General features: G+C 63.9%; 32 protein-coding genes and 8 pseudogenes. 24 read left to right on the forward strand and 16 right to left on the reverse strand.

From position 1 onward, the window contains the following. Positions 1-263: 263 nt before the first annotated feature. Positions 264-1,246: pseudogene (locus MLGJGCBP_RS33235) on the reverse strand (IS701 family transposase); the annotation flags it as partial. A 419-nt stretch (positions 1,247-1,665) separates the two neighbouring features. Between MLGJGCBP_RS33235 and MLGJGCBP_RS33240 the strand changes: the two are divergent. Both MLGJGCBP_RS33240 and MLGJGCBP_RS33245 read left to right on the forward strand, forming a co-directional pair. After that, positions 1,666-2,728, forward strand: a pseudogene (locus MLGJGCBP_RS33240) (IS110 family transposase). A gap of 110 nt (positions 2,729-2,838) precedes the next feature. After that, a pseudogene (locus MLGJGCBP_RS33245) lies at positions 2,839-3,808 on the forward strand (IS481 family transposase). Positions 3,809-4,140: 332 nt separating this feature from the next. On the opposite strand, the gene MLGJGCBP_RS33250 reads toward MLGJGCBP_RS33245, so the two are convergent. Next, on the reverse strand, positions 4,141-5,067 hold the full coding sequence (locus tag MLGJGCBP_RS33250; protein WP_160100997.1) for a LysR family transcriptional regulator: 927 nt from the start codon (positions 5,065-5,067) through the stop codon (positions 4,141-4,143). Positions 5,068-5,227: 160 nt separating this feature from the next. Between MLGJGCBP_RS33250 and MLGJGCBP_RS33255 the strand changes: the two genes are divergently transcribed. The 8 genes from MLGJGCBP_RS33255 to MLGJGCBP_RS33290 all read left to right on the forward strand — a co-directional run bounded on the left by MLGJGCBP_RS33255 (position 5,228) and on the right by MLGJGCBP_RS33290 (position 14,673). Then, positions 5,228-5,542: a 2Fe-2S iron-sulfur cluster-binding protein gene (locus MLGJGCBP_RS33255; protein WP_160101000.1), complete on the forward strand. Its 315-nt coding sequence runs from the start codon at positions 5,228-5,230 to the stop codon at positions 5,540-5,542. Then, on the forward strand, positions 5,539-6,801 hold the full coding sequence (locus MLGJGCBP_RS33260; RefSeq protein ID WP_201453269.1) for an NAD(P)/FAD-dependent oxidoreductase: 1,263 nt from the start codon (positions 5,539-5,541) through the stop codon (positions 6,799-6,801). The genes MLGJGCBP_RS33255 and MLGJGCBP_RS33260 overlap by 4 nt, the downstream gene beginning before the upstream one ends. Further along, a complete protein-coding gene (locus MLGJGCBP_RS33265; protein WP_160101002.1) occupies positions 6,791-7,291 on the forward strand; it encodes an HtaA domain-containing protein in 501 nt (166 codons plus the stop codon). The genes MLGJGCBP_RS33260 and MLGJGCBP_RS33265 overlap by 11 nt, the downstream gene beginning before the upstream one ends. Positions 7,292-7,347: 56 nt before the next feature. Continuing rightward, positions 7,348-8,460, forward strand: coding sequence for a zinc-dependent alcohol dehydrogenase (locus MLGJGCBP_RS33270; RefSeq protein ID WP_160101004.1), 1,113 nt, complete (start codon positions 7,348-7,350; stop codon positions 8,458-8,460). A gap of 49 nt (positions 8,461-8,509) precedes the next feature. Then, complete coding sequence (locus tag MLGJGCBP_RS33275; protein WP_160101006.1) at positions 8,510-9,286, forward strand: HpcH/HpaI aldolase family protein; 777 nt, start codon at positions 8,510-8,512, stop codon at positions 9,284-9,286. A gap of 150 nt (positions 9,287-9,436) precedes the next feature. Further along, positions 9,437-10,711: a cytochrome P450 gene (locus MLGJGCBP_RS33280; RefSeq protein ID WP_160101008.1), complete on the forward strand. Its 1,275-nt coding sequence runs from the start codon at positions 9,437-9,439 to the stop codon at positions 10,709-10,711. Between the two features lie 106 nt (positions 10,712-10,817). After that, complete coding sequence (locus MLGJGCBP_RS33285) at positions 10,818-12,215, forward strand: MFS transporter (protein ID WP_160101010.1); 1,398 nt, start codon at positions 10,818-10,820, stop codon at positions 12,213-12,215. A gap of 658 nt (positions 12,216-12,873) precedes the next feature. Then, positions 12,874-14,673: a helix-turn-helix domain-containing protein gene (locus MLGJGCBP_RS33290; protein WP_160101012.1), complete on the forward strand. Its 1,800-nt coding sequence runs from the start codon at positions 12,874-12,876 to the stop codon at positions 14,671-14,673. Between the two features lie 947 nt (positions 14,674-15,620). Here MLGJGCBP_RS33290 and MLGJGCBP_RS33295 read toward each other — a convergent pair. Together MLGJGCBP_RS33295 and MLGJGCBP_RS33300 are read right to left on the reverse strand one after the other, a co-directional pair. After that, complete coding sequence (locus MLGJGCBP_RS33295) at positions 15,621-16,607, reverse strand: cyclase family protein (RefSeq protein ID WP_160101014.1); 987 nt, start codon at positions 16,605-16,607, stop codon at positions 15,621-15,623. A 459-nt stretch (positions 16,608-17,066) separates the two neighbouring features. Next, positions 17,067-18,680 carry a flavin-containing monooxygenase gene (locus MLGJGCBP_RS33300; RefSeq protein ID WP_160101016.1) on the reverse strand — a complete coding sequence of 538 codons (1,614 nt, stop codon included), beginning with the start codon at positions 18,678-18,680 and terminating at the stop codon, positions 17,067-17,069. A 1,194-nt stretch (positions 18,681-19,874) separates the two neighbouring features. Here MLGJGCBP_RS33300 and MLGJGCBP_RS33305 point away from each other — a divergent pair. The 7 genes and pseudogenes from MLGJGCBP_RS33305 (at position 19,875) to MLGJGCBP_RS33330 (ending at position 27,648) form a co-directional block, all read left to right on the forward strand. After that, positions 19,875-21,029, forward strand: coding sequence for an NADH:flavin oxidoreductase (locus MLGJGCBP_RS33305; protein WP_160101018.1), 1,155 nt, complete (start codon positions 19,875-19,877; stop codon positions 21,027-21,029). 355 nt (positions 21,030-21,384) lie between these two features. Beyond that, a complete protein-coding gene (locus tag MLGJGCBP_RS33310) occupies positions 21,385-22,944 on the forward strand; it encodes an enoyl-CoA hydratase/isomerase family protein (RefSeq protein WP_160101020.1) in 1,560 nt (519 codons plus the stop codon). Positions 22,945-22,978: 34 nt separating this feature from the next. Beyond that, on the forward strand, positions 22,979-24,163 hold the full coding sequence (locus MLGJGCBP_RS33315; protein ID WP_160101022.1) for an acyl-CoA dehydrogenase family protein: 1,185 nt from the start codon (positions 22,979-22,981) through the stop codon (positions 24,161-24,163). Positions 24,164-24,170: 7 nt separating this feature from the next. Continuing rightward, positions 24,171-24,506 (forward strand): annotated as a pseudogene (locus MLGJGCBP_RS54405) (acyl-CoA dehydrogenase family protein); the annotation flags it as partial. A 27-nt stretch (positions 24,507-24,533) separates the two neighbouring features. After that, positions 24,534-25,292, forward strand: coding sequence for an acyl-CoA dehydrogenase family protein (locus tag MLGJGCBP_RS33320; protein WP_236581506.1), 759 nt, complete (start codon positions 24,534-24,536; stop codon positions 25,290-25,292). 44 nt (positions 25,293-25,336) lie between these two features. After that, positions 25,337-26,545, forward strand: a complete 1,209-nt coding sequence (locus MLGJGCBP_RS33325; protein ID WP_236581507.1) for an acyl-CoA dehydrogenase family protein — start codon at positions 25,337-25,339, stop codon at positions 26,543-26,545. Continuing rightward, positions 26,542-27,648, forward strand: a complete 1,107-nt coding sequence (locus tag MLGJGCBP_RS33330) for an acyl-CoA dehydrogenase family protein (RefSeq protein ID WP_160101026.1) — start codon at positions 26,542-26,544, stop codon at positions 27,646-27,648. Before MLGJGCBP_RS33325 ends, MLGJGCBP_RS33330 begins: the two co-directional genes overlap by 4 nt. 1,378 nt (positions 27,649-29,026) lie before the next feature. Here MLGJGCBP_RS33330 and MLGJGCBP_RS33335 read toward each other — a convergent pair. From MLGJGCBP_RS33335 to MLGJGCBP_RS33345, 3 genes are all read right to left on the reverse strand, one after another. Continuing rightward, on the reverse strand, positions 29,027-29,194 hold the full coding sequence (locus MLGJGCBP_RS33335) for a helix-turn-helix domain-containing protein (protein ID WP_160101028.1): 168 nt from the start codon (positions 29,192-29,194) through the stop codon (positions 29,027-29,029). Positions 29,195-30,003: 809 nt separating this feature from the next. After that, positions 30,004-31,239 carry an acetyl-CoA acetyltransferase gene (locus MLGJGCBP_RS33340; RefSeq protein ID WP_160101030.1) on the reverse strand — a complete coding sequence of 412 codons (1,236 nt, stop codon included), beginning with the start codon at positions 31,237-31,239 and terminating at the stop codon, positions 30,004-30,006. 108 nt (positions 31,240-31,347) lie between these two features. After that, positions 31,348-32,877 carry an AMP-binding protein gene (locus MLGJGCBP_RS33345; protein ID WP_236581508.1) on the reverse strand — a complete coding sequence of 510 codons (1,530 nt, stop codon included), beginning with the start codon at positions 32,875-32,877 and terminating at the stop codon, positions 31,348-31,350. A gap of 505 nt (positions 32,878-33,382) precedes the next feature. On the opposite strand from MLGJGCBP_RS33345, the gene MLGJGCBP_RS33350 reads away from it, so the two are divergent. From MLGJGCBP_RS33350 to MLGJGCBP_RS53295, 3 genes are all read left to right on the forward strand, one after another. Continuing rightward, on the forward strand, positions 33,383-33,757 hold the full coding sequence (locus tag MLGJGCBP_RS33350; protein WP_160101055.1) for a nuclear transport factor 2 family protein: 375 nt from the start codon (positions 33,383-33,385) through the stop codon (positions 33,755-33,757). 417 nt (positions 33,758-34,174) lie between these two features. Beyond that, positions 34,175-35,011: a mycofactocin-coupled SDR family oxidoreductase gene (locus MLGJGCBP_RS33355; protein WP_160101057.1), complete on the forward strand. Its 837-nt coding sequence runs from the start codon at positions 34,175-34,177 to the stop codon at positions 35,009-35,011. A gap of 228 nt (positions 35,012-35,239) precedes the next feature. Next, entirely contained in the window at positions 35,240-35,368 is a 129-nt protein-coding gene (locus MLGJGCBP_RS53295; protein WP_268960791.1) for a hypothetical protein, read from the forward strand. Positions 35,369-35,859: 491 nt separating this feature from the next. Here MLGJGCBP_RS53295 and MLGJGCBP_RS52195 read toward each other — a convergent pair whose 3' ends face one another. The 6 genes and pseudogenes from MLGJGCBP_RS52195 to MLGJGCBP_RS33380 all read right to left on the reverse strand — a co-directional run. Beyond that, entirely contained in the window at positions 35,860-36,426 is a 567-nt protein-coding gene (locus MLGJGCBP_RS52195) for a TOBE domain-containing protein (protein ID WP_236581512.1), read from the reverse strand. A 30-nt stretch (positions 36,427-36,456) separates the two neighbouring features. Next, positions 36,457-36,759 (reverse strand): annotated as a pseudogene (locus MLGJGCBP_RS54410) (ATP-binding cassette domain-containing protein); the annotation flags it as partial. Continuing rightward, on the reverse strand, positions 36,653-36,931 hold the full coding sequence (locus tag MLGJGCBP_RS53300; RefSeq protein WP_160101061.1) for an ATP-binding cassette domain-containing protein: 279 nt from the start codon (positions 36,929-36,931) through the stop codon (positions 36,653-36,655). The gene MLGJGCBP_RS53300 and the pseudogene MLGJGCBP_RS54410, both read right to left, overlap by 107 nt. Position 36,932: 1 nt before the next feature. Continuing rightward, positions 36,933-37,775: pseudogene (locus tag MLGJGCBP_RS33370) on the reverse strand (extracellular solute-binding protein); the annotation flags it as partial. Between the two features lie 162 nt (positions 37,776-37,937). Further along, positions 37,938-41,234, reverse strand: coding sequence for a protein kinase domain-containing protein (locus MLGJGCBP_RS33375; RefSeq protein ID WP_160101063.1), 3,297 nt, complete (start codon positions 41,232-41,234; stop codon positions 37,938-37,940). A 276-nt stretch (positions 41,235-41,510) separates the two neighbouring features. Beyond that, positions 41,511-41,736 (reverse strand): annotated as a pseudogene (locus tag MLGJGCBP_RS33380) (integrase core domain-containing protein); the annotation flags it as partial. A gap of 1,237 nt (positions 41,737-42,973) precedes the next feature. On the opposite strand from MLGJGCBP_RS33380, the gene MLGJGCBP_RS33385 reads away from it, so the two are divergent. Both MLGJGCBP_RS33385 and MLGJGCBP_RS33390 read left to right on the forward strand, forming a co-directional pair. Then, positions 42,974-44,071, forward strand: a complete 1,098-nt coding sequence (locus tag MLGJGCBP_RS33385; RefSeq protein WP_160101065.1) for a hypothetical protein — start codon at positions 42,974-42,976, stop codon at positions 44,069-44,071. Next, positions 44,049-44,876 carry a hypothetical protein gene (locus tag MLGJGCBP_RS33390; RefSeq protein WP_160101067.1) on the forward strand — a complete coding sequence of 276 codons (828 nt, stop codon included), beginning with the start codon at positions 44,049-44,051 and terminating at the stop codon, positions 44,874-44,876. The genes MLGJGCBP_RS33385 and MLGJGCBP_RS33390 overlap by 23 nt, the downstream gene beginning before the upstream one ends. A 305-nt stretch (positions 44,877-45,181) precedes the next feature. On the opposite strand, the gene MLGJGCBP_RS33395 is transcribed toward MLGJGCBP_RS33390, so the two are convergent. Together MLGJGCBP_RS33395 and MLGJGCBP_RS54415 are read right to left on the reverse strand one after the other, a co-directional pair. Continuing rightward, the gene (locus MLGJGCBP_RS33395) at positions 45,182-46,003 is read right to left on the reverse strand and encodes a cyclase family protein (RefSeq protein ID WP_160101069.1); all 822 of its coding nucleotides are present in this window, start codon (positions 46,001-46,003) and stop codon (positions 45,182-45,184) included. After that, positions 46,003-46,979, reverse strand: a pseudogene (locus tag MLGJGCBP_RS54415) (integrase catalytic domain-containing protein); the annotation flags it as partial. The gene MLGJGCBP_RS33395 and the pseudogene MLGJGCBP_RS54415, both read right to left, overlap by 1 nt. A gap of 175 nt (positions 46,980-47,154) precedes the next feature. Here MLGJGCBP_RS54415 and MLGJGCBP_RS33405 point away from each other — a divergent pair. Both MLGJGCBP_RS33405 and MLGJGCBP_RS33410 read left to right on the forward strand, forming a co-directional pair. Continuing rightward, entirely contained in the window at positions 47,155-47,865 is a 711-nt protein-coding gene (locus tag MLGJGCBP_RS33405) for a hypothetical protein (RefSeq protein ID WP_160101071.1), read from the forward strand. Next, entirely contained in the window at positions 47,865-48,521 is a 657-nt protein-coding gene (locus MLGJGCBP_RS33410; protein ID WP_160101073.1) for an RES family NAD+ phosphorylase, read from the forward strand. The genes MLGJGCBP_RS33405 and MLGJGCBP_RS33410 overlap by 1 nt, the downstream gene beginning before the upstream one ends. Positions 48,522-48,801: 280 nt before the next feature. On the opposite strand, the gene MLGJGCBP_RS52205 is transcribed toward MLGJGCBP_RS33410, so the two are convergent. Continuing rightward, positions 48,802-49,081: hypothetical protein (locus MLGJGCBP_RS52205; protein ID WP_236581510.1), on the reverse strand; the 280-nt coding region annotated here is incomplete at its 5' end.

Genomic DNA, 49,081 nt, shown 5'->3' on the forward strand with positions numbered 1-49,081 from the left:
CACCGAGGGCTTCGCCGTCATCGAAGACACTGTCCAACTGGCGCGGTGGATGACCGAATCGAACACCGGGTGGGAGGATGGGAGCGCTTAGATTAGTACTGCAACGACAGTTTGTGATGTCGACGCTTATAGTGGGCTGGCGCGCGCTCTGGCCTGGCTGGCGCGGCGCCAGTTCGACCAGTGCCAGACATGGACGAGAGCGTGATGCACCGGACGAGCGACGCGGTTGAACAATCGCCGGATCTCGTTGATTGTCAGAGGAATTAGTTCTCGGACACCGGTTTCAGATCCCCTTTTTTGAGCGCCGCGGCGCAGGATCGTCAGGAAGGCGGCCGCGGCCATCGACAAGGTGATGTGTCGGTACCAGGCCGGGTACCCACGCACCTGGAAGTGGTCGAGTCCGGTCTCGTTCTTGGTGGTCTGAAAGCACTCCTCGATCGCCCAGCGACTGCCGGTCACCCGGACCAACTCGGCGGGTTCAGTGTCGGCGGGGCCGAAGCAGATGTAGTAGGCAATCTCGCCGAGGTCGGTGATCGACCGGCGGGCCAGCAGCCAGTGACCGCGACCGCGTTCTCGCAGGGGCCGGATGTCGACGACCGCCCAGTCATAGAGCCTGGATCCGTGGGCACCGTCGCCGCAGTTGATCCGCTGCCACGCGGTCGCCGGCAGGTCGGCGATCAGGCGTGGGCTCGGCGCTGCTGTGGCTCCATCGAGATCACCATCTGCGACTTCGGAACGGCGAGAACATGGGCCACACCACGGGATTCGAGCCACAGTCGAAGCTTGCCGACCTGCCCGTAAGCCTCGTCACCGGTCAGCCACCCGAACGGCACACCGGCATCGAGAGCCCGTTCGATCATCGTCTGCGCCAGTTCGGGTTTCGTCGCGAAAGCCACCTCGTCGCCGATCCCGGCGGCCCGGCATCGCTCGCGGTCCTCGGTCCAGGCCCTCGGCAGGTACAACTCGCGATCGATCAGCGCCCGACTCCGGTCGGAGGCGTAGGCGAGAAATACCCCGATCTGGCTGTTCTCGATCCGTCCGGCCGTGCCGGAATACTGCCTGGCCACCCCGGCCGAGCGCGTGTCCTTCTTCAAAACCCTGTCTCGTCGACGATCAACACGCCCTTGTCGGAGTCACCGATCGTCTCGACCACGACCTCACGCACGTCGTCGCGGAGCCCCTCGCAGTCCCAGGAGTAGAAGTTCAGCAGCCGCTGCATGCCCTCCGGGCCCGCATCACCGGCCGCGGGCATCCCGCCGGCTCGGAGCAGGTTCATTGCGTCGGTGACGTCCGTCCAGTGCACATCTCGGCGATGATCGAGGTCAGTTTCCCGACCGCGGTGGCCCTATGGGCCCGACCTTAACCCGATCGAACAAGTAGGCAATGTGAATCCATCGAACTAGGGGTAGTTCCGACTTTTATGAGTGTCGGCGGTCGTGATCGGGTCGGCTACCCGTAACGTCCCGTAGCAGACCGGAGGAGTTGACTCGCATAATTCCTGTCACCCGTCCGTTGGGTTGACCCTGGTGGGGTGTGTCCCCCCTCCCGGTCTGCGTTCGCGGAGTGACTGAAGAGAGGCGTGACCCCAAGCTGCTGTGAGAGGTACTTGAAGTCGGATGTCCTCCGCGGATTCCCCAATCCGAGCAGAGAAGGGAACCGTCTTCCATGATCGTCATCGGCATCGATCCCCACAAGTCCAGCCACACCGCCACCGCGGTCGACCCGGCCACCAACACCGACCTCGGCTCGATCCGCATCGACGCCACCCTCACCGGCTACAAGACGCTGATCGCCTGGGCCAAGACCTGGCCGCAGCGCACCTGGGCCGTCGAGAACGCCTACGGTCTCGGACATCACCTCGCGCAGTGGCTGCTGGCACTCGGGGAGGTCGTGCTCGACGTCCCCACCACCGCCACCGCCCGCGTGTGGGAACTCTCCCGTGGCGGCCGACGCAAGAACGACCGCATCGACGCGGCCGCGGCGGCCTGTGTCGCCGCGATGCAGGGCGACGCCCGCCCGGTCGACTCGGAGGGCTCGGCCGAAATCCTCGGACTGCTCGATGAGCAACGAAATAATATGTCGAGCAGTAGAACTCGGATCATGAATCAGCTTCACGCGCTACTTCGGCAGCTGCTTGCCGGTGGTGCTCCGACCTCGCTGACCGCTGCTGCGGCGGCAGCCTTGTTGCGGGGCTTCCGCGCTAAGAGCGCTGTCGATCGGATGCGGGTCGGGCTGTGTCGGGAGTTGATCGCGGACGTCCGCCGTCTCGACGACCAGCTCGCGGCGAACGAGAAGCAGATGGCCCACACGCTCGACGAGCACGGCACCCGCCTGCGCGAGGTCGACGGGATCGGTGCGGTGACCGCGGCCCGGCTGATCGGCCGCACCGGCCGGCCCGACCGGTTCCCGACCGCGGCGGCCTTTTCGAACTACAACGGCTCGGCACCGGTGCAGATCGCCAGCGCCGACACCGACCGTCACCGCCTGTCCCCGCTACGGGGACCGGCAGCTCAACAGCGCGCTCTACACCGTCGCGGTGGTTCAGATTCGGATGCCCGCCAGCGCCGGGCGCAACTATTACGACAAGAAGATCGCCGAGGGCAAGAAGCCGGCAGCGGCCAGGCCCGCCCTCAAACGTCACCTGTCCGATCACGTCTGGCGCATCATGCTGGCCGACGAAAATCGGTATCTTCGACCACATACAAATCAATCCGACAGAGCTGCTTGACAAACAGAGAGGCACCCAGGCAGGTTGCGTACGGCGTGGCGAATAGAGATAGGTGAGGACCTCCGGTATCGGTGCGGTTACCACACACACGCCGCTACCGAGAGGCTCTCATGACACACCGTAATGCCTTCCTGACTCCACGGGGACGTTCCACACTCGCGTTGCTGGTCCTCGAAGACGGCTGGTTGCTACGCCGGGTAGCGGAGCGGTTCCAGTGCTCGCCGGCGACGGTCAAGAAGTGGGTCGACCGCTACTGCGACGGTGGCGAGGCCGCAATGGAGGATCACTCGAGTCGACCACATCACTGCCCTCACCAGACGCCGACCCACACCGAACGACGGATCATCAACGTGCGGTTCACCCGCCGCTGGGGACCACACCGCATCGCCCACCACCTGCACGTGGCGCGCTCGACCGTCGAGGCGGTCCTGCGGCGTTACCGGATGCCGAAGCTGGCTCACCTCGACCAGGCCACCGGTCTGCCGGTCCGCCGGCCGCCGGCCGCCGCTACGAGCACGACGCACCGGGAGATCTGGTCCACGTCGACATCAAGAAGCTCGGCCGCATCCCGGACGGCGGTGGCCACCGCAAACTCCGCCGCGCCGCCGGACGTCGCAACCGCTCCGGGGTGGGTTACTCGTACCTGCATCACGCCGTCGACGATCATTCGCGGCTCGCGTACTCGGAAATCCTGTGCGATGAGAAGAAGGAGACCGCTTCCGGGTTCTGGTCCCGAGCGAACGACTTCTTCGCGGCCCACCACATCACCGTCACACGGGTGTTAATCGACAATGGATCCTGTTACCGTTAAAAAGCTTTCGCTGATTCTCTCGGCCCGGACATTGCGCACAAGCGAACCAGGCCGACCGACCCCAGACTAACGGAAAAGTCGAACGGTTCAACCGGACGCTCGCCGCGGAGTGGGCGGACGCAGACACCTACCTCAGCGACGAGGCCCGCTCATCGACCTACCAAGCCTGGCTGCATGACTACAATCATCATCTACCCCACACCGGGATCGGCGGTAAGTCACCCATCGAACGCGTCGGCGTTCACAACGTCCCCAGGAATTACAACTAGGCAACCTTTGCCCCCATGCTCGACGAGGTCCGCACAGCGACCGAGACCGGACTCACCCGAGTCGGCACCAACTACGACCTGTGCCACGACTTCCTCAATCACACCGGGCCTCCCCCATGATCACCACTCACTCAATTGCGGAAACATCTTTAACAGGTCTTGCGTTCCAATAGAATTCGTGTCCGAACTTCACGCTATTCGGCTCACTTGACCACCGAACCAGCTGCTCGCGCTCGAAGTCGGTCAACACGAACGCGGCTCCCGGTCGTCGGTTCGAGGCATCACTTACCGATCCGACGCATCGGACAAGCGGGAACAGTCAAGTACCTTCCCTACGGTCTCGATGGAGTGTCCCCGGTCGCATTCTGCGTCGTGGCGGTGATGAATCCGCGCTTCAGGGCCTCCTTGATCCCCATGGCAAACGGCGACAACGGGATCCCCTCCAGGAAGAAGAAATACACCGGAAGAGGCGGCATGGGGATAACCGTGTCGGTCTCGAGTTCCGCGAGACGGTGAAGCCTGTCCGCGAAGCCGGAGATGAGGATCGTGTCGGAGTTGTGGGCGAGCTCGACGAGCAGCGCATAGTCGTCGATCTGCACGTTTGCGGTCAGTGGACCCTGGAGCCCGGATTCGAGCATCGGCACGATGGATGAGTTCCACGCCGTAACGGACGCTTTAGCGTGCCTGGCGATTTCCTCTACGTCCACGACTCCTCGTCCTGTCAGCGGATGGTGCGGGCGGACCCACAGACGCATCGCCGCCGCACCACACAGCTCTTGGCGCACGCGACGGGTTTTCCCGGAGTGTGGTTCCTGACCTAGGTAGAAGTCGAGTTCACCGGCGAGAACGCGCTCCATCATCACGTCGGGGGCCTGGATGGAGACTTCGATCGTCAGATTGCGACTGTCGGTAACGATCGGCTTGATCACATCCGGGAGCAGCATTGCCAGGGTCGGTCCGATACCGATCGTGAGCTTCTTCGGTGCCTCGGTGTCGTCAGCCGCGAGAGTGCGTTCGATTGCCTCGGCGCGAGTGAGCAACTCCTGCACATGCTCGAGGACGGCGCGCCCGGAGTCGGTGAGGAGGATGCCCTTCCTGCCCCTGTCGCGTTTGAGCAGGGTGACGCCGTACCGATTCTCGAGCACCTGGATGTTCCGCGTCAGCGCCGACTGGGACATGTGCAACTCCGTTGCGGCCCGTGCGTAACTGCCTGTCTTCACCAGCACATAAAAGTGATGCAACTTTTGGAGATCGAGCATGCCGGACGCTAGCACGAGGCAGGACACGCCACCCGGGAAACATCGAATTTTGTCATAATTTGAAGTCTAAAAATGCATTGGACAGTTATGTCTGTGATCCGTGACACTTGCTTTCACGGCGAGGCCCGGCACATACGCCCGGGCGGAAGGAGCAGGCACAATGCCGATCATCAAGTTCCAGTCGGTCGATGGCGACGTACACATCGCCGAAGCCGGCGACGGCGAATCCCTGATGCGGGTGGCCGTTCGTAACGAAATTCCTGGCATCGTCGGTGAATGCGGAGGCGAGATGTCTTGCGCCACATGCCACATCTATATTTCCGCCCCGTGGGCGGACCAGGTCACCCCGGCCTCGGCGGACGAGCACGACCTGCTGGAGATCTCCGAGAACTACCGGCCGGAAAGCCGGCTGGCGTGCCAGATCCACGCCTCGGGATTCCTCGACGGACTCGTCGCCGAAGTCGTTGCCGAGTGATCACGTCCGTGATACGACACCATGACACCCTGATCGTCGGAGCGGGGCAGGCAGGTGCTCAAGTCGCGACAGCCCTGGATGCGGCCGGTTATGAGGGTTCTATCGGGATCCTCGGCAGCGAGCTCGTCCCGCCCTACGAGCGACCCCCACTGTCCAAAGGCGTGCTCACGGGCCAGACCGCGACCGAAAGCCTCTTTCTCCGGCCGCCCGAATTCTGGCGAGACGACGACATGGAACTCATGCTCGGAACGGATGTCGTCGCCGTCGACCCCAGCCGACACGTCGTGCGTACATCGACCGGCGCCGAGATCGGCTACGGCAAGCTTGTGTGGGCGACTGGTGGGCGGCCCCGCAGGCTCACCGTACCGGGAGCCGAGCTCGCAGGCGTGCACTACCTTCGTACGCTTCGCGACGCCGAGCGGCTCCAGAGCCACCTGATCACCGCGGCACGTGCCGTGGTGATCGGCGGGGGCTTCATCGGGCTCGAGGCCGCGGCTGCCTTCACCAAAGCGGGGCTCGCCGTGACGGTCATCGAGAGCGCTGACCGCGTTCTCCAGCGGGTGACCTCACCGGCAGTCTCCGCGCACTTCCGTGCTCTCCACCGACGTCACGGGGTCGACATCCTCGAGCGCTCTTCCGTCTCGGAGATCACGGGACGAAACGGGGAAGTCACCGGGGTTCAGCTGGACAACGGTCGGTGGATCGCCGCGGAACTAGTCCTGATCGGCGTGGGGCTCCTCCCCAACGTCGAGGCGCTCCGTGACGCCGGGGCGGAGGGAGTCAACGGCGCCGATGTCGACGACGCCGGGAGCACCAGTTTGCCAGATGTCTACGCGGCAGGTGACTGCGCGAGCATCTCCAACTCCTTCACCGGCCACACCAGGATGCGACTGGAATCTGTCCAGAATGCAGTGGAGCAAGGACGGGTGGTCGCAGCGTCTATCCTGGGCTCGCCCAACCCGCTGAAGCCGGTCCCCTGGTTCTGGTCCAACCAGTACGACGTCAAGTTCAAGACCATGGGAGTGCCCATCGCGTACGACGCCGCGGTCGTCCGTGGCACCCCTCAGTCCGGCGCGTTCAGCGTGGTGTACCTGCGCGACGATCAAGTCGTTGCCGTCGACACCGTCAACAACCTCCGCGACTACGCCCAAGCCAAGGTCCTGATCGAATGCGGCACACGCGTCGACGCGGACCTGGTGCGGTCTCCCGACATGCCGCTCAAGGAGTTCGCCGAGAGGAAACCGGCCCATGTCAGCTGAGCGGAGGACCGGGCACGAACTGTGTTGGGGCGTCAAGGCGTCCCTGCGCGACTACCTCTCCGCCATCGACGGTGAGATCGTGTGCGGAGACGGGGCGGACCAGACCCCAGCCGGCGAATTCATGTTCCCCACCGCTCACCCGACCCATCTCGACTCGAGTCGGTGCCTGCGGTTCCGCGGAACCGTGGTTTTCAGCGCCTACCACGGGATGCTCCTCGTGCGACTTCGAGACCCCTGGGTCATGCTCGCCGGCGCCGTCGGCTCGCTGACGATGATGCATCCGGATTTCGCGGACCGAACCTCCGAACGGATCGAGATCGCCACCTTCAGCCTGCCCGAGCACCCTGATGTTGCGAGTGGGCGCGGCTGGACGATAGCCGTGCCTCGCCTGACGTACGACGGGACCAGGGCGCTCGGGGACGTCTACGGCATCGGCACCGAACTCGACCCCATCCACATCCGGCAGTCTGCCGCGGCAGCACAGCCGTGAACGGCGCAGGAAAATCGACACCCCCTATCTCGACATACCGCTATAAGGAGAAAACTGTGGCATCCACCGCCCGGGCGATTGTCTATGAAGGCCCTCAAACCTTCGCCCTGCGTGATTTCCCCCTGCCGGAGCTGTCTCCGGGAGACCTTCTCGTCGAGGTGCTGCTGTGCGGCATCGACGGCTCCGAACTGCACATGTACCGCGGCGAGATGGAGTGGTTGAACCAGCTTGCCCCGGTGATCTTCGGTGACGAGATCCTCGGCCGGGTCGTTGCGATCGGGGACGACGCTCGCGTCACCCGGCAGCTCGAGATCGGCGACCGCGTCGTAGTGGAGTCGCGGTGGCCCTGTGACGGGTGCCGTGCGTGCGATAGGGGCCAGTACTATCTGTGCGAGACGCGCGGCGGCCTCACCGTCGGCTATGGCACGGTGTCGAGCGCGGAGCCGCCGCACCTATGGGGCGGCTACTCCACCCACACTTTCGTCCCGGCGAGCGCCCTGGTGTACAAGGTGCCCGTCGAGCTGTCCGATGCGGCGGCGCTGATTGCGTGCTCGCCGCTGGCCAACGGCATCCGATGGGTGGAGGCGAGCGGCGCCGCCGCCGCCGACCACGTCACGGTCATCGGGCCAGGAACACAGGGGTTGTCCTGTGCCCTTGCCGCCATTCGCGTCGGTGCCCATGTGAGCGTCATCGGGCTGGAGTCCGACGAGGAGCGCCTAGCGATGGCAGCGACATTGGGCGCGAGAGTCTTTGGCATCGCACCGGGCGAGACGATCGAGCAGACCGCCGCGCGCATCGAGAAGGATGGCGGGCCGGTCGACGCGGTGATCGAGGCGGCCGGCGTCAGTTCGGCCCGCCAGCTCGCTGCTCGCCTGGTGCGACCGATGGGCACGTGGGTGAACGTCTCCGTCGCGACGCCCCAGTCACAGCCGATTGACTGGATGGCGATGATGATGAAGGAAATCACGATCGTCAACCCGATTTCGCATCCCCATACCGTGGGCAAGGCGTTCGACCTTGCGCTCGAACTGTTGCGCGACGGGATCGATCTCGGCGCGTGGATTACCCATGTCTATCCGCTCGAGCGGGCGGCCACGGCAATCGAGGCCGCCTCGTACCAACTGGAAGTCCGACCGGTCAAGGTCGCGCTGGCGCCGTGCCGTCCTTGACGGTCCCGGAACGGACTGAGTAACAGTGCCAATCGATGGAGGAGGTTGCATGTCTGTCAGGCGTGCCAGGGAGTTCGAGTCCATCATCGCGGACGGTGGCCAGCCGGTCGGGGCCTTCGTGACGTCGGTCGACCCGTCGTCGACCCTGATCTACGGCGCCCTCGGCTACGACTGGGTCCTGATCGACCGCGAGCACGGGATGATCGACATCCCCGCGATGGTTGCACATCTCAGAACCGCAGAGGCATACGGGCTGGTGCCGTTCGTGCGCGTGCTCGGCAACGATCCCACATTGATCCAGCAGGCGCTCGACGCCGGTGCCCAAGGCATCCTCGTTCCGAAGGTGGGCTCGGCGGCAGAAGCACGCCGCGCCGTTGCCGCGGGACGGTACGCCTCCGGAGGACGCGGGATGTGCCCCGTCGTGCCCGCCATGGAATTCTCCGGTGCCGCATGGGAGAAACGTCGGCAGGTCGCGAACGACAACGTCATCGTGATGCCGCTCATCGAGACCAAGAGCGGTGTGGACAACATCGAAGAGATCGTGTCCGTCGAGGGCGTGGACTATATCTTCTTCGGACTCGCCGACCTGTCCCAGGACCTGGGCCTCGACATGGTCGCGGACCTGCCCACCATTGTTGAGATGTGGGAGTACGTGGCGGAGACGGCGCACCGACACGGAGTGCGGGCGGGAGCCCCGCTCGGTTACGGCTTCGACCCCCTGGCTGACTTCGGGAGTCTCGTCACCGACCTGATGCAGCTCCAGATGGCCGCTGAGAAGGCGCTGCAAGATCATCGATTGTCTCGGGTTCACGCCCCGGAGATTTAACAGTGAACCCAATTTCGGAAGGACCATGACGTGTCGTACCGGGGTGTGATGCACTCCCCCGGAACCCGCGATCGACCGCGACGCGAATCCCCTATTTGTGACCACATACCGCCGGTGCCGTCGCATCGGCCAACCCGAACAGGAGTGACAATGACCGACTGGTCCGAAATCGACAACAAACTCTTGGACCCAACGTGGTACACCAAGCCGGAAGAATTTCACGCCGGGTTCCGCCAGTTGAGGGATGAGGACCCCATCCACTGGACCGAGAACGACGCGTACGGCCGCCACCATTGGTCCATCACCCGGTACGACGACGTCAAGGAATATCTTCTCGACCCGGCCCGGCTCAGTTCTCGGGAAGACACCCGCGTTCCCCGCTCGCCCAAGCGAAGGACTCCCGAGGAGAAGCACGCCCAGGGATGGGACATCCAGATCGCGACCACCGACGATCCCCTCCACAACCTGTACCGGCGTCCCATCAACAAACACTTCAGTGTGCCGGCCATCGCACGGCTGGCTAACGACGTCGAGCGCATCGTCGACGAGATACTGGCCGAGGTCTCCGAGCGCGGAAGTTGCGACCTCATCGAAGATATCGCGGCACAATTACCGGGGAAGGTGGTCTTCCGGATGCTGGGTGTCCCCGAATCGGACTGGAACTACCTGCAGGAAGCGTGCTGGCAATGGCTCGCGGCGGCGGACCCGCGTTTCACGATCGACGGCGACGAGGTTGCAACGTCACTGTACGGACAGAAGAAACTCCTCGAGTACGGCACCGAGCTCGCGCTCGAGCGGCGCCGCAACCCGAAGGATGACTTCGCCACCGTCATCGGGAACTTGGAGATCGACGGCGACAAGCTCAGCCTCCACGAAATGAAGGTGTGGTTCACGACGATGATCGGAGGCGGTCTGGAGACCACGCGCAATGCGGGTGGGGTCGGGCTGTGGCTCTTCATGCAGCACCCGGATCAGCGCCAACTCCTCATCGACGATCCCAGCCTCGTCAAGGGCGCGGTCGAGGAGGTGCTGCGGTGGGCATCGCCGGCGAAGAACCGACTACGCGTCGCGACGGAGAACTTCGACTTCCACGGGAAACGGATCCGCGCTGGCGACTGGGTGGTGGCGTTCCTGGCGTCGGCGAACCACGACGAGCGGGTGTTCGAGGACCCGCACAAATTCGACATCCGACGTACCCCCAATCCCCACTTGGCACTGGGAGAGGGTATCCACCTGTGCCTGGGACGCAATCTCGCCCGACTGGAATTGGCTACCCTCTTCCGAAAGACGCTGGCCGCCCTGCCGGACCTCCATCCCGTTGACAGTGGAGAACCGACGTGGATCGCTGATCGGAGTGTTACCGGGTTCACCACCCTTCCCGTGGAGTACACACCCGTCAGCTCCGGCGCGATGGAATCGGTTTAAGCGAGGCTTAAGTGTCACCAAAGCCACTGCGGGCGAACGACTATCACATGACCGACGAGTTCGGCATGCACATCGCCTGCCTCAACAACGATGTTAGGAAACTATCGTGGCGATCGAAACAGGGACAACCGACCCGGCCCTCATCAAGCACCTGAGCCGAAAGGCGCTCTGGCACCTCATGCCCTTGCTCGGCTTCCTGTGCTTTGTCTCAATGCTCGACCGAATCTCGCTCGCTTTCGCCGGCCCTCACGGGATGAACGAGGACCTGGCGCTGACCGCAACGATGTTCGGCTTCGTCGTCGGCGTGTTCACGATCGGCTACGTACTCGTCGAAGTCCCCACCGCCGGCTGGGCGACCAAGATGGGGCCCCGCCGGTGGATAATTCGCGTCCTTCTGGTTTGGGGTGCCATCCAGTGCCTTATCGCTTTCGCCCCGAACTACGAGATCCTGGTCGTGCTCCGATTCCTGCTGGGCGCAGCCGAAGGCGGGTTCGCACCGGCCATCTTCTACTTCATCACCATGTGGTTCGTCCGATCCTATCGGCCATTCGGATTCATGCTCATCGGCGGCTTCTATTCGCTGGCGAGCATCGTGGGCCCGATCCTGGGAGCCGGGATCATCAGCATGGGCAACGCAGGCTTCCTGAACTCTCTCAGCGGCTGGCGCATCCTGCTCTTGATCCTTGGGCTCCTGGCGATCGTGGCGGCGATCCCCGCCTCGATCGGACTCGTCGAGAGCCCCAGCAAGGCTCGGTGGCTCTCGGATCCAGAGAAGGAGCAGTACGCGAAGATCCTGTCCGCGGACGCCGAGGTCGCGAACACCCCTCACAAGTCCGTCATCGCCACCATTCGTGACTGGCGGCCCTGGGTCATCGGCATGGGCTATTTCGGGGTCACCTACGCGATGTTCACCATCTACATCTGGACCCCAACGATGGTCTCACAGTTCGCTGAGCGGTTCGGCACGACGTTCAACGTGTATCAATCTGCCCTCCTAGCCGGCCTGCCCACGCTCATCGCCGTCGCATACAACCTCGTGATGTCTCGGCTCGCCGGACGACGTGGATGGAGTGGGAAACTCGTGGCGTCCGGTGCCGTGATCGGTGCAATCGGGGCCCTGTGGACGATCGTGGCAGACGGGCCCGTGCTTCTGCTCATCGCGCTTTCCTTCGTCGGGATAGCCGGCTTGAGCGGCGCCTTCTACATGCCCATGGTGTCGCGGATCTTCGCTGGCGCGGGAGGGTATTCAGCAATCGCCATCGTCAACTCACTCGGGGCCTCTGCGTCCTTCGTAAGTCCCGTCCTCACGGGCTACCTCATCGATGTCACCGGCAACACCAATGCCGGGTTCTTCTTCATTGCCGGCCTGTTGGTCATGAGCGCATTCCTGGGGCTGATGGCGGAACGTTTGGCGAAGGAAGGAGAGCTCGACGACGTGGTGCACCACTCCGCAGTGGGGGGCAACGCCATCAAGGAGACGAGAGTTGATGCACCACGCAGTTGACGAAACGGACTACGAGGCTCCGAGACGACCCGAAATCTCAGCCGCTAGGGGACGCCCCACGACGAGCGTCGGAATCCGATATACCCTCAAACACACAGCAGCGATGGCTACGCGCAAAGTAGACAGGAGATCGCCCGCACCGGTCGCCCAGTTCCGGAATCAGCGTCCATGGCGACTTCGCCAATCCGAGCTCCTCCGGACTCTCTCCGCGGCAACGGACGTGGCTACCTATCGCAGCTCCGGGTGAGACAGGTTGGCGCGATGCCCGAGCCGGGTGCAAAGTTGCATCGCATCGACTGGACGGCCGCACGCAAGGACGCTATCAGCCTTCGCTTCCACCTTCGGGTCGCCGAGTACCATCCCGGTGGAACAAGCTTGGCCATTCGGAAAGCGCCAGCCGAACGCACTCCGGTTGCGGTTCATGGCGTGGATGTGGGACACGATCGCGGCAAACCCGGTCGGCCACCGCGACGAAGCAGCCCGGTCGCTACCGCGGTGAGCTGGTCGAGAGATGCCGCTGATCACCACGGCGGCAGCATCTCCCACAGCCCGCGACCTCAGAACGTAGCGCTGTCCGGCGGGGGAAGGTCGCATGAGAGCCGCCATGTATTCGGTTAAGCTTTCGCGTTGTCGAAGTGCTCTCCTTCAGGAAAGAAATATGAACATCCTCCAGAGCCCCATCGCCGTAGCTCGTGAGAAGTACCGGACCGCCGGCGTGGTTCCACCAACCGAGGTGGTCCGGCCAATCATCTTCGAGTCCTGGAAACGCGCCTTCACGTCTGGTCTCGATCCGGACAGCGCTGCGCCTATTCGAGCAACACACCAGCATGTCGACAGTCAGATGCTCCGGGCCGCCCGCCCAGTGGTCGAGCGGCACCAAGACCTCCTTACCGAGCTGGGTTGCGCTCTGACGCTCACGGACGTAGACGGCTGCATGCTAGCCGCATGGGTCGCCGATCGTCGACTCGAGAAACAGTTCGAGGAAACCAATGTGCAACCGGGCTTCAACCTGGCCGAACGGGCCGTTGGAACGTGGGCCACCGGAATATCCCTCGAAACCGGCGAGAGTGTATGGGTTCTCGGCACGGAGCACATTTTCGACGGCGCCGATTCCCTGATGTCGGCCAGCTGCGCCGTCCTCCACCCGCTGACCAAGCGTCGTTTAGGCGCCCTGGGCATTAGCTGCCGCACGAAGGACGCGAGTCCGTTCGCCTTGCGGTGGATCCAGGACCAAGCAAGGTTGATCGAGAAGCGAATCGCGATCGAGGCATCCACCGGCGAGCAGGCCCTGTTCGACGCCTATGTTGCAGCCACTCGCGACATCCGGCACCCAGTAATCTGCCTGAACGACCGCACTGTGATCAGCAACGGTGCGGCCGCCCGCATTCTGAACGGGCTCGACCAGACCCGGCTCTGGGAAGCCGCATCAGAGGCAACGCACTCGCACATCCGGATACGCTGCGAACTTACTGTGCCGGACGCATCCCCCCCAGTCGCCGTCGAATGCGAGCCCATCACCGACGGAGTGGCTGTGGTGGGCTCCCTCGTGCGAGTCACCCGCGGAAAACCGGGACCCGGTCCATCCCGTCCCGATACTCCGCCCCCCCAACCACCGGATACCAGAATTCTTCCGACCCTCGCTGGGAACAGCGAAGTTTGGCGCGGACTCTGCAAAACCCTAGCGAAAGTCGACGACGATCAAGCCGACACGATCCTGCTCGGAGCGATCGGCACTGGCAAATCCGCAGTTCTTCGCGAGTTCGCGCGACACTCGTCCGCATCGCGGGTGGTGGAACTACACCACCCGCCATCGGACAACGAAGCGTGGTCGGCAAGCCTCGAAGAGGCATTGGAGATACCTGATGGGTTGGTCGTGATCGACGACCTACACAATGTGGACGAACAACATCTCACAAGGCTCCGACTAGCCATGCAACGCCGCCGCAGCGGGTCCTCCCGAGTAGTAGCTACTATGACCATCGACGCCGGCACGGGCCCAGCCGTTCAACAGTTCCTCGACCGTTGGCCAGGTTCCCAGGTGACGATCCCCACCCTCAGAGAGAGGCCCGGTGACATACCCATCCTGCTGGAGTCGCTGACCGCACAGCAGGCTGCATCGCGAAGCCGACCACACTGGAGTTCCGGAGCTGTGCAAGCCGTCGGACGCGTCCCGTTGCCGTCGAATGTCGCTTCGCTCTCCAAGATCGTGTCACTGGTACTGAACAACAGGCTCGGTCCATACATCAATACCCGTGACCTACCCGCGGGCATCCAAGCCATGGCCTCCCGTCGACAACTCGATGGGCTCGAGAGACTCGAAGCACACGCCATCGTGGATGCGCTCATCGCAACAAACGGAAACAAAAGACTGGCCGCAGAGCAGCTCGGTATTTCCCGATCCAGCATTTACCGGAAGATTCGGACCTTCGGAATCGATTTGTCGGCGACAATATACTGATCTCAACGTGAGGGCGGATCGTGACCTTCAGACCCAACCAACTTCGATCGGTGATCTGGACTCGATCTTTCGCGAGCTCGTGATGGCCAACGACTTCGTCTCCGGCACTACCGGCACACCTACGTGACCGCTTCTGTGCCGCGGCGCTGGGATGGATGCGGTGGAGGAGCCGCTCGCACACGCCCCGACAGAACGATCAACACCTACGGGCATTCGACTGCCGAGGACGCCCCGTCGCACCCTGGACGAGGCGGGCTGGTTCACAGGCGCGAGGTGCGGTTGGTGATCCGGCTCGTGGCGAGCTCGCTTGACGGCCGATCGGGGCTCTTCGAGACGCTGATGGCCTCGATTCGCCCCGAGTCCGCGTTCAGATTTGCCGTCCCCTCCCCGGAGATCCGGTGTTTCTGGCCGACGAGTGCACCGTCAGCTGCTGCGGCCGGGTGGCGTCGAAGCGGGGTCCTCTGCCACGTCCTACGTCCTCCCGGGGGCGCCGTGATCGACCCGCTATCGCGACATCACCGAAAAAAGGTTGTGCTCGAGAAGTTATAACCGATGAGTGCGGGCCGCTCGACCGCCCGCGGCAGGTGGATCGTCGGCGCCAAACTCGTCGACTCAAGTATATGGCAAATGCGCGATGACTTTGCACAGCCGTCGGTACAGGGTCCGCGAAGACGATGATCTGTCGACGATGTGTTTGGTTGCAGCGGAATTGACGAGCACGGCGCGGAAGCGTCCACCACGGTTCCGCCCCGCGCTCCAAGCAATTCACCCGGCACCCATGCCCGCTGTCTCAACATCACCCAACGACCTGACGGCGGTCGACCGCATCGGCGTCATTGCGACGCCGATACTCTGCCGACCAGCTCACCACCGTTGCGTACGTCCTCGGACAGGGGCTATCTGTCATCGGTTACGCGACTTTCCGACACCGTGCCTTCGGGAGCAGCTCAGCGTATGACGATCGGGTTGACTGGAGCCCCGGCCCCACCAACGATCTTGAGGGGGGCCGCTGTGTACAGGAAGTCGTAACGCCCATCGGCCGCGCACGCATCGGCGAGATCCTCCAGCCACGCAACTTCGGTGAACACGACCCCGAGATTACGCATGAGCGCGGAGTGCAACGGGATCATGACATCGGAGTTCGGATCCGATGTGACCTCGTTGGCGAAGGAGTCGGTTACCAGGTTTGGGATTTCCTGACCCTGGAACCATTCGACCAGTTCGCGCGAGTAAGTGAGTCCAGGTTCGTTGTAGTCTTCGAAGAAGTTCTCCGGGTCGTTTCGCTCGAACCAGGATGCGGTGATACCTGTCCGAATGCAGAGAATGTCGCGTTTGTCGAGCGTTACTCCCTGCGCGGCGGCCGCAATCTCCACATCGCGATGGTCGAAGGTCTCACCGTTTGACAGACAGTTCTTGTTTCGATGGCGCGCCATATCGATGAGCACACCGCGTCCGACCACGCCCTTCTCGGCAATAGGAAGGATTGAATTTCGGTTCATGGCACCAATGGTCGAGCGGGCGTCGTACCCGTTCCACAGTTTGCCGTCATACCATGCGTGGCCGAGGGAGTCGTACTGTGTTGAGCCTTGCAGGGCCAGCGTGGCCACGTCGTCGCAATAGTGAGCGCCTCCCGGGTACTGCGGCCAGGTTTCGGGAGGGCCGTCCCAACTGGACTCGTCCATCACATTCTTCCGCGTGAACGGTTGGCGTCCCGGCCACAGCGGGTCACCTGGCGCCTCGGTGCGCCCCCACGGCACCTGCAAGGTAAACACGTCACCGGATTGCACGGTACTGATTCCCTTGAGAACCTGGGGGGATTGCAAGTAGTTCAGGCTGCCCACCTCGTCGTCTGGGCCCCACTTGCCCCAGTTGCTCGGTGCGTCGGAGCCTAACAGTTCTTGAATGGACGAAATCCGATTTGATGTCGAAGTCATGAGTCTCCTTCTTTCTTGAATGAATCAATGAGTGCGCACCAAGGTCGGCAGACAAGCTCGAGCGATGAGTGGACTACGGTATCCGTGATTTCAATTGCGTTTCAGAGAGCCGACGCAATTGACCGACCCGGACACCCCACGACACCGCGTGCTCGTTGACACGAAATATCTCGCAAGGAGCTAGTTGCGAACAGAACGATTAAGGTGGGCGCAATGGTCCGATAGCGGATCTCCTACCGAGCCCCATCGCCGAACTCTGGCGCTATACGCACGCCCTCTTATTCCCTGCGAAATAGTCCGCTGAAGGAGAGCTGGTCGGTCCCTCGTCGCTGAGGGACGGGATGGCCCGCTCGACACCGTAGAGATGCCGGCGATCCAAACTAGGCAGTCCCCTACACTCGACGCACGGTCGTCATCGACGATCTCCAACTTGGTTGTGTCAATGTGCCGAGTCCACCTTCAGCGATCCGAGAAGGTGAAGTTCGGGAACCCCTTGTCGCGTTCTTCGGTACTCCGAGCCGTGTAGTCATTCGCGTGACCGAGGTAGAATAGGGGTGAGATCGGCTTCCCCTCGATGTTCGCGCCGATGAACCATGAGTTGACGCGTGCGCCCTCCTTCGCGAGCAGAAGGGGGGCGTTCAGTTCGAGTACCTCGCTGCGCCAGGCATCGGCAGCCTCGATGGTCGCTTCGATGGTCGTCGCACCGCGCTGCTGGGCAGTGGCGATGATACGGTCGATCCAATCCCCGTTGATCTCGACTGTGGTGGGTACGTTGCCTGCCGGCATGGTGGGTCCGACCATCGAGAAGAGGTTCGGGAAGCCGGGAACAGCGTATCCGAGGTAGTTCCACGGGCCATCCGCCCAGACTTCCTCGAGTGCCTTTCCCCCTCGGCCACGAATCCCCAGGCGTGTAAGGGCGCCGGTGACCGCATCGAACCCAGTCGCGAGAATGACGATATCGAAAGCGGTTTCCTCGCCTCCCACGACGATTCCGTTCGCTGTGAACCGCTGGATCGGAGTCCGCCGCAGGTCGACGACGTTGATGTTGTCTCGGTTGAACGTATCGTAATAGCCTTCGCTCGTGGGCACACGCTTGACCCCGTAGGGGTAATCTGGGGTCAGCAACGCAGCCATCTCCGGATCCTTGACTGCCGAATGAATTTTCGCGCGAACGAACTCAGCTGCGGTGTTGTTGGATTCTTCGTCAATACCCAGATCGGCGAAGGTCGCCATGGCCATTGCGAGCCCGCCCGCCGACCACGCCGCCTCGTACACGGCTCTACGTTCCGCCTCAGTCACTTCCTTCGCAGACACCCCAGCGAGCGTATACGCCTGCGCATAGGGATTTGCGCGCACCTGCTCCTGGATCGTGTCGTGCTCGTCGCGGATACGCTGACGATCACTATCGTCGAACTTTGGACTATTGAACTGGGATACGTAATTCGGTGTGCGCTGGAGGAGGGTCAGGTGCTCGGCCTGTTGGGCAACGATTGGCAGAAGTTGCACTCCGGACGAGCCCGAGCCGATGACGGCGACCCTCTTTCCTGCGACGTCGACCCCCTCTGCAGGCCAACGGCCAGTGTGGACGATCTGGCCGGCAAATGTATCAATACCTTCGATCTGCGGTCTGTGCGGCGCGGAGAGGATGCCGACGGCTGTGATGAGGTATTTGGCGGCTACCACGTCACCATCGTGTGTGCGCACGATCCAGTGCGTGCCCTCATCGTCCCAATCAGCGCTGACCACCGTGGTGTTAAAGTTGAAGAGAGGGCGAAGGTCGAGCCTGTCGGCCACGAAATTGAGGTAAGCCAGGACCTCCTGCTGGGTCGGGAATAGCTCACTCCACTTCCACTCGTCTCGGATCTCCGCCGAGAATGTATAGCAGTAAATATAGGACTTACTGTCGGTACGAGCGCCGGGATAGCGATTCCAATACCATGTGCCACCAACCCCGCCGGCGGCCTCGAATCCCTGCACCGTCAATCCGCGATCGCGTAGTCGGCGGACTGCATCGAGACCGGCGAAGCCCGCTCCCACAACTACTGCATCGACATTCCGAATACTGCTCTGCATCGATATTTCTCCTTCATTTCAGCGCGCCTCGGCGTCGAGCAGCCGCGGGGACTTCGGGTAAGGCCATGGAACCGGCGACCTGTTGGGATGAAGCAGCGGCTCGACTCAGAACAGAGCTGCTGTGCTGCAGGCAGTGAAGACGTCAAAGTTGGCATCTGACTGGGCTTCCCGCGTTCGAGGACTGTCGGTTCCCACCTTGTTGCGTTGTGCCTGGTGCCGAACCGGGTTATCATCGAGGGTTCCTTCGACGACTGTGACTTCGTCTCGATCCTTTCTGTTCCCGAGCCGACGGGATCGGCGTATCGGCGCCGACTACTGCAAGGGCAGGGAAGTTTTCGCACCGCTCCGCGAGGCAGTCGCGCCGTGAAGTCGACTTGGCTGGGGCGGGGTGGTCAACTGCCGCAGCGACCTCACGCGGACTCAACATATTCACCACCCGTGTGATCGACAACACGGCGTCCGAAATTGACACACCATCCGCCCGGCGAGAGTTCCCGCTCGTTGGACGCTGTTCAATTCATCCGAAGATCAGCAGGAGCCACGCAGTGCGGGCCTCGGTGGCGACCGGCAGGGCAGTGATCACAGGGAGCATGGGACCCGAATTCGTCATGATCAGCGGGTCGAGTGGGACGACGCCAGCTCTCCTTGCAGAGAATACCGTCAGCACCAGCCGTCCTGACTGTCTGCCATCGAGAGGGGCGACAGCCTCGCCGCCACCGGGAGGGCGGTTTCCGTGGCTCGACGAATCAGTTCGACTCGATGGAACGAGACTTGTTGGAACCACTGGCACCAGCTACATTCCCAAGTGCGTGGTTCGAATATGGTTGGATCCTGACCGAGGATTAGAGGCTACAACGCCCCGGATCGCGCAGAGATTGAGCTCACGGCCCGCCCTGCTGTTCGCGTGCCCCGGCCGACGACTGGGCCCGGAGCGCCGATGTCGGGCGAGGCCGTTGGACACGGCGGACTGCTCGACTCTGTCATGCCCAGGTCCGCTCGATGAACTCGGGGCCGGGGCAACTTCGGGCCGCTCTGCCGCAATTGACGCACATGTCGCGGCAATTGGACCTCGACACCTTTTCCGCGACTGCTCGACGCGATGCGCGCCGAGCGCACCACCGACTGACGGGTATCTGCACAAACGGCCGCACGCGAATGCGGGACGGCTGTAGTTCAACACGAGTGGGAGACATTATGACCGACCTGCGTGTCGGGAGCACCGACTTCAATCCGGCAAGCACGCTGCTCGATGGCGCCGACATTGCACCACTGCTCGAACCGTTCGATGCGATTCCGGGACTGAGCTTGTCGAACAGATTCGTGATGGCCCCGATGACCCGGAAGTTTTCCCCCGGCAACGTGCCCGGCGGCGACGTCGCCGACTACTATGCCAAACGTGCCCCGTCGCTTGGCCTGATCGTTACCGAGGGAACTTACGTTGACGAGTACTCCGCTGGTGCGAGCAGCCGGGTTCCTGTCTTTTACGGCGACGAACCTCTGTCCGGTTGGCGCACGGTAGTCGACGCCGTCCACGCACGCGGCGGGCGCATCATCCCGCAGCTGTGGCACCTCGGCGCCACCCGTATTCCCGGCGCCGGCCCGATACCGGACGCCCCGGTTGTTAGCCCGTCCGGTATCGGGCTCAGCGGAGAACAGGTCGGCGAACCGGCCGGTGCGGCAACGATCGCGAGCATCGTCGATGCGTTCGTTCGCGCTGCGGTCACCGCGAAGGAGGTCGGCTTCGACGGGATCGAACTGCACGGGGCCCACGGCTATCTGCTCGACCAGTTCATCTGGGAGAAGACCAACCGGAGGACCGACACTTATGGTGGGTCGATAGCGAACAGGATGCGGATCAGCGCAGAGATCGTCGTCGCGATCCGCGAGCGGGTCGGCGCCGACTTCCCGATCTCCTACCGCTTCTCGCAGTGGAAGACCGGTCACTACGATGCCCGCATCGCGAATTCCCCGGATGAGATCGAGCAGATGCTTACTCCGCTTGTCGAGGCCGGTGTCTCGATGCTGCACGTCTCGACCCGACGCTACTGGCAGCCTGCGTTCGACGGCTCCGCCCGCACCCTCGCGGGCTGGACCAAGCAGGTGACCGGGCTGCCCGTGATCGCCCTCGGCTCCATTGGTGTGGCGTCCCCGTTCGGGAGCAACCCGGCAGAGCAACAGCCAAGCCTGAGCCTCGCACCGCTGCTCGATCTGTTCGAACGCAACGAGTTCGACCTCGTCGCGCTAGGCCGGGCAGTACTCGCCGATCCGCAATGGGTGGCGAAGGTCGCATCCGGCGATCTCGATGCGATCCGCCCGTACTACAAGGGTATCGAGTCCGTTCTCGTCTGATCTCCGTCGTTCCCGGACCCGCGGCGACCTTCACCTCGGATACCCTTCGGATACTGTCACGCGGCGGCGCGTTCCCGCGGTCGCTCGTGTCCTATTCCTCGCGTGCCGTCGTAGTATCCGGTGACCCTCGGCTCGGTCGCTCCGTGTTGGCGCCGACCGATCCGCCGAACCCCTGTACAACTGGCATGTACCAATCTGGCACAGGCCCTTTCCGGAAATGCGTCTTCCGTCATACTGTTCCGTCTGTCCGCCTCAGCGGACTTGCCAGCCACCGACGCACTCGTTTCGTAACCGGGCACCGGCAATTCGGGCGCCTGATTCGTTCGACAATACTTGTAGAAAGCCGGGGCACACTATGACGGATGACCAGCAACCGCCTCTGGGCGTCCACCCTGACCCCCAACCGGCGCTGGTCGTCGACCGTGACGCAGATGCCATACACGTCGAGCGTGGCGTCGCCCGCCTCCATGTGAACAACCAGACGTCCTGGTCGAATCTCAGCGAAGAGTTGAGTAACGTTGACGCCGATCAGCGTATCGTGTGTGTAGTTCTCGATGCGGACCCCAACGTGTTCGACCTCATCTCGCGCTGCGGGCAGGACGACGTCCAGCGTCTCACTGACATCCTCACTCGGCTCCGTCAACCCGTGATCGTGACGATACGAGGACGATGTACCGCAGACGGCGTGGCAGTGGTGTTGGCGTGCTCGGTCATTGTTGCGAGCACGTCAGCAACCATCGGAGGCTTGAACCCGCCTCCCGTGCCGTTCGGGTCTGTCGACTACGCAAGACTCAAAGCTCGCCTGGGCACCGGTAAGACCAACCTCCTCTACCTCAGTGGTCGGACCGTGCGTGGTGCCGAGGCCGAGCGTATCGGCCTGGTCGATATGGTGGTTCCCGACGATCGGATCGACCGAACGGTCACCGAACTCGCGAGTGAAATCAGCGAGAGGGCAAAAGACGCGTGCGATATCGCGTCTACCCAGACCGATGTAAGGCGCGCACCACGGACAGCCGGACGCACCGGACAAGCACAAGCACCTGCTGTCGCCGCCCAGCCGAACCAAGACACGGGCGCAACGCTGAGCGATCCTCGTCGGACGGTAGACTGGACGACCCGGCTGGTCGAGCCCGGATTCACCGTGCTCGAGCATGGAGCGGCCGTGAAAGTTGTCTTCGACCGGCCCGAAGTTCTGAATGCCTTCGATTTGGACATGACGCGGGCGTTTCAGCGGATCATGGAGGATCTAGGTGCCGACAGCACAGTACGTGCAGTAATGCTTACCGGCCGCGGTCGAGCATTCTCGGCGGGCGCCGACCTGGGGGATTCCTTCAGCGCCGAGAGGCGCTCTGGCCTCGCCGACCACCTCCGACGGGTGACAACACCGACGATTCTCGCGATTCGGCAGATGCCCAAACCGGTCGTGGCCGCCGTCAACGGACCCGCGGTGGGTGTCGGATGTTCGTTTGCGCTGGCATCGGACATTGTCATCGCCAGCGAGTCAGCCAGATTCGTCCTCGCCTTCAGCAAGGTCGGACTGAGCTTGGACGGTGGAGCCAGCGCGACCCTCGTCGCACGGGCCGGTTTCTCAACCGCGATGAGCCTGTCCCTGACTGGACGACCGATTGTTGCGCAGGAGGCACTGGCCCGTGGCCTCATCGACGAGGTGGTCTATGCCGACGAATTCGAGGCCGCCGCGCAGGACCGCCTCTTGGCTCTGGCTGCAGGTCCGACTCGGTCATATGCCGCAACCAAGCGGATCTTGAATGACAGCGTATTCGGCACCCTTACAACGCTTCTGGACCGTGAGGCAGAACAGCTTGCCGAATTGGTCGAAACTGCTGATTTCGACGCGGCCATCACAGCGGCCAGATCCCGGGAAAGGCCGAGGTTCGTCGGATTCACCGATGCATGAATAGTTCGACCACAAACACCTAGGAGGTGGGATCATGGACTTCACATTCACAGGCGAGCAGGAACAGTTCCGCCAGGAACTGCGCGATTTCCTCGCCGAGCACGAGAACCCGGAATGGCGAGGACTTTTCGGGTCGAATTCCGAGGAGATCATCCCGTTCACGCGCGAGATCTGCCAAGCACTTGCCAAGCGTGGCTGGCTGACCTTGTCGTGGCCCGCCGAATACGGGGGCAGCGACGGCGATCTGTGGTCACAGATGGTGTTGCGGGAAGAGATGTGGGCGGCGGGTGAGCCTCGGGGCCCGCAATACATGAACCTGAACTACATCGGCCCCATGATCATGAAGTTCGGAACCGAAGAGCAGAAACAGCGGTTTCTGCCACCGATGGCACGGGGCGAAGTGATCTGGACTCAGGGCTTTTCGGAGCCGGGTGCAGGCTCCGACCTGGCGTCGCTAACGACGCGGGCCGAGGACCGCGGTGACCATTTCGTCGTCAACGGGCAGAAGATTTGGAACAGCTACGCAAGTTCCCCTGCCGATTGGTGCATGCTCCTCGCCCGCACCGACAGCTCAGGACCGAAACAGGCCGGTATTTCGGTGCTCTTGGTCGACATGACCACTCCCGGTGTCGTTGTCAGGCCGATACGGTCGATGGCGGGCATGGGAGAAATCAACGAGATCTTCTTCGAAGACGTGATCGTACCCAGAGACAGCCTGCTGGGCAGTCAGGACGATGGCTGGCCATTGATCAACTACGGACTGTCCTTCGAACGCACCGGCATCGCTATGCATAGCCGCGCCGCACGGACAATCGACCGGGTGATCCAACACGCCCGCAGCACGGTCCTCGACGGCCGTCCACTCAGTGACGACCCTGCCGTACGCGCACGACTCGCCGACGTCTATTGCCGCTACCGTGCAGCACGCCTGATCAGCTATCGCATCACGTCGATGGTCGAGGCTGGTGAAGATCCGGTGGCCGAGGCCTCGATGGCCTGGATACATGGCGCACAACTGACCCAGGATGCGGCAGCGGCCGGCCTGGACGTGCTGGCGGCGGCCGGCCAACTCCTGGAAGAAGAGGAAGAAGCGCCGATGAACGGAGCGATAGAGCGGGAATGGGTCGAGATGCTCGCTATGACAATCGCGGGTGGTACATCGGACATACAGCGCGCAATCGTGTCGCAGCGCGGCCTCGGCCTACCTAGGGCTCGGTGATCAGACCATGGATTTGATCCTCAGTGATGAACAACGCCAGCTCGTCGCAACTGTTCGGCAATACGTAGACCGCAAGTTCGACCGGACCCTGCAGGGCGAGGTAACCAACGGCAACCGGTCCAGCCATGAGACCCTCACGCAGCTCGCTGCGCTGGGACTGACCAGCTTGGCGGTTCCCGAAGAAGCCGGGGGCGATGGTGGATCCCTCATCGACCTTGCGCTCGCCGTCGAGGAACTCGGGCGTGGGGGTGTGACAAGTCCCGTCATCGCCTCGACGTCGCTGGTCGCCCTTCCGCTCATCGCCGCCGGGGAAGCCACGAACCGATCCGAGCTGATTTCCTCACTCGCGAATGGTAGCTCGATCGGCACGATGGGCCTGCTTCCGCCCGGCGTCCGCAACGAATGGTCGATTCGTGGCACGTCCGGCACGCGTGAGGGAACTGAATGGCTGTTGTCCGGCGCCTTCAATTTGGTGCCGTACGGGCATGAGGCAGACGTGCTCATGGTCGATGCCGAATTGGAAGGCCGGGGACGGTCGTTGGTGATTCTCAGATTGCCTGACGAGGGGGTCAGCACACGCCGGCAGCGAGTGATCGGCGGCGAGCCACGAGCAGCGGTCCACCTCGACGGCGCGCGGATCAGTGAGTCCCGCGTCCTTGCAGTCGAACCCTCCGATGTTGCCCGCTCGGTCGATCGGGCCATCGATACAGCAATCGTGCTGCAGTGTGCGCACACGGTCGGCGCATGTGAGGCAGCACTGGAGTTGTCGGTCACCTGGGCGAAAGACCGATCGCAGTTCGGGCGGCCCATTGGTTCCTTCCAGTCGGTGAGCAATAGGTGTGCGGATATGAGATCCGGTATCGATGCGGCCCGCCTGCTGACCTGGGAGGCGGCCTGGGCATTGGGACGCGACAGGCCCGACGCATCCGAATTGGTTTCTGTGGCGAAACATTATCTCAATCAGGTCGGTGATCTGGTCGAACGCAACGCCCACCAAGTACACGGGGCCATCGGGTATTCCACCGAGTATCCACTGCACGTGTTTACCCGGTTGATCAAGGCATTCCAGGCGTCTTACGGGACATCATCCGTACACCTGGAACGAGTCGCGGAAGCAATCGGACTGTGAGCACGGCCGACCGGCACGCATCATCGGAAAGGCGAACTCCTGACATGCCCAGTACGCTGCGCCCGGACGACTCGCAGGCTCGTACCTTCGACGAGGTAATGGCCTCCGTACGCGACTTCATAGATCGGTATCCACCGGAGCGGACAGATCCTGTCGCGTATCTGAGAGCCAGATTCGATGCCGGTCTCGCATGGGTCGACAAGCCCCTCGGCCTCGGCGGCCTTGGCTGCGATGCGGCGTTCCAGGGTGCTGTGGAGGAGTCCTTGGAGCGCGCAGGCGCAGAGCGGCTCAACCCAAACCGCAATCCCGGAGGGACAAATGTTGCAGCGCAAACGATCCTGACGTTCGGGACAGAAGAGCAGCAGAAGAAATGGCTGAAGCCCCTGTGGACAGCGGAAGAGATTTGGTGCCAGTTGTTCAGCGAACCCGGCGCCGGCTCGGATCTCGCAGCCCTCGGTACCCGGGCAGTACGCGAACATGACGCCTGGCGGGTGAACGGACAGAAAGTCTGGACTTCCCATGCTCAGGACGCCAAGTGGGGACTCCTCCTCGCGCGCACCGACCCGAATGTGCCGAAGCATCAGGGCATCACCTACTTTGTGTGCGACATGCAAGCAGACGGAGTTGACGTACGTCCGCTACGCCAGATCACCGGGGAAGCCGAGTTCAACGAGGTCTTCCTGACCGACGTGGTGATTCCAGACGAAAACCGCATCGGTGCCGTTGGTGCTGGATGGTCGGTAACCCAGACCAGCCTGTCCAACGAACGCATGGCAGCAGCCCGGGACCCACAGCCCCGGGGAGTGGGGATGATTTCCGACATCATCGCCGCATGGAATGCCGGTGGTCGAGACCCAGACGTCGAACGCGACATCATCGACGCGTGGATCGGCGCGGAGAGCCTGCGGTTGTTGGCTGCACGTCTGGCACAGCTGGAGGAGGCCGGTCGCCCCGGCCCCGAGGGATCCGGCCTGAAGCTGGCGTCCACGGTGTTCAAGCAAACGGCCTCGACCTTGTGGTTGCAACTGCTCGGTGACAACTCGCTCCGCTACACCGACTGGACAATGCGACGGCCCGGGACCAACGAGCACGTAGTCCGTGACGCCGCCTATACCTACCTCCGCACCCGTGCGAGCTCGATCGAGGCAGGCACTTCAGAGATCATGCGCAACATCATCGCCGAACGCATCCTCGGACTCCCCGCCGAGACAAACCACGACCGCGAAATCGCCTGGAAGGACCTCGAGCGATGACCGATGCCGGAGCACTGCTCTACTCACCGGAGTCCGAGGACCTGCGATCCGCACTACGTGCGATGTTGTCCCAGCACTGCGACTGGACCGAAGTACTCGCGCGTACCGAGCTGGCCGATACTGCGGACCACGTTTGGAAAAGACTCACTGGAGAAATGGGGTGCGCGGGACTCCCGATTCCCGAAGACCGAGGCGGGCACGGTGCCAGTTGGTCCGAAACGGCCGTTGTCGTCGAAGAACTCGGACGTGCTGTTGCTGACGTGCCCTTTCTGACCAGTGCCGTCATCGCACTAGCAGTGCTCCAGGGACTCGGTGACAGCGACATGCTCGGCCAAATCGCCGACGGCTCGCTGGTCGCCGCGGTCGCCGCCCCTTGGCCCCGCCTACAAGAGCCGAGCACCACAAAGCCAGCGTGGTCAGGTGGGAACATCCAGGGTGACGTGTCTTTGGTTGCAGGGGCGATCGGGGCCGATGTACTCCTCGTCCCAGCCGGTGACGCCCTGATCGCTGTTGACCCGGCCACCGTTCAGATCCACAGCGCGATCGCATTCGACCAGACGAGACCGCTCGCAGACCTCCACTTCGAGAATGTGGAAGGTCGAGTTCTGGCAGCGGGGCCACAAGTAGCGGTCGCATTGAATCACGCCGCCACGATTGGGGTGGCGATGATCGCCAGCGAACAACTCGGCATAGCCGAACGGTGTCTCGAACTCACCGTCCAACACGCTCTTCGACGAACACAGTTCGGTCGGCTCATTGGTTCCTATCAAGCTGTCAAACACCGACTCGCGGACGTATGGGTCAGCATCGTCGAAGCGAAAGCCGTAGCCCGTTACGCGGCCAACTGTGCCGCCGAGAACTCCCCCGACCTGGCGATTGCGTCCTCCCTCGCCCACGTCGTCTGTTCTCGTGCGGCACTACGCGCCACGCAGGAGATGATCCAGGTTCACGGCGGTATCGGTTTCACCTGGGAGCATCCGGCACATTTGTATCTCAAGCGAGCCCGAGCCAACGCCACCGCCCTCGGTACCGAAATCTGGCACCGCCGACAACTGGGAGTGAAATTGGGCTTGACCTCTCGCGACGGACACGCCCGAAGATAGGTCCGCGTGGCGCCGGTCGGGCCATCATCATCGTCTTCGTCGTTCTTTCAGATCTCGGTCGCCGGTCTCGGTGCGGAATTCGCGGTCGGTGGCAGTCGTGCGAGAGCAATACTGACGTTTGTGACGTCGACGAGAACGGACGTGGATGCTGCCCAGGTCGATCCAGAGGGCCACGGTGCGGTACCCGCACGGCGAGCTCGATGGCGACGGTCGTGCGTATGAGCGTTCCGGTGCGGGTGATCGGTGCCGCCTTCGAGTACCTGGTGATGACCGGGGGTGCGCGCCGATCATTGGTGCCCTCACCCCGGCCCGTGTAGTACGACGGCGTCGGCTTCGCGGACTGCTCCGACATCCCGGCCTGGCCGACCCCAGGCCGGAGGCCGACTGGTGTGCCAGCCGCGGTTGCTATCCGAGTCCCTCGACGCCGACGCGGTGGACGTGTTCATCTCGTCGCTGCGCACACACCGGGATCGGGCGATGGTGTAGGCGATCATACTCGGAGGTCTGCGCAGCGCGGTCGCTCCGTTGCCAGATGTGGATTGCGGTCGCCGTCGGCTGCGGGTGCTCGGCAAGGACTCGAAGGAGTCCTGTGGCGACGGTCGATGCGGTGTCCACCGACACAGCCGGCCAATCTACGCGGCCGCCGGGTTGGTCACACCGGAGTGTGTCGTGGTGCTGCGCGGCCCTACCGCGGGCGCGCTGGTGTCCGAGGCGGACTGCAATGTTGTTCCGCCGACACCGGGAGCCCTCCGGCGCCGGTCGGGTGTGTCCGTCACGTGTCCCCGGAGGCCGCCGTCGGATTCGTGCACCTGTCCTCCTGGCAGCTCGCCGCCGAATGCTGCACGGCTCGGACCACCCGACAATTGCGGCGGAGCCAGCTTCGCTGACTGGTTCTCAATTGCAGTCCGGCATCAGGAGCAGGGCCAAACCACATGTCCCCGTTCGGGTGCCCTCAGAGATGCCAGCCCATCCGTCCACGATCGGACCGGCCGGCGTGCTCGCGTAACCTCCGCACCAGGTCGCAGACCGCCGGATAGGCCCACGGGCGCCCGAGTGGCCGCGACCACAGGACGAACGTGAAATCCGAGTCCAGGTCTCCGCACTCATTGAGGTAGTCCGCGTTACAGGAGCATCAGATCCGCGCTCGCAGCACCACGCCGGAAGCGTCCGGCTTTCGCGCACGCCGTTGTCGTTGTCGTTGTCTCAGAATGTCGCGAACTGATGCGCGACGGTCCCCGTGTCCTTGCGAAATAGGCCGAGCTTTTTGGCCATTTCTAAGGCCGATGCAGCCGGGGTGAACAACAGACGATCTCGTGAGTGGTCACACGGGTCGTGGATTCTGCTGAACCTGTTTGACGGTAATACCTTTCGGTCAGCATCAAGTGCTCTTCGGAGTGATCGTGCGGCGCGGCGTGGTTATGCCCTCCGATCCGGTTGCCATTTCCCGCATACTCACGCCCTGCGGTCGCAACAGAGCGATCTCCTCGCGCTCGGTGAACGACAGGTAGCCCGAGACCGGGGTCAACTCGATTTGGTGGTAACTCATCAGTGAGTGGCGGAACCATTGTGATCCCACCGGCCCGACACACCGCCGCCATCCTGGTGGCCGTCCCATCCCATACCTGCATGATCGAGGAGTTTGCTTCCACCGGTGTCGACGACGTCGTACAACCAAAGCTCACGGGAGCCGGATAGAGAAGTCTCCGGACAACCGAGGGAACCATACCGAAGATCCGCGGCCCGCGGCCGCGGACCGTGTGAACCTGATGGTGATCGTCGGGCCGCCCACCAGGTTGCGGCTCGACCGCCCCGTCGCCGAAGACCCGCGCCGACTGTGGGAGCAGCCCCCGCCCGGCGGTTGTCCCAGGCTCGGGTGCGCCCCGGTTCGCGGATCTACCCGCCCCGCCCCCGCCGCCGGCCCGCAAGGACCGAAAGGCTCGGCGAACACCCCAACCCCCACGCCGTGACGTGGACAACCGAACCAGAATCGGTGTCACAAACCCTGGAACAAAAATCAACCGCGGTGAGATCTCGAGCGGAGGTCACGGCAAATCCCGGCGAACACGTGCTCGCCGAGCCGACCGCGTCAAACGTGTCGAGATGGCCATCACCGGGGAGGGAAGTCAGCAAGGTTGCGGCCTATTTGGGTGTCACGATTGCGTAGCGACAGCTTGCCTCACGAGACTACTGCGGCGAAGATCGTGCGTAGCGAGTCTCCGCCGGAACGTCCGATCCACAAGTCGGATGACCTTCACCGAGGCCGTCGAGAAATTCAGCTCTGCCAGACCAGTGGCCAGATAGGCATCGCGATGGGGGCGGCAATAGGAGACACCGCCCCCGCGCATCGCGACCTGGTCAGGGTTCGTCGACGCCGAGGACGAAAGAGGCGATGGTGGACATACTTCCTCCGAAGTTCACGGTCATCGCGTTGCGTGCGCCCTCGATCTGGATGGCGCCAGCCACGCCCTGAACGTGGTTGTGGGCGTCGAGGAACATGCGAATCCCGGTCGCGCCGACCGGATGCCCACCGCCGATCAAGCCGCCGCCAGGGTTGATCGGTGTCTTGCCGTCCCGTTCGAGCTGCCCGGACTCGACTGCCTTCCAGGATTCCCCCGGGGGAGTGAGGCCGAGGTGCTCGATGATGGCGTATTCCGAGATCGAGAAGCAGTCATGGACTTCGAATGTGTCGATGTCGTCGACCGTCAAACAAGCCGCTGCGAGCGCCTGCTCGACGGTTTGACGTAATGCTGGCATAACAAAGGGCCCGCCCTCGGAGAGTGCCAGCTTCTGTTGCAGGTCGATCGTCGAGGTGCGGTGTCCCCAACCCTTCACCCGTGTCGCTCTCCTTCGAGCGCTGCCTCGTTGCCGCTCTAGATAGGCGTCGGATACCAACACGATGCCGGCGCCGCCGTCAGTCATCTGGCTGCAGTCCGTTCGTCGAAGGCCCCCTTCGACGAACGGATTGAGCGTGTCGTCGACACCGTCGGGCCCTAGCACGTCGAGGGGCTTCCAACCTCTCGTTTGGGCCAACGGGTTGGACCTCGCATTGCGAAGGTTGAGTTCGGCGATTGCCCGCAAGTACTCATAGTCCAAGTCTTGCCGGCGCACATATTCGGCGCGGACGAGGTCGAACATGTACGGCCACATGTGAGTCGCGTCCCGGCCCTCGTGTCCTGCCCATGCGGCGCTACCCATGATCGCGCCGGCCTGATCGCCGGGCACAGATTTTTCGAGTTCCACCCCCAACACGAGCGCGCAGTCGTAGTGGCCGGCGCCGAGGTCAGCGACTGCGGCGAGCAACGCCATGCTTCCGGACGCGCATGCGGCCTCATGGCGTGAGGCCGGAATCCCAACCAGGTGTGGCTCCACCGCAGCGGGGAGGGCACCGAGATGTCCCTGGTGCGCAAATAGCTCACCAAATGCATTGCCTACATGTATGACGTCGATGTCCCCGACTTCGACCTGGGACGTTTCGAGGGTGTGGTCGATCAGCTCCTTGATGAGTGTTGCGAAGTCTCCGCCTTCGCGGGTGATGTTGCGGGCGAAGTCGGTCTGATGTCCACCGAGCGCCCATATGTTCGTCCGGCCCATGGCCTGCCTTTCATCTCGGGCGACGTCGCCCCGGCGGTCTATGTGCTATTCGAGCTTCGTGCGAATTGTGATGCCCGCTCGTTCCTTCAAATGGGATCCGCGGTGAGCTCAGCGGATGATCGAGCCCGTGCCCTTCCAGTACCAGGTACGGATCGTCTTCTTGTCGAGCTTTCCTGGCCCGGTCCGGGGAACCTCGTCCACGAAATCGATCGAACGAGGCCATTTGAACTTTGCGAGGCGGCCTTCGCAGCTGTCGATAAGGTGCTGCGGCGTGCTGGGGAGAACTTCGACCCCAGAGCGAAGCTGAACCACTGCCTTGACGTCCTCACCGCGGTCTGGGTGCGGCACACCCACGACCGCGACGTCAGCAACGTCGGGATGATTGGCGAGAACGTTCTCGATCTCTTGCGGGTAGATATTGACCCCGCCGGAGATGATGACGTTGGCTGACCGGTCGGTGAGGAAGAGGTACCCGTCCTCGTCGAGATAGCCGATGTCGCCGGTCGTGCTCATGGTGCCCGACGGATCGGTGCTCTTCGCGGTCTTGTCCTCGTCGTTGAAGTAGACGAAGTTGGTTGCGCCACGAAACCACACGTCGCCGGGTACCCTGGGTGGGCACTCGTCGCCGTCTTTGTCGAGAATTACCACTTCGCCCAAGGAGGCCTTACCGACCGTGCCGGGTCGCTCCAACCATTCCTTCGAGGTGCAGAGAGTACTTCCGTTCGCTTCGGACGCGCCGTAATACTCGAACACAATGGGGCCAAGCCAGTCGATCATTTCGGCTTTGACCGACGTCGGGCACGGCGCCGCGCCGTGGACGAGCGCTTCCAAAGAGTCCAAGGAAAACAGGTCACGCACCGACTGCGGCAGCGCGAGCATTCTCGACATCATGGTGGGCACCACGAGTGAGTGCGTCACACGATATCGATCGACATACTCCAGAAAGGTCTCAGCGTCGAATCTTTCCATGATCACCACGGTGCCGCCCAGCCTGATAGTCAGCGCTGCTGGGATCTGAGCTGCGGAGTGATGGAGCGGACCGGGAACGAGAAGGACGTTACCCGGCCGCAACTGATAAGTCTCGCCGGCCCGCTTGAATACCGGTAGCGGTTCTCCTGGGGCGACATCGGGTATCGGCCGGAAAATGCCTTTAGGTCGACCGGTGGTGCCGGAGGTATATGGCATCGCGACACCTAGACGCTCGTTCGTCACACGCGTATCGGGAAACATGCCCACAGTCTTCGCGTAGGGTTCGAACTCACCGTCTGGCTGATCGATGCCATCCATCAGCCAGAGTTCGACCTTGGGACAGCGCGCCGGCAGCAGGCGGGCGACCTCCCCGAGTCGGGCGCTGGTCACCACGACACGGGCCGTCGAGTCATTGATAATCCACGCCACCTCATCGGCGGAGAACTTCGCGTCGATTCCGGTGAAGTACAGACCCGTCCTCTCTGCAGCGGAGTCCGCTACAAGTCGCGTTGAACCGTTTTCGAGGAAGAACGCGACATGGTCACGTCGTTCGAGACCGTGCGATCGAAATAGGTGGGCCAATCTATTTGCTGCGGAATTGAACTCACCGTATCTCAGCGTATCGCCGGAGCCTCCGACGATCACCGCTGGTCGTTCGGGCTTCGCCATGACCGACTCATTAGGATACATCTACTGCCGAGCCCTCTCTCGTATTGACAACTGGATTCGCTCTGGTGAAGCCATCTCCTGACGCGCCCGTCGCTGCGCTCGACGACGAAGACCGAAGCCATCGTCAACCGTATCGAGTCGGTCCGATACTTGATGTGTCACTTTGGGACGGGCAACAGACCACACCAAATTGCGATGGCCATACCGCTTCCCGCACCTCGCTGCGTATCGACCCGCGGAGTGAGCCCTCGGATATAGGTAAGTCCGACACCCCGATCCGGCATGCCGAGGACGCAGATGGTGGGCGCCCGCGCGTCAGAGTCGCCGATTGTGGATTACACTCGGCAGAAGGCTGATCCGGCGGTCGCGGCCTGGACGATATCGGGCGACCGTGACTTCACCGTCGATACTCGGGATTCAAGTTGCTCGACTCCCGCCGACAGACTCTCTCGCACGCCGGTACGGCCTCGTCCAGATCACATTCGACCATCCGAAGGGAACCGGCATGGCGCCGTCACGCGAAAGCATTCAGAACACTATCGAGTCGTACGTGAAGTCGGTGGCCTCGGGCACCGTCGACGACGTGCTGGCGCTGTACGCGCCGGGCGCGACGGTCGAGGACCCGGTCGGCACCGACCTCCGGACCACTGAGGAGTCGATCCGCGCGCTCTACGGCATCGTCGAACCGCTCGAGCAGACCGTCGAGCTCGGCATCGTCCGGATCGCCGCCGACACTGCGGCCTTCAATTTCACGCTCACCACACACAGGGGTGAGAGGAAGATCGACCTCTCCATCATCGACGTGATGACGTTCGACGACGACGCCAAGATAACCAGCATGCGTGCGATCTGGGATCGGACGGACATGGTCACCCGCTGATCCGATACCCGAAGTCCCAGCTGGCGCGGTTCCTCTGCAGTGACACTCGCGGAAGCATTCAGTGGCGATGATTTTGTGCCCACCAGAGTTTCCGCCGAAATGCGCCCCGCGTCCCCTGAGTCTGTCGCATCCGCCGCAAACATTGGGGTCAACGAATGTGAACGACACCGATGGCAACTCCGACTGACACTGCTTTGCGGCGAATCACATGGCAGTGCACCGACACTGACGCCAGGCTGAAGCCCGGATCGTCTTGTGTCACAATTTGCGACAGACGTTCAAATCCCAAATTGGGACAGCCATTCGCTGCCTGCACCTACTAGTGTTTCGTGCGACAAGACATTTGCTGACATCTGGGTCACACGTCAATGAGTTCCGACGGCCTCACCGGTCGCCGACGTCTTCGAAGGAGAACGAATGGGTCTGCTCGACGGCAAGGTTGCCTTCATCACCGGCGCCGCCCGCGGTCAGGGGCGCAGCCACGCGCTCCGACTGGCGCAGGAGGGCGCCGACATCATCGCAACGGACATCTGTGCCCAGGTCGGATCGGTCGGGTACCCACTGGCCGCCCCCGAGGATCTAAAAGAGACCGTCCGGCAGGTGGAGGCACTCGACCGACAAATCATCGCCACCGAGGCCGATGTTCGCGACAGTGCGGGGCTGAAGGCAGCCGTCGACGACGGGGTGGCGCAGCTGGGCAGGCTCGACATTGTGCTGGCCAACGCCGGAATCGCCAGCTTCGGAACGATCGAGGATCTCACCGATGAGTTGTGGGACGACATGATCGACATCAATCTGTCGGGGGTGTTCAAGACCGTGCGGGCCACCGTCCCGCATCTGAAGGCCAACGACAACGGTGGCGCAATCGTGCTGACCAGCTCCACAGCGGGAATCAAGGGGCTGGCGAACCTTTCGCATTATGTCGCCGCCAAGCACGGTGTGGTTGGGCTGGTCAAGACGATGGCCAATGAACTTGCCCCGCACATGATCAGGGTCAACTCCGTGCACCCGACGTCGGTGGACACCGACATGATCCAGAATGAAGAAACCTACAAGGTGTTCCTCCCGGACCGGAATCCGTCGGAGGTGACGCGGGAAGAGGTCGCCGACTCGTTCGCCACCCTCAACGCCCTTCCCATCGCCTGGGTCGAGCCGACGGACATTAGCAACGCGATCCTGTGGCTGGTCAGCGACGCCGCCCGGTACGTCACCGGTGTTCAGCTGCCGATCGACGCAGGCTTAGTGATCAAGTGAGGGGCCCGACCGACGAATACTCGCTCGACGATTCTGCGGTGCCCGGCAGGCAATTGACGGTGACGCGGTGCAGCGGCCCATGAAGGGGAACTGGGCCTGCTACCGGCAACGGCGTCTTCAAGCCCGGGACGTGCTGCGCTAGCTTGCCCTCGTAGAACACGACTTTTCGCCGAGTGCGTTGCCGATCACCGCACGGGTCGGACACTCGCCACCATTCCCCACTTGCCGATGCGACAGGCACCGCTCGCCAGCGAGCAGAGCCGCGACATCAGCACGAGTCTGCTCGGCATGTCGACGGAAGAGATCGACAGCGCGGCAACCGGTGATCGCGGCTATCCGCTCGGCCCCACGCGGTGAGATCGATCATCTGGCGCGATGATGCCGGTCCGTCGTTCGATGTGCCCGGTCCTAGCAATCGATGTTGAAACGCGACGGGATCGCACCCCCGTAGGGTGCGGCGCTGGATCGGAATCGCTTCGGTCACGATCGGGGACCACGTGCCCGACACGTAAGAAGCCGAACACTCACCGGGGCACCATTTCACGGACGTGGTGGAGGCGCTGGCCGGTGATCGGTTCCACCTGGATTTCACGATCGCGCCGCCAGTGCGCAGGGTGTGGGCGACCGCCAACGGTAACTTGCCTTCGTAGTCGAGGACATCGCGCAGCATCTCGTCGGCGATCCGGCGGAGAACGCCGCGGAGAGAGTTGCTGGAGATGACCGGGACCTGACAGTTGGTCTCGAGCCGCTATGAACACGCCGCTGATCGGGGCGCACCCTGGTCGGAATTGCGCTTCGCAGCTGTGAATTTCTTGTCGTCGATCGCGCGGTGTGGCATCGATCCGCGATCAGCCGCGGGAGGGTTCGAGGAACGCAGCCGCCGAGCCCAACCGCATCCCGTTATCGCGGTCGAACACGTGAACATGTACTGGGTCACAGCCGACGACGATCTCCCCTCCGATTTCTACGCGGGTATCCGCGGCGATGCGCGCACGCAGTGGTGCTCCCGAGCAGTCCAGGTGCAGCACTGACGAGGCGCCCTCGTGCTCGATCAAGCGAACCCTGGCCCTGGCCGTCCATGGGTGGGAATTTCGTCCGATGCAGACCTGCTCGGGTCGTATGCCGAGGGTGACCAGGCGAGCGGTCGGCGCGAGCGGGCCGAACGGTGTGTCGCCATCGTCATTCGGGTTGAACATCGTCATCGGTGGTGTACCTATGAATGTGGCGACGAAGATCGAGGCTGGGCGCCGGTACAGCTCCTCGGGGGTGCCGATCTGCTCGACGATACCGTTGTGTACCAGTGCGATTCGATCGGCCATGGCCATGGCATCAGCCTGGTCGTGTGTGACGTGCACGGTTGTCGCCCCGGTTGCCCTGAGCATCGTTCCAATTTCCGCGCGCAGCGCCAGCCGCAACTGGGCGTCCAATCCGGACAGCGGCTCGTCGAGCAGTACGACGCCGGCCTGGCGGGTCAGTGCCCGTCCTAGCGCGACCCGCTGACGTTGACCGCCTGACATCTGCCGGGGCAACCGCGGCAACAGGTCTCGGATTGCGAGCCGCTTGGCGATGTCGTGGGCGCGCGCGTGTGCTTCCGCGCTTTGGACAATCCGAGGCCGTGCCGCAGCCCGAGGGTGATGTTGTTCAGGGCGGACAGATGGGGGTACAGCGCGAAGTGCTGAAACACGATCGCGACGTCCCGGCGGTGCGGTGGTAGGCCGTCTGCAGGACGTCGGCGATCCGGATCTCACCGGTGTCCGGGGTCTCGAGTCCGGCCAGAATTCGGAGCAGGGTTGATTTTCTGGAGCCGGACGGTCCGAGGATGACCAGACTTTCTCCGCTTGCGAGGTCGAGGTCGAGGTCGTGCACCGCGATGGTGTCGCCGAACCTTTTTGACACTCCCCGCATGCTGATGGCGCTCATGTCATTTCACCGCCGAGGTGATGCGTCGGACGGTCTCGGGAACGACGGTGTTGGTGTCCTCGCCTGTGGTCAGTCGCTCGGCCATCGCTTTCAGCAGGGCGTTCACCCGAGGCGTGGCGGCACCGTGCCAGCCGCCCCAGGGTGTCGGGGTTCCGGTGTAGGTCCACGAGTAGCCGAGCTGGGTGGTTGCGGCCGGGTCCGTCGCGAGCTGTGTGGCCGCCTCGGTATCGACGGGGATGTAGCTGTAGGTCTTTGAGCTGGCCGCGATGATCTCCGGGTCGAGAAGGTCGGAGATCATTTCGTTGGCGAATGCGGCGCGGCAGGCGTCGTCCGAGAGGACGATGAAGTCGTTTCCGCCCACGGACAGCGATGACTTCCCGCCGTCGGGGATGGGCAGGTCGGTGACTGTCCACTCGAACGCGTCACCCACAGCCTTCTGCGCCGAGGCCGACTGGGCCGGGCTGCCGGTGTAGTAGGCGAGTCGTCCCGAGGTGAATGCGGTGAAGGCGTCTGCGGCGCTGATGGGGTCCTGAAGTCCTTCGGCGCCGAGGTTCTCCCATATCGACAAGGCGCGCCGTCCTTCCGGGGTGTCGAATCCGGGCGTTCCGTCCGGGTACACGAAGGTGCCGCCGCTGCTCTGGATCAGCGCTTGGGCGTACCAATCCGCGGAACCGGCGTCACGGGGCATGTTGACCGATGCCATGCCGGTGGAGGCCTTGACCCGTCGGGCCGCTTCCAGGAGTTCGGAGGTCGTCGTCGGCGGTGTGGTGACCCCTGCCTTCGTTGCCAGGGTGGTGTTGGCGAAAAGGACGGGGACCGAGACCTGGAAGGGGGCGACGTAGTTCGTTCCGTCGACCGCGCCGGTCCCGTTTGGTCGCGGTCACCGGCGAGCCGTACGGAGCCGAAGGCCTCGTGCCCGTGGCAGTATCGGCCGAACATGCTGCGGGACAGCAAAGTCCAGCGTCTTCGCCCGCACCACCACGCCAGAGGGGAGGTGTCATATTGATCAGCTGTGCCGGTGAGGCGCGTCATGTGTCTGCTCGACGACCCAGGCCGCGACCTGCGCCCGGGAGGTGAACCCGAGCTTGGTCAGGATGTGCTCCACGTGTCCCTGGGCGGTCCGTTCGGCGATCACCAGCTTGGCGGCGATCGCCCTGTTGGTCATGCCCTCGGCGATCAACCCGGCAACCTCGCGCTCCCGCTTGGTCAGGCTCACCTCCGTACCGGTCGCCGGAGCCGGTGCCGGCGGGGGTTGCTCACCGAGGGCGTAGGCGATGGCCGCGTCAAAATCCAATTGCAGGCCCCGGCGGTGGGCCGCCTCGAATGCCTTTTCGCCGAGTGCCTGACGCGCCTTCTGCTCGCATTCGTTGTGGTGGTCGAGCAGGGTGGGGTACACGACCGCGACGGTGCCCACCGACCGCCCCAGTTCCTCCGCGGACCCGAGCAGGACCGCCGTCCGGGGCGCGTCGCGCAGTTCGCAGGCGACCCAGGCCAGCGCCTCGAGACAGGACCCGGCGATGCGCGGGAAGTTGGCTTGCCTGGTCAGCTGCAGCGCCTGTTCGAGTAACCGCACCGCACGAGCAGTGTCACCCTGCTGCCACACGGCAACGCCCATGGCCCACAGCGAGTACGACCGGTGCATCGCTTCGCCGCATGCTTCAGTGATCGCGAGCACCTGCTCGTGGTATTCGATCGCGCGCTGCGTCTGGCCGCGCAGTTCGTAGGCCACGCCCAGCATGCTGCGAGCACCGGTCTGGAGTACGCGGTTATCGCCCGCGTCGACTACTGGGAGGGCGCCTTCGAAGTGCGCGCACGCTCTCGCGAGATCCCGGTCGTAGAGAGCCAGGATCGCGTCGGCGTAGTCGACGAATGCGGCCATCATGGGGTCGCCGGTCTGCGTGGCGAGCATCCGCCCTTCTTCGATCAGCGCGGCACCCGCCGGAAGATCCCCCTGAACTTCGGCTAGCACACTGGCCGCGTACAACGCCTTGACTCTGTCGAGGGTCGGTGTGCCGCCCTCGGTGACCAGGAACCGGCCGAGCCAGCGCCGTCCCTCGCTGAAGAGGCCTTGGGAAAGCCAGAACAGGAACAGCGCGGCGGCGGTGCGCAGCCCCGCTGCAGGGTCGTCGGACACACAGAACTCCAGCGCCTCCCGGATGTTCGGCTGCTCCCGGCGCAGGCGGGAGATCAACTCGAGCTGGTGGGCGCTGATCCAGTCGGCCTCCGCGTCGACCGCCAACCCCTGGTACCAGTCCTGGTGCCGGCGTCGCAGGGGCAGGTACTCGCCGGTCTGCTCGAGTTTCTCACGGCCGTACTCGCGCACCGTCTCGAGCATCCGGAATCGCACCACCGCCCCGGACTCCTCCCGGATCAGGATCGACTTGTCCACCAGGGAGGTCACCGCGTCGTCCAGCTCGACCGCGGTCAGATCCGCGCCACACACCTGCTCGGCGGCATCGAGTTCGAAGCTGCCCGCGAACACCGACAATCGCCCCCACACGAGTTGTTCCCGGACGGTACACAGCTCGAAACTCCAGTCGATCGACAGCCGGAGGGTCTGCTGCCGCGACGGCGCGTCCCGGCTGCCGCGGGTGAGCAGGGCGTAGCGGTCGGTGAGCCGCCCAAGGATCTGCTGGGGCGACATCGCCCGCAATCGGGCTGCTGCGAGCTCGATCGGCAACGGCAGCCCGTCCAGCCGCTGGCAGATCCGCGTCACCGCGTCCTTGGTGTCCTCGGTGAGCGCGAAACCGGGAACCGCGGCGGCGCCGCGTTCGGTGAACAACGTCACCGCGTCGTAGCTGGGCAGCCCCCGCAGCGACGGCCGGCGGTCCGGGTCGGGGACGGCCAGCGGTGGCACCCGCAGCACTGCCTCCCCGCCGATGCCGAGGGGTTCGCGGCTGGTGGCCAGGACCCGCAACCCGGGGCAGGCCCGCAGCAGGGTCTCGGTCAGCTCCGCGACCGCGTCCACCACCTGTTCACAGTTGTCGAGCACCAGCAGCAACTTCCGTTCGGTCAGGAATTCCACCAGCACCGCGCGCAGCGACGTCGCGGCGTGGTCCCGCAACCCCAGGGCTCCGGCCACCGCATCCACCAGCAACGACCCCTCGTGCAGCTCACCCAGCGCGACCAGCCACACCCCGTCCGGGTAGTCGCGACGCACAGTCTCCGCGACCCGCAGCGCCAGCCGGGTCTTACCCACACCCCCGATCCCGGCCAACGTCCCCAGCCGGGACCCGGCCAGCATGTTCTTCGCCTCGGTCAGCTCATGGCGACGGCCGACGAAACTGGTCAATTCCAGCGGAAGGTTCCCCTTCGCACCCCCGCCGCCTTGAGGGGACGGTTCTGTGGATCGGCGCTGACCGCCAGACGAATGCTGCCCCATGCTTTCCGACGCACCATGGACTGTTTGCAGGGCCATCTCGGAGACCGGAAGCCCGCGCTCGCGTTGGATCCGGCGCAACTGCTCACCGAAGTCCGCGGCGGTGGCCGGCCGCTCCCCGGGGTCGCGGGACATCGCGCGGGCGATCGCGGCCGACACGTCGCCGTCGAGGCCGTGCCCGCGCAGATCGGGCACCGGCTGGGTGGTGATCCGCAGGAACTGCGCCACCACCTGCTCACCACTGCGCCGTTCGAACGCGGCATGCCCGGTCAGGGCACTGAACAACGTGGCGCCGAGGCTGTAGATATCCGAGGCCGGGGTCGGCGGATCGCCCTCGAGCACCTCCGGGGCGGTGTACGCCGGTGACCCGATGACGGTGCCGGTGGCGGTCTCGAAGCCCCCGGCGATGTGCGCGATACCGAAATCGGTCAGTGCAGGTTCGCCATAGTCGGTGAGCAGGATGTTGCCGGGCTTGACGTCGCGGTGCAGGATGCCGAGCCGGTGCACCGTCTCGACCGCACCGGACACCCGCACCCCCAGCCGCAGTGCCTCATCCAACAACAGCGGACCCACTCGCCGGATCCGTGTGTCGAGGGAGTCCTGCGGGTGATACGGCATCACGATGAAGGGCAGCCCGCCCGCGGTTTCGCCGACATGCAAGACGTTCACGATGTTCGGATGACCGGTCAGCCGGCCCATCGTCTTCTGTTCCCGGAAGAACCGGACCCGGTTCTCCTCGTCGAGTGCAACGGTGAGCACCTTTACCGCCACGATCCGATCCAGCGCAATCTGGGTGCACCGGTAGACCACCCCGAATCCACCGTGCCCGATCTCCTGGGCATCTTCGAAACCAGCCGCACACAAGTCCGCAACGACCGCGGTAGCCGCGTCGCGCTGGGTGCCGAAGGGATCATTCTCAGCCATCGTATCGAGTGCTCGGATCCGTCGTCCCACGATGCAGCGAACCCCGACGACACGACCAGCGGAACCACATCATGCCAGACCTTTCAAAAACGTGTCCTCAGGGTATCGCTGCCCGCGATTCATACCGATAAACTCCAGGGATCGCGGCCAAAATGGTGGCCCCCGGAGGTGGTAGCGCCACCCGGGTTGTTCCGTCCATGACAGCGATCCCCATGTGGCCACGGTGTCGGGTAAATCCCGCGACTGAGGTTGCCCCTCGGGAGTGGACACCGGATTTCATGCGGCGATTGACAGCGTAGACGACGCGATCAGCCGTTGTTCGAACTCGGCTGGTGTGAGGTAGCCGAGGGCGGAGTGAACGGCGACGCCGATTGAAGTACGAGAGCCAGTCGAACAGCTCCAGCCGTGCCTGCGACTTCGACGTCTAGCTGCGTCCGTGCAGCCATTCCCTCTTGAGGCCTTGGAAGAACGTCTCGGCGAGAGCATTGTCGTAACTTTGACCGGCTAATCGCAGCACAGTTCTCAGCGCTCGAGGTCGGAATGGTTCATCGCCGTTGCAGTGAACCACCTCCAGCCGGCCACGCGCGGGCGTCAACATCACGACATCCCGAAACTGAGTAACTGTCTAGATAAGATGCCCGACAACAGCATCCATCCAGACGTCCGTTGTCGCGCGATGTGTGAACGGAAAGGCTGGCAACACACCGTCCTCGGGTGAGGCATGTCGGGGTCAACGCCGAGGAACCCAACGGATTGCCCGGGACGCCTGGTTCCCAAAGCGACTATGGTCCGTCACGCCCACACGGACCAGACTGCCCATCAGCGGTATTGGGCCCACGAGCAGTCGTCGACCTGCTCGCCAGCCTGCTTACATGGCCGGCGTGCCCGAGACGATTACCCGACATCGACGGTCGCTGCGCCCGGATCTGGACGCAGCTTGAGTTGGTCCGTCATATGACCAGTCGTAGTCCTACTCTCCTCGCAGTACAAGTACCACACCTGTGTGCGAGTCGCTTCTGACGTGCGCATATGTCCCGATTAGCCGGTTAACCTCGATTTTCGGTGGGTGGTTTCCGGGTCGAGTGGTCGCCGCGCCGTGTGTCGGAGGCTGTGGATCGCATGGGTTTCCGGGTGGCCGCCGGGTAAACCTCAGGCGATCTATCGGAATGCAGACCCGGCTGCCGCTTCCACGGTTTCCCGGCACGGTCCGGCCGCCGCACCAGGACGCTCTTCTGGTTACGACACGCCGGTACTTTCGATCCCCAGCTCGTACACCATCTTCATGGACGCAACCGTTCGGTGTTCGGCGGACCGCGATCTCGAGTCGGACACTCGAGCCACCATCAGCCGCCGGCGCGGTCAACACCAGGTCGTCGACCGTCGTCGCAGGTGACTGTTGAAAGTCCACCCGTACCGGCGCACGGTCCCCCAACTCCGTTTCGACGCCACCGGTCAGCAACCGAGTCAGGTAGTGAGCCCCCAAGCGGTGTTCCAACCGGACACCGCCACCGCCAGTCGAATACGGACTTGCAGACTTCTTGACCGGCACTGATCCGTCCGACATCGACCGCCTCCGAAATCACGCAATTCTTAGATTCCGGTGAACACCGGAACATGATCATAACCCGAACGTCGGGACTGCGGTCAGAGGTCCTCGGCGTCGATTGTTCGGAAAACTACGGCAGTCCGCATTGCAACGGAATGCTATATTAAAGCGAACACAGGAGAGGGGTGCTGCGATGTCCGCGACAACGAACGAGCGAGCCATCCTCCGCCAATGCACCCAGTTACTCCAAGGCCTCGCACCGGAAGACTGGAATGCCCGGTCCGAGGCAAACACCGCCCACAACCGGAACGAGCCGAGCGCTGACGGGCAACTCTGGATCACCACACCGGACGGCGATACCGCCAGCTTCCTGGTCGAGGTGAAGCAGGTACTGAATCGGCGCGATATCGGCGTCGTGGCCCGCCGCCTCGGCACCGTCACCGACGACACCCCCGCCCAGGGACTGGTGATGGCCCGCTACATCTCCCCTCCCCTGCAAGAACTCCTGCGTGAGCTGAATTTGTCGTACATCGATACGACGGGCAACGTGATGGTCACCGCACGGCGGCCGGCGCTGGTCCTTCGCGACCGGGGCGCGGCCCAGGACCCGTTCCGGGGTCCGGGCCGGCCTAGGGCGACGCTCAAGGGTGAGCCCGCCGCCAGGCTCGTCCGCACCCTGGTCCGAGAAAACGGGCCGTGGTCGGCGCGCGAACTCGTCGCACAGGCGGGGGTCTCCACCGGTGCGACCTACCGCGTCCTGGAACTCCTGCAGGAAGAGGAGCTGGTCACCAGGACCGCCGACAAGAGGTTCGAGGTCACCGACTGGCCGCAGCTGCTCCGCCGGTGGAGCCGGGACTACAGTTTCGTCGACAACACCCAGACGTATCAGTTCATCGACCCCCGCGGTGTCCCATCACTGCTGAAAAAGCTTGCGAAAGAACAGAACCCGAGCTTCCGGTACGCGGTCACCGGATCCGTCGCCGCGGCCGAGTGGGCACCGTACGCGCCGGCGCGGGCCGCGTTCATCTACACCGAGAATCTGGACGAAGCGGCCAGGAAGTGGCGCCTGCACCCGGTCGACCCCGACACCGCGGAAGCGGCGAACGTGATTCTCGGAGAACCGGAATACTCGGTCGTCTTCGACAACACCTCCCAGGCCAGGGACGGGTACACGATCGCGGCGATCGAGCAGGTCGCCGTCGACCTGCTGTCCGGTCCCGGACGCAACCCGGCCGAAGGCGAAGAACTCATAGAATGGATGCAGGCCCATGAATCAGCCTGGCGGCGATAACCTCCTCGTCGAAGCCCGCAGCGCACTCCTCGACGCCCTGCACGCCCTCGATGATCACCGCGACGCGCTGATCGTGATCGGCGCGCAGGCGGTGTACCTGCGCAGCGGAGCCGCCGTCGTCGCGTTGGCCGAGTCGACGAAGGACAGCGACCTCGCCGTCAACCCCCGCGACCTGAGAGACGACCCGCACCTCGAGGACGCCCTGACCGGTGCCGGGTTCTACCTGAACACCAACGGGCAGCCCGGCGCATGGCTCAACAGGCAGGGCATCCCCGTCGACCTGATGGTCCCCTCCGCCCTGTCCAACCGGACCAGCACCGCCGGTCGCTCACCGCGGCTGCCCCCGCACGCCAAGAACGCGATGCGGATCGCCACCGGCCTCGAAGGCTGCGTCGTCGACAACACCGTCATGGCCATCACCGCCCTCGACAACGCCGATTACCGCGTCTACGACGTCCGGGTCGCCGGCACCGCCGCGCTCCTGGTCGCCAAAATCCACAAGATCCACGAACGCCTCGGCACCCCGGGACGCCTGCAGAACAAGGACGCCCACGACATCTACCGGATGCTCGTCGCCTCCGAGCCCGACGAGTTGGCCGGCGCGTTCCGGCGACTCCTCGCCGACCCGATCAGCGCCACCACCACCGAACACGCCCTCGCGTGGTTACCCGAGCTGTTCGGCAACGCTTCCGCGACCGGGGCCGAGATGGCCGGCAGGGCCGAAGAGGGCATCGGTAACCCTGCCCAGGTGTCGATCAATGCCGCGCTGCTGGCCACCGAGCTGATGGATACCCTCGCCGGTTAATGCTCGGTTGGTGCGGGCCCGACACGGGTCGTTGCCATTGATACTCGGACGGCGACCTCGCGCCGAGCCGAGGCCGTCGGCAGGCAACGGATCGAGTTGTGGCGCGGTGGTCCGATGTTCCGTGTGCGCTACGCGAGTACCACGACTCCCCGGCTATGGGTGGACGATCGGCCACGTAGGCAGGTGAAAGTATTCGGCAGCCACACGATTGGTCCCATAGAATTTCAAAGGTGATGAACATCAAGACATTCGAGCTGTTGCGCGGTGTTGCGCACAGTTGCGACGTCGATGCGCACCGGTGCGCATCAGTTGCGGCGTAGTTGCGCACCATGACGGGCGGCGTTGGGTTGATTTTGGGCGTCGATGATGGCGACGGCCCGGGTCCAGCCGGCGGATCCGGCGTGGACTTTCACGGGGAAGCAGGACACCTGGAACCCGGTGGAGGGTAAGTCTTCGAGATTGTGGAGTTTTTCGATGTGGCAGTATCCGATCTGCCGTCCGGCCTTGTGGCCCTCCCAGATCACGGAGCTGTCATGCTCGCGGGCGTAGCGGTCGGCGGTGTAGGTGAAGGGTGCATCCCAGCTCCAGGCGTCGGTCCCGGTCAGCCGTACGCCTTGTTCGAGCAGGTGCACGGTGGCGTCGTGCCCGATGCCGCAGCCTTTCGACACGTAGTCGTCGTGCCCGTACCGGGTGCCGGCGGAGGTGTTGACCACGACGATCTCGAGTGGGCTGAGGGTGTGACCGATGCGGTCGAGCTCGGTGTCGATGTCGTCGGGGGTGACGACGTAGCCGTCGTCGAGGTGGCGGAAGTCGAGTTTCACGGCGGGCTGCAGGCACCAGTCCAGGGGAACTTCGTCGATGGTGATCGCGCGCTCACCGCGGTTCATCGTCGAGGCGTAGTGGTACGGCGCGTCGAGGTGGGTGCCGCTGTGGGTGGTCATCGAGACGCGTTCGATCGCCCATCCCTCGCCGTCGGGTAGGTCTGCTCGGGTGGCGCCGGGGAAGAAGGCGAGCAGGTCGTCGACGGTGTCCTGGTGGGTGAGGTAGTCGATCTGGGGAAGCAATCCTGGTGGGTCGGAGGCGATTCCGGTTTTCAGTGGTACGGAGATGTCGTCTTTCTTGATCACCTCGCGCCGTTCCGCACCTTGGAGATCAATTTCTGCTGCGGGCCTAAGTAGTTCGTCAACTGCGATTGCAACACCCAGATCGTGTTGAGTAACACCAATTCTGCGGGTGAGTCGTACCGGAGGTAGCCGACGATGGTGCGCACGACCGCCCAGTTCTTCTGCTCGACATGAGCGCCGTCGTTGGAGTTCCCCGGCCGCGACCGGGTGAAGGTGATCTGCCGTTTCTCGCACCAGTCGAGCAGATGATGATTGATGAACTCGCTGCCGTTGTCCGAGTCGACCCCGAGCAGTGGGAACGGCAGGATGCTCGCGATCTCCTCCAGCGCGGTGACCACCCATTTGCGGGCATTGTTGGGCACCGAACGGTTCACGGCCGCGCCGGTGGCTATGTCGGTGACCGTCAGTGTGTACCAGTGTTCGCCGATCGCGTTGCCACCCTCGTGTCCGACCAGGTCGATCTCGGGCGTTGCCGGGCACGACATCGTCCCATTGCGCCCAGGTGCGGATCGGGATATGCGACTTGAGCAAGGTGCCGGGTTTGGTGTGCGAACGGCCCCGCAGGACGTGCTTCTTGCGTTCGGGCGCCAGCCGTCGGTCGATGGTGGCCGCGGACATGCCCACCAGCAACACTGCGGTGGCGTCGTCGATGTCGAGTTCACCGAACGTCCGCAGGATGGGCACCAGGTCGGGCAGCGCCGGTGCCAGCCGCTTGCCGGCCCGGCATTCCCAGCACCGCCCAGCAGAAGATCAACGCCGCAACAACGTTCGGTCCGTATATCGGTGGGCGTGCTGTCCGGGGACGTACCACCTTCGGGGTCAACGCTGCCCGCGAGGCCTTGCGGGCGTGGTCGCGATGCCAGCCGGTCGTGGCGCACAGCTCGTCGAGGATCCTCGCCTTGCCCGGCTTATCGGCGCGCTTGTAGCGGGTCGCGATCGCCGTGGTGACGGCTCTGCGTTCGGCCATGGTCAGTCCCATCCTCCGGCCCTACCCTCGACCACACACCGACGTTGGTCGACACGCCGCGACGCGGGCATTCTCACGTGAGGCAACGAAGGGGTTTACGCGGGCATTTTGGATGAGTCAACGCGCCTTCTCGCCGCAACGAAAGCAACAGTGTAAGATATCGGTGCAAACGTAGCAAGGAGTGCTCATGTCGACCCACCGATCGATCTCTCCGCGGCGGCACCACAAGCTCGCCGGCTACCGGCTGCGCCGAGACACCGCCACCGGCCGCTACACCCGCACCGGCGACCGCCCGCACGCCGCACCGTCGCCGGACGAACGGCGTTTGTCGGATCTGTCGACCCCCGAACTGATCGACGTCGTCGCCTCCGAACTCGCCGCCCGCCCCGAGATGCACCTGGTCCGCAATCAGGTCACCGCGCTGCTGGCGATGGCACCGACCCTGACCGACCGCACCCAGGCCGCCCGCATCGGGGCCGACCTCGTCGACGACGCCATCACCCAGGCCGACCTCGAGCAGGCCGCCCGCCGGCACATCCTCGACCACCCGATGCTCACCGCCGGCCAGGTCGCCGCCGTCCTGCACCGGCCCGCCGCCGATCGCACCGTCGCCTCGAGGCTCCGCACCACCGGCAAGGTCGTCGCCCTCCCCGTCGGCAACGGCTACCGTTACCCGGCGTTCCAGTTCGACGAGCCCACCGCCTCGGTCCGCGGCGCCGTCGCCGCGATCAACACGGCCCTCGGTGCGGCCACCGACCCGTGGGGGGTGGCGTCGTGGTGGCTGAGCCCCTCCACCCGCCTGCCCGAGGGGCAGACCCCGGCCGATCTCGCGGTCGACCCGAACCCCGCAGCCGACCGGAAGCTCGAGCGGCTCGCCTCCGAGGTGCTGCCCGGCTGATGCCGAATATCGAACCACCGGCCGGAGGGTTACTCCGGCCGGCGCACCGGACCGTGCTGGCTGCGGGAACAGTGGTGTGGCGGGTGCACAGCAGCCGCCGCGCCCCGCATGCCCCGAACCCAACCGCGCAGCCCGACGAGCTCGCCGGTGGCCGGTTCGACTCTCTCGACGGCAGCTACGCCTACCTCTACATCGCCGACAGCCCCGACGGTGCGGTCGCCGAAAGCATCTGCCGGGACCTCCCGTTGGACCCTTCGATCGCCCGGATCGTGCCCGCCAGCGCGGTGGCCGGCCGCACCCTCACCGCTCTCACCGTCACCCGCACCCTCACCGTCGCCGCACTCCACGGACCGCACCTCTCGGCGGTCGGACAAGACCTCTGGCTCACCAAGTGCGAAGCCCGGCACTATGTCACCACCCGCCGGTGGGCGCACGCCATCCGCGCCGCCGACCCCGACATCGACGGGCTCGCCTACCGGGCCCGGCACAACGAGGACACCCTCGCCTGGGTCCTGACGTCCGATCCGGCGATCACGCCCCACCCCGCCCTGGCCGCCGACCCCACCACGACCCCGCTGCCCCTCGACCACGGCCCCGGCCGCGACCTCGTCGCCCGGATCATCGCCGACCACAGCGCCATCCTCTCCCCCACCTGAACCGCACCAGCATCAACACCCTCCGACACATGACGCCGACGGGTGGCGCGTACCGTCCGCGCGACCATTCAGGCGCGCGTTCTTTGCGCGAGGGCCAACTGATCGGCCAGGGAAATCGGTGGCCGCACCCACCTCTACGAGCGATGGAAGTGCCCTTTCCTGTCGACCCCGAGCCGGGATGACGGCATCCGCCTCGACACCGAGGGTAGGGGAATCCCCGTGCCGCGGCAGCTGCTCACCAGCCCGCACTACCTGATACCTCTCGGCGGAGGAACCGAGTTCACCATTCCCACAACGGTCCTGCCCCGACTGTCGAGGCCCAGACGACCTCGGCGCCGAGCCAACTCGGCCACAGCAGGTCGGCCCCCAGCATCGGAACACCCTGCACGCGCACCGCTTTCGCCCCCACCGACCGAGCCACAACGATCCACATCCGGGCGTAGGCCTCGCAACGAAGAGTCAGGCCACCCAGCACACGGCGGAGGAGTCCGAAAAATTGTGCGATGGCATGGATCACATTCCCTGGATTTCCACGCTGCGGCTCACCAAAATCACTACTG

Source organism: Rhodococcus sp. T7 (assembly GCF_009872365.1).
In the GTDB taxonomy this organism is placed as follows: Bacteria; Actinomycetota; Actinomycetes; order Mycobacteriales; family Mycobacteriaceae; genus Rhodococcus_F.

Excerpts from the sequence above, each read along its gene's own strand:
- MLGJGCBP_RS33250 (WP_160100997.1), bottom strand. The coding sequence starts at position 5,067 with ATGCTCGATCTCCAAAAGTTGCATCACTTTTATGTGCTGGTGAAGACA.
- MLGJGCBP_RS33255 (WP_160101000.1), top strand. The coding sequence starts at position 5,228 with ATGCCGATCATCAAGTTCCAGTCGGTCGATGGCGACGTACACATCGCC.
- MLGJGCBP_RS33265 (WP_160101002.1), top strand. The coding sequence starts at position 6,791 with ATGTCAGCTGAGCGGAGGACCGGGCACGAACTGTGTTGGGGCGTCAAG.
- MLGJGCBP_RS33275 (WP_160101006.1), top strand. The coding sequence starts at position 8,510 with ATGTCTGTCAGGCGTGCCAGGGAGTTCGAGTCCATCATCGCGGACGGT.
- MLGJGCBP_RS33280 (WP_160101008.1), top strand. The coding sequence starts at position 9,437 with ATGACCGACTGGTCCGAAATCGACAACAAACTCTTGGACCCAACGTGG.
- MLGJGCBP_RS33290 (WP_160101012.1), top strand. The coding sequence starts at position 12,874 with ATGAACATCCTCCAGAGCCCCATCGCCGTAGCTCGTGAGAAGTACCGG.
- MLGJGCBP_RS33295 (WP_160101014.1), bottom strand. The coding sequence starts at position 16,607 with ATGACTTCGACATCAAATCGGATTTCGTCCATTCAAGAACTGTTAGGC.
- MLGJGCBP_RS33300 (WP_160101016.1), bottom strand. The coding sequence starts at position 18,680 with ATGCAGAGCAGTATTCGGAATGTCGATGCAGTAGTTGTGGGAGCGGGC.
- MLGJGCBP_RS33305 (WP_160101018.1), top strand. The coding sequence starts at position 19,875 with ATGACCGACCTGCGTGTCGGGAGCACCGACTTCAATCCGGCAAGCACG.
- MLGJGCBP_RS33310 (WP_160101020.1), top strand. The coding sequence starts at position 21,385 with ATGACGGATGACCAGCAACCGCCTCTGGGCGTCCACCCTGACCCCCAA.
- MLGJGCBP_RS33315 (WP_160101022.1), top strand. The coding sequence starts at position 22,979 with ATGGACTTCACATTCACAGGCGAGCAGGAACAGTTCCGCCAGGAACTG.
- MLGJGCBP_RS33320 (WP_236581506.1), top strand. The coding sequence starts at position 24,534 with ATGGGCCTGCTTCCGCCCGGCGTCCGCAACGAATGGTCGATTCGTGGC.
- MLGJGCBP_RS33325 (WP_236581507.1), top strand. The coding sequence starts at position 25,337 with ATGCCCAGTACGCTGCGCCCGGACGACTCGCAGGCTCGTACCTTCGAC.
- MLGJGCBP_RS33330 (WP_160101026.1), top strand. The coding sequence starts at position 26,542 with ATGACCGATGCCGGAGCACTGCTCTACTCACCGGAGTCCGAGGACCTG.
- MLGJGCBP_RS33335 (WP_160101028.1), bottom strand. The coding sequence starts at position 29,194 with ATGAGTTACCACCAAATCGAGTTGACCCCGGTCTCGGGCTACCTGTCG.
- MLGJGCBP_RS33340 (WP_160101030.1), bottom strand. The coding sequence starts at position 31,239 with ATGGGCCGGACGAACATATGGGCGCTCGGTGGACATCAGACCGACTTC.
- MLGJGCBP_RS33345 (WP_236581508.1), bottom strand. The coding sequence starts at position 32,877 with ATGGCGAAGCCCGAACGACCAGCGGTGATCGTCGGAGGCTCCGGCGAT.
- MLGJGCBP_RS33350 (WP_160101055.1), top strand. The coding sequence starts at position 33,383 with ATGGCGCCGTCACGCGAAAGCATTCAGAACACTATCGAGTCGTACGTG.
- MLGJGCBP_RS33355 (WP_160101057.1), top strand. The coding sequence starts at position 34,175 with ATGGGTCTGCTCGACGGCAAGGTTGCCTTCATCACCGGCGCCGCCCGC.
- MLGJGCBP_RS53295 (WP_268960791.1), top strand. The coding sequence starts at position 35,240 with ATGCGACAGGCACCGCTCGCCAGCGAGCAGAGCCGCGACATCAGCACG.
- MLGJGCBP_RS53300 (WP_160101061.1), bottom strand. The coding sequence starts at position 36,931 with ATGAGCGCCATCAGCATGCGGGGAGTGTCAAAAAGGTTCGGCGACACC.
- MLGJGCBP_RS33375 (WP_160101063.1), bottom strand. The coding sequence starts at position 41,234 with ATGGCTGAGAATGATCCCTTCGGCACCCAGCGCGACGCGGCTACCGCG.
- MLGJGCBP_RS33385 (WP_160101065.1), top strand. The coding sequence starts at position 42,974 with ATGTCCGCGACAACGAACGAGCGAGCCATCCTCCGCCAATGCACCCAG.
- MLGJGCBP_RS33390 (WP_160101067.1), top strand. The coding sequence starts at position 44,049 with ATGAATCAGCCTGGCGGCGATAACCTCCTCGTCGAAGCCCGCAGCGCA.
- MLGJGCBP_RS33405 (WP_160101071.1), top strand. The coding sequence starts at position 47,155 with ATGTCGACCCACCGATCGATCTCTCCGCGGCGGCACCACAAGCTCGCC.
- MLGJGCBP_RS33410 (WP_160101073.1), top strand. The coding sequence starts at position 47,865 with ATGCCGAATATCGAACCACCGGCCGGAGGGTTACTCCGGCCGGCGCAC.